This window comes from Paraburkholderia tropica, assembly GCF_914484835.1.
Taxonomy (GTDB): Bacteria; Pseudomonadota; Gammaproteobacteria; order Burkholderiales; family Burkholderiaceae; genus Paraburkholderia; species Paraburkholderia tropica_A.
Genome location: NZ_CAJZAR010000034.1, coordinates 1 through 46,624, shown reverse-complemented (window position 1 = coordinate 46,624; position 46,624 = coordinate 1). Strand labels below are relative to the sequence as shown.

General features: G+C 66.2%; 42 protein-coding genes. 27 read left to right on the top strand and 15 right to left on the bottom strand.

The genetic code is table 11. From position 1 onward, the window contains the following. The 7 genes from LDO54_RS07175 to LDO54_RS07145 all read left to right on the top strand — a co-directional run. Positions 1-342, top strand: a 342-nt coding sequence (locus LDO54_RS07175) for an urea transporter (RefSeq protein WP_224008597.1), incomplete at its 5' end; no start/stop codon positions are given. A gap of 21 nt (positions 343-363) precedes the next feature. Then, entirely contained in the window at positions 364-1,140 is a 777-nt protein-coding gene (locus tag LDO54_RS07170) for a class II aldolase/adducin family protein (protein ID WP_224008595.1), read from the top strand. 56 nt (positions 1,141-1,196) lie between these two features. Further along, complete coding sequence (locus LDO54_RS07165; protein ID WP_224008592.1) at positions 1,197-1,385, top strand: 4-oxalocrotonate tautomerase; 189 nt, start codon at positions 1,197-1,199, stop codon at positions 1,383-1,385. A gap of 303 nt (positions 1,386-1,688) precedes the next feature. Further along, positions 1,689-3,149 (top strand): cytochrome ubiquinol oxidase subunit I, encoded by a 1,461-nt coding sequence (locus tag LDO54_RS07160; protein WP_224008589.1) that lies wholly within the window; start codon positions 1,689-1,691, stop codon positions 3,147-3,149. A 56-nt stretch (positions 3,150-3,205) separates the two neighbouring features. Continuing rightward, positions 3,206-4,210 carry a cytochrome d ubiquinol oxidase subunit II gene (gene cydB / locus LDO54_RS07155; protein ID WP_224008586.1) on the top strand — a complete coding sequence of 335 codons (1,005 nt, stop codon included), beginning with the start codon at positions 3,206-3,208 and terminating at the stop codon, positions 4,208-4,210. Further along, entirely contained in the window at positions 4,185-4,364 is a 180-nt protein-coding gene (locus tag LDO54_RS07150; RefSeq protein WP_224008583.1) for a hypothetical protein, read from the top strand. The genes cydB and LDO54_RS07150 overlap by 26 nt, the downstream gene beginning before the upstream one ends. A gap of 69 nt (positions 4,365-4,433) precedes the next feature. Then, a complete protein-coding gene (locus LDO54_RS07145; protein WP_224008580.1) occupies positions 4,434-5,222 on the top strand; it encodes a hypothetical protein in 789 nt (262 codons plus the stop codon). A gap of 73 nt (positions 5,223-5,295) precedes the next feature. On the opposite strand, the gene LDO54_RS07140 is transcribed toward LDO54_RS07145, so the two are convergent. Then, positions 5,296-5,973, bottom strand: coding sequence for a methyltransferase family protein (locus tag LDO54_RS07140; RefSeq protein WP_224008609.1), 678 nt, complete (start codon positions 5,971-5,973; stop codon positions 5,296-5,298). 42 nt (positions 5,974-6,015) lie between these two features. After that, positions 6,016-6,873 (bottom strand): arylamine N-acetyltransferase family protein, encoded by an 858-nt coding sequence (locus tag LDO54_RS07135; RefSeq protein WP_224008577.1) that lies wholly within the window; start codon positions 6,871-6,873, stop codon positions 6,016-6,018. 361 nt (positions 6,874-7,234) lie between these two features. Here LDO54_RS07135 and LDO54_RS07130 point away from each other — a divergent pair, with 361 nt between their 5' ends. The 6 genes from LDO54_RS07130 to LDO54_RS07105 all read left to right on the top strand — a co-directional run bounded on the left by LDO54_RS07130 (position 7,235) and on the right by LDO54_RS07105 (position 15,190). After that, entirely contained in the window at positions 7,235-8,692 is a 1,458-nt protein-coding gene (locus LDO54_RS07130) for a carbohydrate porin (RefSeq protein ID WP_224008574.1), read from the top strand. A 100-nt stretch (positions 8,693-8,792) separates the two neighbouring features. Then, a complete protein-coding gene (locus LDO54_RS07125; RefSeq protein WP_405045106.1) occupies positions 8,793-9,962 on the top strand; it encodes a hypothetical protein in 1,170 nt (389 codons plus the stop codon). Positions 9,963-9,964: 2 nt separating this feature from the next. After that, positions 9,965-11,272 (top strand): iron uptake transporter deferrochelatase/peroxidase subunit, encoded by a 1,308-nt coding sequence (efeB, locus tag LDO54_RS07120; protein ID WP_224008571.1) that lies wholly within the window; start codon positions 9,965-9,967, stop codon positions 11,270-11,272. A gap of 107 nt (positions 11,273-11,379) precedes the next feature. After that, positions 11,380-12,399: an iron ABC transporter substrate-binding protein gene (locus LDO54_RS07115; RefSeq protein WP_415774548.1), complete on the top strand. Its 1,020-nt coding sequence runs from the start codon at positions 11,380-11,382 to the stop codon at positions 12,397-12,399. A gap of 53 nt (positions 12,400-12,452) precedes the next feature. Further along, complete coding sequence (locus LDO54_RS07110; protein WP_436975521.1) at positions 12,453-14,108, top strand: ABC transporter permease; 1,656 nt, start codon at positions 12,453-12,455, stop codon at positions 14,106-14,108. After that, the gene (locus LDO54_RS07105) at positions 14,105-15,190 is read left to right on the top strand and encodes an ABC transporter ATP-binding protein (RefSeq protein ID WP_224008566.1); all 1,086 of its coding nucleotides are present in this window, start codon (positions 14,105-14,107) and stop codon (positions 15,188-15,190) included. Before LDO54_RS07110 ends, LDO54_RS07105 begins: the two co-directional genes overlap by 4 nt. Here the strand turns inward: LDO54_RS07105 and LDO54_RS07100 are convergent. Then, on the bottom strand, positions 15,178-16,047 hold the full coding sequence (locus tag LDO54_RS07100; RefSeq protein ID WP_224008563.1) for a LysR family transcriptional regulator: 870 nt from the start codon (positions 16,045-16,047) through the stop codon (positions 15,178-15,180). The two genes, LDO54_RS07105 and LDO54_RS07100, sit on opposite strands and share 13 nt — an antisense overlap. Positions 16,048-16,162: 115 nt before the next feature. Between LDO54_RS07100 and LDO54_RS07095 the strand changes: the two genes are divergently transcribed. Further along, positions 16,163-17,107 carry a DMT family transporter gene (locus LDO54_RS07095; protein ID WP_224008560.1) on the top strand — a complete coding sequence of 315 codons (945 nt, stop codon included), beginning with the start codon at positions 16,163-16,165 and terminating at the stop codon, positions 17,105-17,107. 18 nt (positions 17,108-17,125) lie between these two features. Here LDO54_RS07095 and LDO54_RS07090 read toward each other — a convergent pair whose 3' ends face one another. Beyond that, positions 17,126-18,424 (bottom strand): MFS transporter, encoded by a 1,299-nt coding sequence (locus tag LDO54_RS07090; RefSeq protein ID WP_224008557.1) that lies wholly within the window; start codon positions 18,422-18,424, stop codon positions 17,126-17,128. Positions 18,425-18,626: 202 nt separating this feature from the next. On the opposite strand from LDO54_RS07090, the gene LDO54_RS07085 reads away from it, so the two are divergent. From LDO54_RS07085 to mdcH, 8 genes are read left to right on the top strand one after another with little or no spacing between them, the layout of a single operon-like run. Further along, complete coding sequence (locus LDO54_RS07085) at positions 18,627-19,439, top strand: GntR family transcriptional regulator (RefSeq protein ID WP_224008604.1); 813 nt, start codon at positions 18,627-18,629, stop codon at positions 19,437-19,439. Then, positions 19,423-21,105: a malonate decarboxylase subunit alpha gene (gene mdcA, locus LDO54_RS07080; protein WP_224008555.1), complete on the top strand. Its 1,683-nt coding sequence runs from the start codon at positions 19,423-19,425 to the stop codon at positions 21,103-21,105. Before LDO54_RS07085 ends, mdcA begins: the two co-directional genes overlap by 17 nt. A gap of 5 nt (positions 21,106-21,110) precedes the next feature. Then, positions 21,111-22,100, top strand: a complete 990-nt coding sequence (locus LDO54_RS07075) for a triphosphoribosyl-dephospho-CoA synthase (RefSeq protein ID WP_224008553.1) — start codon at positions 21,111-21,113, stop codon at positions 22,098-22,100. Next, on the top strand, positions 22,088-22,414 hold the full coding sequence (locus LDO54_RS07070; protein WP_224008550.1) for a malonate decarboxylase subunit delta: 327 nt from the start codon (positions 22,088-22,090) through the stop codon (positions 22,412-22,414). Before LDO54_RS07075 ends, LDO54_RS07070 begins: the two co-directional genes overlap by 13 nt. Positions 22,415-22,416: 2 nt before the next feature. Next, positions 22,417-23,292, top strand: a complete 876-nt coding sequence (locus LDO54_RS07065; protein ID WP_224008547.1) for a biotin-independent malonate decarboxylase subunit beta — start codon at positions 22,417-22,419, stop codon at positions 23,290-23,292. Then, positions 23,289-24,113: a biotin-independent malonate decarboxylase subunit gamma gene (gene mdcE / locus LDO54_RS07060; RefSeq protein ID WP_224008544.1), complete on the top strand. Its 825-nt coding sequence runs from the start codon at positions 23,289-23,291 to the stop codon at positions 24,111-24,113. Before LDO54_RS07065 ends, mdcE begins: the two co-directional genes overlap by 4 nt. Further along, complete coding sequence (locus LDO54_RS07055) at positions 24,113-24,805, top strand: malonate decarboxylase holo-ACP synthase (protein ID WP_224008541.1); 693 nt, start codon at positions 24,113-24,115, stop codon at positions 24,803-24,805. Before mdcE ends, LDO54_RS07055 begins: the two co-directional genes overlap by 1 nt. Next, the gene (gene mdcH / locus LDO54_RS07050) at positions 24,802-25,737 is read left to right on the top strand and encodes a malonate decarboxylase subunit epsilon (RefSeq protein ID WP_224008538.1); all 936 of its coding nucleotides are present in this window, start codon (positions 24,802-24,804) and stop codon (positions 25,735-25,737) included. The genes LDO54_RS07055 and mdcH overlap by 4 nt, the downstream gene beginning before the upstream one ends. Positions 25,738-25,878: 141 nt before the next feature. Here the strand turns inward: mdcH and LDO54_RS07045 are convergent, their stop codons facing one another. Next, positions 25,879-26,478 (bottom strand): alpha-ketoglutarate-dependent dioxygenase AlkB family protein, encoded by a 600-nt coding sequence (locus LDO54_RS07045; protein WP_224008602.1) that lies wholly within the window; start codon positions 26,476-26,478, stop codon positions 25,879-25,881. A gap of 107 nt (positions 26,479-26,585) precedes the next feature. Next, positions 26,586-26,909 carry a hypothetical protein gene (locus LDO54_RS07040; RefSeq protein ID WP_224008535.1) on the bottom strand — a complete coding sequence of 108 codons (324 nt, stop codon included), beginning with the start codon at positions 26,907-26,909 and terminating at the stop codon, positions 26,586-26,588. Between the two features lie 460 nt (positions 26,910-27,369). On the opposite strand from LDO54_RS07040, the gene LDO54_RS07035 reads away from it, so the two are divergent. Both LDO54_RS07035 and LDO54_RS07030 read left to right on the top strand, forming a co-directional pair. Then, entirely contained in the window at positions 27,370-28,533 is a 1,164-nt protein-coding gene (locus LDO54_RS07035) for a metallophosphoesterase (RefSeq protein ID WP_224008531.1), read from the top strand. A gap of 144 nt (positions 28,534-28,677) precedes the next feature. Beyond that, complete coding sequence (locus LDO54_RS07030) at positions 28,678-29,769, top strand: AI-2E family transporter (protein ID WP_224008600.1); 1,092 nt, start codon at positions 28,678-28,680, stop codon at positions 29,767-29,769. Between the two features lie 43 nt (positions 29,770-29,812). Here the strand turns inward: LDO54_RS07030 and LDO54_RS07025 are convergent, their stop codons facing one another. The 6 genes from LDO54_RS07025 to LDO54_RS07000 all read right to left on the bottom strand — a co-directional run bounded on the left by LDO54_RS07025 (position 29,813) and on the right by LDO54_RS07000 (position 39,373). Continuing rightward, on the bottom strand, positions 29,813-31,270 hold the full coding sequence (locus tag LDO54_RS07025) for a heavy metal sensor histidine kinase (RefSeq protein WP_224008528.1): 1,458 nt from the start codon (positions 31,268-31,270) through the stop codon (positions 29,813-29,815). Further along, positions 31,267-31,956: a heavy metal response regulator transcription factor gene (locus tag LDO54_RS07020; RefSeq protein WP_224008525.1), complete on the bottom strand. Its 690-nt coding sequence runs from the start codon at positions 31,954-31,956 to the stop codon at positions 31,267-31,269. Before LDO54_RS07020 ends, LDO54_RS07025 begins: the two co-directional genes overlap by 4 nt. A gap of 105 nt (positions 31,957-32,061) precedes the next feature. Further along, entirely contained in the window at positions 32,062-33,579 is a 1,518-nt protein-coding gene (locus tag LDO54_RS07015) for an efflux transporter outer membrane subunit (RefSeq protein WP_224008522.1), read from the bottom strand. Beyond that, the gene (locus tag LDO54_RS07010; RefSeq protein ID WP_224008520.1) at positions 33,576-34,856 is read right to left on the bottom strand and encodes an efflux RND transporter periplasmic adaptor subunit; all 1,281 of its coding nucleotides are present in this window, start codon (positions 34,854-34,856) and stop codon (positions 33,576-33,578) included. The genes LDO54_RS07015 and LDO54_RS07010 overlap by 4 nt, the downstream gene beginning before the upstream one ends. Positions 34,857-34,895: 39 nt before the next feature. Further along, positions 34,896-38,093, bottom strand: coding sequence for an efflux RND transporter permease subunit (locus LDO54_RS07005; protein WP_224008517.1), 3,198 nt, complete (start codon positions 38,091-38,093; stop codon positions 34,896-34,898). A 272-nt stretch (positions 38,094-38,365) separates the two neighbouring features. After that, positions 38,366-39,373, bottom strand: coding sequence for a LysR family transcriptional regulator (locus LDO54_RS07000; RefSeq protein ID WP_224008514.1), 1,008 nt, complete (start codon positions 39,371-39,373; stop codon positions 38,366-38,368). Positions 39,374-39,595: 222 nt separating this feature from the next. On the opposite strand from LDO54_RS07000, the gene LDO54_RS06995 reads away from it, so the two are divergent. Both LDO54_RS06995 and LDO54_RS06990 read left to right on the top strand, forming a co-directional pair. Continuing rightward, entirely contained in the window at positions 39,596-40,303 is a 708-nt protein-coding gene (locus LDO54_RS06995; RefSeq protein ID WP_224008511.1) for an MgtC/SapB family protein, read from the top strand. A 194-nt stretch (positions 40,304-40,497) separates the two neighbouring features. After that, a complete protein-coding gene (locus LDO54_RS06990; RefSeq protein ID WP_124261370.1) occupies positions 40,498-40,749 on the top strand; it encodes a GlsB/YeaQ/YmgE family stress response membrane protein in 252 nt (83 codons plus the stop codon). Positions 40,750-40,843: 94 nt separating this feature from the next. Here LDO54_RS06990 and LDO54_RS06985 read toward each other — a convergent pair whose 3' ends face one another. The 3 genes from LDO54_RS06985 to LDO54_RS06975 form a co-directional block, all read right to left on the bottom strand. Beyond that, on the bottom strand, positions 40,844-42,370 hold the full coding sequence (locus tag LDO54_RS06985; RefSeq protein ID WP_224008508.1) for an acetyl-CoA hydrolase/transferase family protein: 1,527 nt from the start codon (positions 42,368-42,370) through the stop codon (positions 40,844-40,846). Positions 42,371-42,554: 184 nt separating this feature from the next. Beyond that, on the bottom strand, positions 42,555-42,773 hold the full coding sequence (locus tag LDO54_RS06980; RefSeq protein ID WP_224008505.1) for a hypothetical protein: 219 nt from the start codon (positions 42,771-42,773) through the stop codon (positions 42,555-42,557). 241 nt (positions 42,774-43,014) lie between these two features. Continuing rightward, on the bottom strand, positions 43,015-45,240 hold the full coding sequence (locus tag LDO54_RS06975) for an FUSC family protein (RefSeq protein ID WP_224008502.1): 2,226 nt from the start codon (positions 45,238-45,240) through the stop codon (positions 43,015-43,017). 257 nt (positions 45,241-45,497) lie between these two features. On the opposite strand from LDO54_RS06975, the gene LDO54_RS06970 reads away from it, so the two are divergent. Continuing rightward, positions 45,498-46,499: a LysR family transcriptional regulator gene (locus tag LDO54_RS06970; protein WP_224008499.1), complete on the top strand. Its 1,002-nt coding sequence runs from the start codon at positions 45,498-45,500 to the stop codon at positions 46,497-46,499. Positions 46,500-46,624 lie beyond the last annotated feature (125 nt).

Sequence of the window (46,624 nt, the reverse complement as noted above, 5' to 3'; positions counted from 1 at the left end):
CTCGCGGGCATCGCGCTCTCGTCGCGGCGCGCGGCGGCGTACGCGCTCGGCGGCGCGGCGCTCGCGAGCGGCATCGAATGGCTCGCGGGCGTGCCGGGCGCGAGTTTCGACGCGGGCATGTGCGGCTTCAACGGCGCGCTCGCGGCGCTCGCCGCCTGCACGCTCGGCGCACGCGCCGCAATCTGTGCGACGATGCTTGCCGCGGCGCTGCATCTCGTCGCCGTGTGCCTGGGCCTGCCCGCTATGACCGCGCCGTTCGCGCTCGCGGGCTGGGCCGTGCATGGCGCGTGGCGAGTCTGCGGATTCACGCGCGCCGCATCCGCCTCGCACAACATTCGCTAATCGTTCGTCACAGGAAACGCCATGTCCTTCGCCCATCGCCCCACCGGCATTCGCGCCGACACCGCGCCGCCGTCCGATGCCGAACGCACGCTGCGCGTCGATCTCGCCGCCGCGTACCGCCTGATCGCGCTATACGGCTGGGACGATCTGATCTACACGCACGTCTCCGCCGCGATTCCCGACCAGCCCGGCCGCTTTCTGATCAACCCGTTCGGCCTCGCGTTCGACGAAGTGTGCGCATCGAATCTCGTGAAGATCGACACGGATGGCCACATCGTCGGCGACAGCGCGCATCGCGTGAACGCGACCGGCTTCGCGCTGCACGCCGCCGTGCATCTCGCGCGCCCGGACGCCGTCTGCGTGATGCATCTGCACAATACGGCGGGCATTGCGGTCTCACTGCAACGCGACGGTCTGCTGCCCGCTTCGCAGCACGCGCTGCGCTTTTACGAGCAGCTCGCGTGGCACGACTACGAAGGCCTCGCGTTCACGCCCGCCGAAGGCGCGCGCCTCACCGCGAATCTCGGCGCGAAGTTCGCGATGCTGCTGCGCAATCACGGCACGCTCACCACGGGCCGCACCGTCGCCGAAGCCTTCGTGCTGATGGCCACGCTGATCAAGGCCTGCGAAATTCAATTGCAGGCGCAGGCGGGCGGCGTGCCGCTCGTCGTGCCGCCGCCCGAAGTCTGCGCGCGCACCGCCCTGCAACTCGACGACGGCGGCGCGATCGAAGGCGAACTCGAATGGCCCGCGCTCTTGCGCAAGCTCGACCGCCTGGATGCTTCGTACCGCGAATGAATTTTCGCTCGACGCTCAACGACACCACAAAACCACACCCAACAAGGAGCCTCACCATGCCGACATTCCACATCGAAATGTTCGAAGGACGCAGCATCGAGCAGAAACGCGAATTCGCCGCCGCGCTGACCGAAACCACCTGCAAGGTGCTGGGCGTCGACGCCTCGTCCGTCGACATCATCTTTCAGGACGTGAAGCCCGAAAACTGGGCGACGGCGGGCAAACTCTGGAGCGATCCGCGCTGAACGCGCCGCGCACCTGGGCGAATTGACGCACAGCGCGCGACGCCACTTGAAGCCGATCCAAATTGACGCAAATTGACGCAGCGCACACGCCTTGCGTCATATCAAAGCGCAGCGAATCTCCTCGCTAAATTGATCCTTATCAACGCTTTAGCGCACCCTGTTTTCACTTGACGATTGACTGCTGCGACATGCTGGCGCATGTCGCAGCGCAGCACGACGCGCGGGCTTCCCCTACGCTTACGTCCATTCGCACGCGGCAACGCATGCGTCACGCAAGCAAATACAGCCACGCAAGGCACGCATATGCAATCGTCCATCCCCGCTCTATCCGCATTCGATCTCGCCCGGCTACAGTTCGCCTTCACCGTTTCATTCCACATCGTCTTTCCCGCGCTCTCCATCGGTCTCGCGAGCTTCATCGCGGTGCTCGAAGCGTGCTGGCTCAAGACGCGCAAACCGTTCTACAAAGACCTCTGCCTGTTCTGGTCGAAGATCTTTGCCGTGGCGTTCGGCATGGGCGTGGTCTCGGGCGTCGTGATGAGCTACGAGTTCGGCACCAACTGGGCCGGCTTCTCGTCGTTCGCCGGTCCCATCACCGGTCCGCTGCTCATGTACGAAGTCATGACGGCGTTCTTTCTCGAAGCCGGCTTCCTCGGCATCATGCTGTTCGGCTGGAACCGCGTGAGCGCGCGCGCCCACTTCGGCGCGACGCTGATGGTCGCCATCGGCACGCTCATTTCGACGTTCTGGATTCTCGCGTCGAATAGCTGGATGCAGACGCCGCAAGGCTTCAAGATCGTCGACGGCCACGTGGTGCCGACCGACTGGCTCAAGATCATCTTCAATCCGTCGTTCCCGTACCGGCTCGCGCACATGGCGATCGCCGCCTTCATCGTGGCCGCGCTGGTGGTGGCCGCGACGGGCGCGTGGCATCTGCTCAAGGGCCGCCGCGACCCCGCCGTGAAGAAGATGTTCTCGATGGCGCTCGGCCTGCTGCTCGTGCTCGCGCCGGTGCAGGCTTTCGTCGGCGACGCGCACGGTCTGAACACGCGCGAATATCAGCCCGCGAAGATCGCCGCGATCGAAGGTCTGTGGGACACCGAGCAAGGCGGCACCTCGCTCAACGTGTTCGGCATTCCCGACATGCAGGCGGAAACCACGCGCTACGCCGTGAAGATTCCGCACCTCGGCAGCCTGATCCTCACGCATAGCTGGGACGGCGAAATCAAGGGCCTCAAGTCGTTCCCGCCCGATCAGCGTCCGAACTCGACGCTCATCTTCTGGACCTTCCGCGTGATGGTTGGCTTAGGCATCCTGATGATCGTGCTGGCCGTTGCGGGCTGGTGGCTGCGCAAGCGCGGCACGCTGTACGAATCGCGCCTGTTCCAGCGTTTCGTGCTGGCGATGGGACCGACCGGTTTCATCACGCTGCTCGCGGGCTGGATCACGACCGAAGCGGGCCGCCAGCCGTGGGTCGTCTACGGCGTGATGCGCACCTCGCAGGCCGTGTCGCCGCTCACCGCGCAGCAAGTGGGCATTTCGCTGATGGCGTTCGTCGCCGTGTATTTCCTCGTGTTCGGCACGGGCATCTACTACCTGCTCAAGCTGATGCGCAAGGGTCCGGCGCTGCCCGGCTCGAATGACACGCACGACACGCACGACACACCGGTCCACGGTCACGCCGATGAAGCGCATCCCGCGCTCGCCGCGAACCAGACCGCGCGCCGCCCGATGTCCGCCGCCGATCAGCTGATCGACGCCTGATACCCGGCCGCACTTTCATCCGCATACGCAACGATACGCAACGAGGCAAGCCAAACATGGATGTCACCGTCATCTGGGCCGCGATCATCGCGCTCGGCCTTCTGCTCTACGTCGTGCTCGACGGCTTCGATCTGGGCATCGGCATCGTGTTTCCGTTCTTCCCCGACGAAGAGGAACGCGATCTCATGATGAACACCGTCGCGCCCGTCTGGGACGGCAACGAAACCTGGCTCGTGCTGGGCGGCGCGGGTCTGTTCGCCGTGTTCCCGATCGTCTATTCGACCGTGCTCTCGGCGCTCTATCTGCCGCTCGTCTTCATGCTCGCGTGCCTGATTTTCCGTGGCGTCTCGTTCGAGATCCGCGCCAAGGCGAACCGCACGAAGCATCTGTGGGATCTCGCCTTCATCGGCGGCTCGACGGGCGCGGCGTTCTTCCAGGGCATCGCGCTGGGCGCTTTCCTGCAAGGCATTCCGATGGCGAACGGCCAGTTCGCCGGCGACGCCTTCGGCTGGCTCACGCCGTTCACGCTGCTCTCGGGCTTCGGCCTCGTGGCGACGTACGCGCTGCTCGGCAGCTGCTGGCTCGTCGCCAAGACCGAGGGCGATCTGCAACGCCGCCTGCACAAGCTGGTCTGGCCGCTCACGGTGATGCTGCTCGCCTTCATCGCGCTCGTGAGCGCCTGGACGCCGATGCAGGACCCGACCATCGCCGACCGCTGGTTCCATTCGGGCCTGTTCTGGCGTCTCGCGCCGGTGCCGCTGCTGGTCGTGGCGTGCGCCGTGTGGATGCGCTGGGCCGTGCAGTCGCGCCATCACAAGACGCCGTTCGTCGCCGCGCTCGCGCTCGTGCTGCTCGGCTACGTGGGCCTGCTCGTGAGCCTGTGGCCGTATGCGATTCCGCAGCAGCTCACGCTCTGGCAAGCCGCCGCGCCGCGCGAAAGCCAGACCTTCACGCTGATCGGCGCATCGTTCATCCTGCCCATCATCCTCGCGTACACGGCGCTGGGTTACTGGGTCTTCCGAGGCAAGCTCCGCCATGGCGACACCCATCACTATCACTGAGAAAGCCCCTCAAAACGCCGCGCCGACCCGCGCGGGCAAGCTGCCCGGCTGGCTCTGGTTCGTGCTGCTCTGGTGCGGCGGCGTGGGCGCGGCGGTCTCGCTGGGCTTCGTGTTCAAGGTGTTCATGAACCTGACGCTATTCGCCGTGAAATAACGCGACGACCCGTGCCGCCCGGCGTCGCGTTAGACTGTAGGCCATCTGTCAACTCTTACGATAAGAACCATGCAACAGATGACCTTCATGGAATGCGTCAAATGCGCGTGGGCGAGCGCGCGCGAAGCCGTCACGCAGATGCCGGGGCTCGTGATCGGCACCTTCCTCATTTACGCCGCGCTCGGCTGGGTGGCGATGGCCGGCCGGCCCGTGCCGGGCGATGGCGACGATCCCTCGTCGGCGCTGATCCTCGCGGCCAATATCGCCACGATCCTCAACGCGCTCGTCTATCTCTGGTTCACGCTCAAGATCTACCGCTTCGTCCTGCTCGGCGAGCAGGCCTCGCCGGTCCTGCCCGGCGGCGCGATGCCGCTGGTGCGCCTGCTCGGCTTCGGGGTCGTGCTGGTGCTCGGCGGCGCGCTGACCATGGCGCTGTTCTGGCTCGTGCTGCGGCCGCATCACACGGGCGGCATCCTGTTTCTCTCGCTGGTGGTCGTCACGCTCTGGATGTGCGTGGCCGTGCGGCTGTGCCTGCTGTCGCCCGCGCTCGCGATGGGCGGGCGCTTCGCGTTCGGCGCGGCCTGGCGCGACAGTCGTGGACACTTCTGGAGCCTCGCCGGCGTGTCCTTCATGGCGGCGCTGCCGGTGCTCCTCTGCGGGCTCGTCGTGATGATCGGCCTTGTGTTCGCGGGCATCACGCCCGAGAGCGTGGAGACGCCCGCCGGACTCGCCGCGCTTGCGCTCGGCCAGAGCGCGGCGAATATCGCGTTCGTGCTGGTCACGACCACGGCGCTCGCGTGGCTGCATCGGCGTTATGCGAAGGAACTCGATCCGCAGCAGTCGCCGCGGAATTTCTGATTCGCCGCTTTGCATTCGCAGCGCCTGGATCGTGAAGCGCGCGCCGTCTTGCACGGCGCGCCTGCGATCCACTTCACCACACGCCGGGCACGAACCGGTACTTCACCCGCTCCAGATACGCGCGATAGCCGGGCAGTTCCTCGGCCAGCGTGCGCTCCTCGCGCACGGCGCGCCAGCCAATCGCCGCGACCATCGCCGGCACGCACGCCAGTCCCCACCACGAACCGAGCATGAGCGGCGTGCCCGCCAGCAGCAGGATCGCGAACGCGTACATAGGATGGCGCACATACGCATACGGCCCGCTGTCGCTCAGCACATGGCCGCGCTCGCGCTGGATCTTCACCACGGGCGCCGCGTAACGGTTCGCCGCGAACACGCCGCGCGTGGCGTAGAGATCGACGAAGATCGCCACCGCGCCGCACACGGCGAGCCAGAGTGGCACCTGCGACCAGCGATAACGCACGGCATCGAGGCCGATCAGGCACAGCCATGCGCACCAGCCCAGCGCGACCGACACCATGAACACGCGATCCCAGCGCTGCTGCCCGCGCTGCGCGAACGGCGCGAGCCGCTCGGCAAGCAGGCCGGGATCGGTGCGCGCGAGCCACAGGCCGATCCAGATACCGCACGCTGCCCATTCGAGCAACCAGAGCCACGCGGCGGGCCACGCGAGCGTGCCCGCCGAGACGAACAGCAACGCGCCCTGAAACACGAGCCAGATCAGCGTCTGCGTGACGAGTCGCGCGATCAGCGGCTTCATGATGCCCTCCTTGCGCCCTCGCCCTCGCAGGCGTCAGCGCTTTTCGCCTCGTCCCTGCACGCGCGCGAAACTCGCCTGCATGTCGAAGCCCGTCGTGTCGATGCCGAACTGCGTGGTCAGGCAATCGTCGAGTTCGCCCGCATTCGCGAGCGTGCGATGCGTCGCGTTGCCCGCGACGTCGCGTTCCGTGTAGCGGTCGTTGAAGAGAATCGCGCGGCGGCCGTCGCGCGCGATGCAGGCGATCAGGCAATCCGTGAAGAACGATTGCGGCGACGCCGACGTGTACCAGTTCGCGACTTCGTAATCGCACCATAGCGCAGGCGCGTCTTCGAATCGATAGACATCGCCCCACGCCTCGCCGTCGAAGTGTTCGAGCGTCCACTCGCGCGCGCCCGTCGCGTTCGTTTCATCCCTCGGCGTGAGACGCGCGGGTTCGAGCGGCGTGGCCTGTTCGCCGCGCTGCGCGAACGCGAGCGGCGCACTCAGCGACGCACCGCCGAAGCCCACATCGACGAGCCATGCCTCGCCTTCCGCCTGCACGCGCAGCAGCATGTGCGTGCGCGGCGTGGCCGCGTCCGACGGCTGACCGAACAGCACGCGCGCCGCCAGCGGTTCCACGTCGAAACCGAGTTGCATCAGCACGTGTGCGAACAGCGTGTTGTGCTCGAAGCAATAGCCGCCGCGCCGCGAGTCGACGAGCTTCGCGACGATGTCCGGCAGCGCGATCGACACGCCGCGCGCCGAGAACGGATTGAGGTTTTCGAAAGGAATCGCGCACGGATGCAGACGATGCAGCGTGCGCAGCACGTCGAGCGTCGCGGCGCGCGGTCCGTCGTAACCGATGCGGGCGAAATAGCGGTCGAGATCGAGCTTGAAATCCTGGTCGGACATGGAGACAACCTGAGTGAAAAGTGCGTATGAAAAGACGGCTGAAATGCGTGAGCGTCATGCGATCGACAGGCTTGGTCGACGTGTGTAGCCGACGCGTACGGCGTGATGATAAGCGACTTCTTTCGTCAGACAGAATGCTGTTTTTTAACCAATCTTAATCGCGTCAATACGCTTCGACAGCCATTCGTAAACCCCGCCCTTACATAGTGTAATTACGTTGAGAATCATTCTCATTTGTGTTGACCGTTATAGGGCCGCTGAGTACGATGGCGACGTCTCGGAGACAAGAATTAAGGCGCCCTATAGCGCATGCGCGACTCGATCCCTCGGCTAAGAAAGAATTAAATAAGTAAGGAATACGATGAATTTCAACCGGACAGACCGTTCGTTCGGACGGCGCTCGCCCGCCTTGCGCGGGCTCGCCCTGTGGGCGGCGTGCGCAGCCTTCGCGTGCGGCACGGCGCAGGCGCAGTCGAGCAGCCCCGACGCCCCCGAGGCCGACCTCGCGATCAAGGCGGAACCGTCCAACTTTTTCACGGGCATCTGGTCGCGCGAGAACCTGCTCGGCGACATGGGCGGGCTGCGTCCGTGGCTCGGCAAATACGGCGTCACGTTCGATCTGACCGAGACCAGCGAATATCTTGCGAACCTGCGCGGCGGCCTCAAACGCGGCGGCGCTTATGACGGCCTCACCACCGCCACGCTGCAACTCGATACGAGCAAGGCGCTCGGCATTCCGGGCGGTCTGTTCAATATCAGCGCGCTGCAGATTCACGGCACGAATCTGAGCGCGGATAATCTCGGCACGCTGAACACGGCGAGCGGGATCGAGGCGCAGGCGACCACGCGTCTGTGGGAGATGTGGTATCAGCAGTCCTTCCTCGACAAGAAGCTCGACGTCAAGGTCGGACAGCAAAGCATCGACCAGGAATTCATCACGAGCCAGTACGCGGCGCTGTTCGTCAACACGATGTTCGGCTGGCCCGCGCTGCCCTCGTACGACATGCCTTCGGGCGGCCCCGCGTATCCGCTCGCCGGTCTCGGCGTGCGCGTGCGCGGCCAGATCGCGCCGTCGCTCACGGGCTTGATCGGCGTATTCTCCGGCGATCCGCTCGGCAACGATCCGAACAATATCAGCGGCACGAACTTCAATCTGCACAACGGCACGCTCGTGATCGGCGAGTTGCAGTATGCGATCAATCAGCCTTCGGAAGGCGAGCTGGTCAGCGCCGATCACCAGGGACTCCCAGGCACTTACAAGATCGGCTTCTGGTACAACAGCAATTCGTTCGACGATCAGCATTACGACAACACCGGCCTCTCGCTCAACAATCCGGCGAGCACGGGCATTGCCGCGCAGCATCACGGCAACTACAGCATTTACGCCGTAGCCGACCAGATGGTGTGGCGTCCCGATCCCGACGAACCGCGCAGCATCGGCGTGTTCGCGCGCGTGATGGGCGCGCCGGGCGACCGCAATCCTGTCGATTTTTCGGCCAACGCGGGCATCGTGATGAAGGCGCCGTTCAAGGGCCGCGACAACGACAGCGTCGGTCTCGCCGTCACGTATATCAAGGTGAGCAACGCCCTGCACGATCTCGACATGGATTACCGCAACTTCAACACGGGACCGTACGGCGTGCGCACGCAGGAAACCACGCTCGAAGCGACCTATCAGTACGAGGTCACGCCGTGGTGGCAGATTCAGGCCGACGCGCAATACACCTTCAACGCCGGCGCGGGCCAGAACCCGAACGATCCGACCCAGCCGTTGCGCAACACCTTCGTGCTGGGCGTGCGCACCAACATCACGTTCTGATTCACCGCATCCGCACCATGTCCAACACCAAGTCCTCACGCTCCCACACACCGCGCCCACCCGCGCGTGCCCGTGCGCGCGCGAGGCACGGAGAAAAACAATGAATCACGCCACGCGCAAGCTTCTGCTGTGCTCGGCTCACGCCACTCGCGCGGCGCTCGCGCTCGCCGCCGCCGCACTGCTCGGCACCCCGTTCGCCGCGCATGCCGGCGAGCCCGGCATGCTGGAGATCGTCAAGCACCAGACCACGCTCATCAACACGGTGCCCGATAACGGCGACCAGAATCCGTACGCGCTCGTCATCGCGCCGGTGAGCGCGGGCGCCGTCAAGCAGGGCGACGTGCTGATCGACAACTTCAACAACGCCGCGAACATGCAGGGCACCGGTTCGACCATCGTCGACTATCACCCGGACACCAAGCAGATGACGCTGTTCGCCACCATTCCGCGCGACCTCAAGGAATGTCCGGGCGGCGTGGGCCTCTCGACCGCGATGACGATGCTGAAGTCGGGCTGGGTGATCGTCGGCAGCACGCCGAGCAACGACGGCACGACCAACACCAAGGGCGCGGGCTGCCTGATCGTGCTCGACAGCAACGGCAAGATCGCGAAAGCCATCAGCAGTCCGAACATCAACGACCCGTGGGGCAACATGGCCGTGATCGACAACGGCGATCACGCGACGCTGTTCGTGAGCAATGCGGGCTTCGGCGTGGGCGGCACGGAACTGGGCCCGGACGGCGAGCCGCCCGTGTTCAAGCAGGCCACCGTGCTGCGCATGGAACTCGACATCCCGAACGGTCAGGCGCCGACGGTCAAGAGCGAAACGGTGATCGCCAGCGGTTTCGGCGCGCGCGCCGACCGTGGCGTGTTCCTCGTCGGCCCGACCGGCCTCGCACTGTCCGCCGACAACAAGCTGCTCTATGTGTCCGACGCGATCGGCAACCGCATCAACGTGATCGAAGATCCGACCACGCGCGACACGAGCGCGGGCGTGGGCCGTCAACTGACTGCCGACGGCCTGCTGCATCGCCCGCTCGCGATGATCACCACGCCCCAGGGCCATCTGCTCGTGACCAACGCGCTCAACGGCCAGGTCGTCGAGATCGACCCGGTCGCGGCGAAGCAACTCTACGCACGCTGGATCGATACCGACAAGGCGCAGACGCCGCCCGGCAACGGCGACCTGTTCGGCATCGCGCTCACACCGGCGGGCGACGGCTTCTACTACGTCGAAGACGACGTGAACACGCTCGTACTGGCGAAATAATCATGGCCTCAGACGATAAACCGAACCCGCCGCCGCGTCCCGCGCGGCGCGGTTTTCTCAAGGCAGGCGGCGCGGCGCTGGCCGCTGGCGCGTCGCTCGGCGCGAGCGGTCTGACGCAGGCCGCCGAAGCGAAGCATCACGCGCCGATGGCCGCCGATCCGATGAACGCGGTCGAGCCGTTCTACGCGGCGCATCAGGGCGGCGTCGTCACGCCGCAGCAGGCGCATACGTATGTGGCCGCCTTCGATCTCACGACCGCCTCGCGCGACGACGTGATCGCGCTGCTGCGTCAGTGGACCGAGTCGGCCGCGCGCATGACGCAAGGCCAGGCCGCGGCCTCGCTCGACAACGGCAAGGACGATCAGCCCGCACCCGATTCCGGCGATGTGCTCGGTCTCGGCCCGGCCGGTCTCACGGTGACGTTCGGCTTCGGTCCCGGCCTCTTCATGTCCGAAGGCAAGGATCGTTACGGACTCGCGCATCTGCGCCCCGCCGCGCTCGTCGATCTGCCGCGTTTCAACGGCGATCAACTGGTGGCCGAAAAGACCGGCGGCGATCTCTACGTGCAGGCCTGCGCGAACGATGCGCAAGTGGCCTTCCACGCGGTGCGCCAGCTCGCGCGCCAGGGCTACGGCAAGCTGCACATGCGCTGGGGTCAGGCGGGCTTTCTCTCCGGCCCGCGCAATCAGACGCCGCGCAATCTGATGGGCTTCAAGGACGGCACGAACAATCCGCCGACCTCGGACCCGAAGGCGATGAACGAATTCGTCTGGGCCACGGCCGCCGACGCGCCGTGGATGCAGGGCGGCACCTATACGGTCGTGCGGCGCATCCGCATCACGATCGAGCACTGGGACCAGATGGAACTGGGCTTCCAGGAGCAGGTGTTCGGCCGTCACAAGTACAGCGGCGCGCCCATCGGCCAGACGAAGGAATTCGACGCGGTCGATCTCACCGCGAACGACAAGGACGGCAATCCGCTGATTCCCGAAAACTCGCACGTGCGGCTGTCGAATCGCGCGTCGAACAACGGCGCGCAGATCCTGCGCCGCTCGTACTCGTACAACGACGGCACGAACTTCTATATCGAGCGCTGGCCGCCGTGGCGTCAGGAAACCGAATATGACGCGGGCCTCATCTTTATCGCGCACCAGGCCGACCCGCGCACGGGCTTCATTCCGATCAACGAGAAGCTCGCGAAGTTCGACATGATGAACCAGTTCACCACGCACGTCGGCAGCGCCGTGTTCGCCTGTCCGCCGGGCGCGAAACCCGGCTCGTACATCGGCGCGCCGCTGTTCGAGGCGTAACGCAAGCCGGCGCGCGCATCTCTGGGCGCGCCGGACCGCAGCACCACGCGAAGCAACGCAGCACGACGGATTCATTCGACAACAAGCAACAACGACAGACGACCAACATGAAGACGACCTTTTTCGGTGCGCCGCTGCGCGCCGCCACCCTCGCACTCGCCGTTGCGGGGATGTTGCCGCTGGGCGCGCACGCCGCCTCGATCACGCTCTACAACGCGCAGCACGAGCAGGTCGTGAACCAGCTCGCGAAGGACTTCGAGCAGCAGACCGGCATCGACGTGAAGATCCGCAGCGGCGAAGGTCCGGCGCTGGCCGCGCAGCTCGTGGCCGAAGGCGAGAAGACGCCCGCCGACGTGTACTTCACCGAGAACTCGCCCGAGCTGATGCTGCTGGAAGAAAAAGGCCTGCTCGCGCCGGTCAAGCCTTCGACGCTCGCCGACGTGCCCGCGCACTACAACTCGCCCGCCGGGCAGTGGGTCGGCGTGACGGCGCGCGAAAACGTGCTGGTGTACAACACTGCGAAGCTGCAAGCCGCGCAACTGCCGCAATCGATCTTCGATCTCGCGAAGCCCGAGTGGAAGGGCAAGATCGGCATTGCACCGAGCGACGCCGATTTCCTGCCGCTCGTCGACGCCGTGCTCGCCGCCAAAGGCGAAGCGGCCACGCTCGACTGGCTCAAGGGCCTGAAAACCAACGCGCAGATTTTCGACGACGACGAAGGCGTGGTGGCGGCGGTCAACCGCGGCGGGGTCGCGACCGGCATCATCAACAACTACTACTGGGACCGTCTGCACGCTGAAATCGGCGACAAGAAAACGCGCAGCGCCGTCGCGCATTTCGCCGACGGCGATGTGGGCGCGCTCGTGAACGTCTCCGGCGCGGCCGCGATGAAGGCGGCCCATAACCCGGACGGCGCGCAGAAGTTTCTCGCCTACCTCGTGAGCGAGCGCGCGCAGAAGCTGATGGCGCAAGGCCACATCAGCTTCGAATATCCGCTGCGTCCCGGCGTGCAGGGCGATCCGATCAACAAGCCGTTCGATCAGCTGCATCCGCCCGCGCTGACGATCCAGCAACTCGGCGACGACAGCCAGGCAGGCCGTTTGCTGCGCCAGGCCGGCCTGCTGTAATTCTCAAGGATGGCTAAGCAATTGTGAGTGAAGCCGTTACCTCGGCGCACGCGATGCCGGATGCAGCCTATGCCGACGCCGATGCCGATGCCGATATCGATCGCGCCGGCATCGCGGCGCACGCCGTCACGCGCCGCCGTGCGCCGCGCGCGCTGTTTCTCGCCGCCGCGCTCGGGCCGCTGCTGGTCCTGCTGCCGCTCGCGCTGACGTTCTGGCGCGCGCTGTCGTTCGGGTTCGCCGATGCGGCGGACCTGATCTTCCGTCCGCTCGTCGGCGAACTGCTGATCAACACGCTCAGTATCACCGTGAGCGCGACGCTGGCGTCGGCCGTGCTCGGCACCGCTGTCGCGTGGTTCGTCGAGCGCACCGATCTGCCGGGGCGACGCGCATTCGCGCTCCTCGCCGCCGCGCCGCTCGCCATGCCCGCGTTCGTCACGAGCTATGCGTGGGTGTCGTTGAGCCTCGATTTGCAGGACTTTCTCGGCGCGTTCATCGTCATCACGACCGCGTATTTTCCGCTCGTCTATCTGCCGGTGGCCGCTGCCTTGCGCGGGCTCGATCCCGCGCTCGAAGAATGCGCACGCGCACTCGGCTGCAACCGCTGGGCGATTTTCGTGCGCGTGGTGCTGCCGCAATTGCGCCCTGCCCTGCTCGGTTCGATGCTGCTCGTCGCGCTGGGCGTGCTATCCGAATTCGGCGCGTTCACGCTGCTGCGCTTTCGCACCTTCACGACCGAGATCTATGCCGAATACCGCACGAGTTTCGACGGCGGCGGTGCGTCGCTGCTCGCTTGCGTGCTGATCCTGCTGTGTCTCGTCTGTCTCGTGTTCGAGTTTCGCGTGCGCGGACGCGCGCGTTACGAACGCGTCGATCGCGGCACGCGTCGCGCGGCCGCCCGTCTCGCGCTGGGCCGCTGGCGCTGGCCGGTTACGCTCGCGTTCGTCGCGCTCAACGTGGGCACGCTCGGCGTGCCGCTCGCGATGATCGGCTACTGGCTCACGCAACCGGGCGCCGCCGCGATCACGCCCGCCGACGTGTCGCCCGAACTGCTGTTCACCACCACGCTCGCTTCGCTGCGGCTCGGCCTGCTGGCCGCCGTGTTCACGACGCTGCTCGCGCTGCCGCTCGCGTATCTGCTCGCGCGTTATCCGGGCCGCGCGGCGACCTTTCTCGAACGCACCGCGTTCATCGCGCAAGGCGTGCCGGGGCTCGTCATCGCGCTCGCGATCGTGTCGCTCGCCGTGCGCGCGCTCGAACCGCTCTATCAGAGCACCACGCTGCTGATCGTCGTCTACGCGATCCTGTTCCTGCCGCTCGCGCTCGTGAGCGTGCGCGCGGCGCTGTTGCAGGCGCAGCAGCGTCTCGAAGAGACGGCGCGCGCGCTCGGCCTCGGCTGGTTCGCCACGCTGCGGCGCGTGGTGCTGCCGCTCGCGGGACCGGGGCTCGGCGCAGCGGCGTCGATGGTCTTCATCTCGGTCGTCACCGAACTGAACGCGACGCTGCTGCTCGCGCCCATCGGCACGCACACGCTCGCCACCCAGGTCTGGTCCGATACCTCGACGCTCGCGTTCGCCGCCGCCGCGCCCTATGCCGCGCTGCTCACGGCGCTCTCGCTCGCGGCCTCGGGCCTGCTGTTCGCGTTCGCTGGCAAATCGGCGCTCGCGGCGCAGGCTGGCTCGCCCTCTTCACCCGATTCCTCGCGCTCATGAGCACACTACGCATTGCCGGTGTTTCCAAGGCCTTCGACGGTCATCCCGTGCTGCACGACGTTCATCTCACGGTGAAGTCCGGCTCGCTGCTCGCGCTGCTCGGCCCCTCGGGCAGCGGCAAGACCACGCTGCTGCGCCTGCTATGCGGTTTCGAGCGCGCCGACGCGGGCAGCATCGAGATCGGCGGACGGCGTGTGGCGGACGATGCGCTGCATCTGCCCGCGGAGCAGCGCCAGATCGGTTACGTGCCGCAGGAAGGCGCGCTGTTTCCGCATCTCTCGGTGGCGGACAACATCGTGTTCGGCCTGCCGCGCGCGCAGCGGCGCACGCGGCATCGCGTGTCGGAACTGCTCGAACTAGTCGGTCTTCCGGAGTCCTGTGCAAATCGCGCGCCGCAGCAGCTATCGGGCGGACAGCAGCAGCGCGTGGCGCTGGCCCGCGCACTCGCGCCCGCGCCGGGTCTCGTGATGCTCGACGAACCGTTTTCGTCGCTCGATGCGGCGTTGCGCGTGGAAACCCGCGCCGCCGTGGCGCGCGCGCTCGCAGCCGCGGGCGCCACGGCCGTGCTGGTCACGCACGATCAGGCGGAAGCGCTCTCGCTCGGTCATGAAGTCGCCGTGCTGCTGCATGGCCGGGTCGTGCAAACGGCCGCACCGCAGACGCTGTACCGTCGGCCCGTGACGCGCGAGCTCGCGGCCTTCGTCGGCGAAGCGGTGTTGCTGCCGGGGCGGGTCAGCGCAGGATTCGCGCATTGCGCGCTCGGCGCGTTGCCGCTCGCGGACGGCACACAGGCCACACTCGGCAACGTCGATGGCAACGTCGATGGCGACGTCGACGTGATGCTGCGCCCCGAACAGATCGACGTCCTGCCGCACGATGCGATCCGCCCCGGCGCACTCGACGCGCGCGTGCGCGACGTCACGTTCCAGGGCCAGGATGCCGCGCTCACGCTGGAACTCCAGCTCGATCCGGCTCAAGCGTCCACGCCGATTCGCGCGCGCGTGCCGGGCTTTCGCACTCCGCAGCCCGGCGAACGCGTGCGCGTGGCGGTGGGCGGCGAAGTCAGCGTCTATCCGCGCTGACGACGCACCGAAAGATCCTGAACCATCTGTTCTACGAAGTAATCGCAGGTGGCCCGGTTCGACTTCACGCTGCGCGCGACCACGATATCGAGCGGCTCGATCGTCGGCAGGCCGTGCGCCTCGCCGAGCACCTCGAAACGCGCGGGCACGCTGCACCGCGTGAGCGCCACCACGGCGATGCCCGCCTCCACCGTCGCCATCAATCCCGTGAGACTCGCGCTCGTGAACGCCGCGCGATAGCGGATGCGCGCCGCGTCGAGCGCCGCCACCGTATGCGCGCGCGCCACGCTGCCGTGCTCGTAAAGCCCGACCGGTAGCGGCGTCATCGCGAGCGGCGCCGGATCGTCGGGCAAACCCACCCAGACCATATCTTCACTGCGCACGAATTCCCCGCGAATCTGCTTGTCGCGCGTGACGAAGGCGACGTCGATCTTGTTGTCCGCCAGCATCGGCCCGAGCGCCACGCTCTGTGCGCAGACGATCTCGATCTCCACATGCGGATAGAGCGTCGAAAAGCGCCGCAACACCGGCGAGAGCAGCGCCGCCATGTAGTCGTCGGGCGCGCCGAGCACCACGCGCCCCGTCACCTCGGGCCGCACCAGCGCCGACCACGCCTCCTCCTGCAAATCGAGCGCGCGCCGCGCATATTCGAGCAGCGTGCTGCCGGGCCGCGTGAGCGCGAGATTGCGCGTGTCGCGCGTAAACAGCGTGGTGCCGAGCATCTGTTCGAGCCGCTTGATCTGCATGCTCACGGCCGCCTGCGAGCGATGCACGGTCACGGCGGCCTTCGTGAAACTGCCCGCGTCCGCGACGGCCACGAAGCTGCGCAAGAGATCGAGATCGAACTCGGGATTCATGATTCATCAGCCAGATTGATGGAATTGTTCAATTTAATTCGTTTGCCGACACCCTGCAACTCACGAATACTGAAACGGTTTTCAACCTGCTTTCGCTTTTAAGCGTTTCCTGCCGATGTCGTCCACGCAATCCGATCTCCATAACGGCCGCCAGGGCGTCGCCATGCTCGCGGGCGGCGGCCTGCTGATGGGCACCATCGGCGTGTTCGTCGAAGAGGCGCATCTGGGCGCGCTCACGCTCGTGTTCTTCCGCTGCCTGTTCGGCATGCTCGCGCTCGCCGCGTATTGCGCGTGGAAAGGCTGGCTCACGCCGCGTCAGCTCGCGCGGCAATTCACGCGCCGCACGTTCGCGCTCGCCTTTATCTCGGGCGTGCTGATGGTCACGCAATGGGTGGGCTTTTTCGATTCGATCCATCGCACCAGCATCGCGGTCGCGACAGTCGTGTTCCATGTGCAGCCGTTCTGGGTCGTGCTGATCGGCGCGGCGATCTTTCACGAGCGCCTCGGCGCGGACCGGCTCGGCTGGATCGCGATTGCGTTCGTGGGCCTCGTGCTCGCCTCGGGCGTGCTCGCGGAAAGCCATGTGGCCGATCATCCGCGTTATCTGATTGGTCTCGCTGAAGCGCTCGGCGGATCGGTGCTGTATGCGAGCGTCACGCTGATCGCGAAGAGTCTGCGCGAGCTGCGCCCGCATCTGTTCACGCTGACGCAATGCGCGGTGGGCGCGCTGTGTCTGCCGCTGATTGCACCCTTCGTCGCGCCGCTCGAACTCACGCACATTTCGGCGACGCAATGGGGCTGGCTCGTGGGCATGGGCGTGCTGCACACGGGGCTCTCGTACGTGCTGATCTACGGCGCGCTGCCGAAGCTCACGACACCCGTGATCGCCGTGCTGCTGTTCGTGTATCCGCTCACCGCGATCGCCGTCGATGCGATCGTCTACGGCCGCGCGCTGAGCGTGCCGCAACTCGCGGGCATGGTGCTGATCGTGACGGCGAGCCTCGGCGTCAATCTGGGCTGGCGCATGTTTCCGCCGAGGCTCGCGTTCAAGCGGCGTTGATCGATACCTGATGGGCCGTCAGCCCGGCAACACTTCGCCCTTCGTTTCCGGCGCGAACGGAATGATCAGCAGCCCGACCACGAACGCGATGGCCGTGAGCGCAACCGGCACGCCCAGCGTGTGCATGCGCAGCACCGCCGCGCCGAGCATGAAGTTCACGCCCGCGCCCACGAAGCGTCCGAACGAGGTGCAGAACGCGAACGCCGTGGCGCGCACGCGGGTGCCGAACTGCTCGGGCAGCCACAGGCTGAACAGCGCGAAATTGCCGCCGAAAAAGCCCAGCACGAACAGAATGGCGATGAACGGCACGAGCCCGTTTTCGAGGTAATACGCCCAGCCGAAGCTCGCCGCAATCGTCACCGCCATGCCGCCGAAATAAATCGCCAGCGTCCATTTTCGGCCGATGCGTTCGGCCATCGGCGGCAGCGCGAGACAGCCCAGAATCGTGCCGATCGAGAGAATGCCCGTGGCGATCGACGCCGTGCGGATTGCCTCGGCCTTGCTCGCGCCCGCCCTGGTGGCAAGCTGGATCACCGCCGACGGCTCATACACCGCGCCCGCCCACAAGCCGATGATCGCAATCGTCAGCAACGCGCACGCGACCACGGTACGTCGGCGATAACCGGCGCTGAAAATCTCGCGCAGCGGATGGCCGTGATGCACGTGGCTCGCCTCCGACTTCTGCCACTTGTCCGGCTCCTGCACGCGCGTGAGCACGAGAATGGCGACCACCACCGGAACCGCGCCCATCAGGAACATTGCGCGCCAGCCGTAGTGCACGCCGACCGTGTAGTTCAGCGCGGCCGCGATGAAGAAGCCCGCGTAATAGCCCGTCTGCAGATAGCCCGCGCCCATCTTGCGCCGATCCTCGGGCCACGATTCGGCCACGTAGGTGCCCGCGAGCGCCCATTCGCCGCCGATGCCCACGCCCGCGAGAAAGCGGTAGATGCCGAGCGCCCACACGCTTTGCGCGGTGGCCGACAAGCCCGTGAAGATCGCAAACATGAAGATGGTGCCGGCGAGCACGCGCGTGCGGCCGAAGCGGTCCGCCATCGGCCCCCAGATGAACGACAGCCCCCAGCCGACCAGAAACAGCGCGAACAGGATCGAGCCAGCGAGACCGATATTCGGCGCGGTCGCGGCATAGCCCGAGCGCGGCAGCAGTTCGGTGAGCGCGGGCGTGAGCACGAGCGCGTAGATGAACGAGTCCATGCCGTCGAGCGTCCAACCGGCCCAGGCGCCCCAGAAACCGGCGATCTGCGAGCGGTTCAGCGGCGTCTTGTGAGCACGCCGGGCGGGCTCGGTAATCGAATTCATGATGCTCCTCTCTCCTGTGATGCCGCGCGCCCTGAATGCGGATTGAAAGCGCGGCGCGGAACGCGAACCGGACTGTTGCCGGCTACCTTCAAGAACTCCCTGTAAGCCCCCGATTCCTGCTTTCCCCGTCTATGCTGTATTGCTCGTTTTGCGGGTTTGCGAGGCTTTCGCCCTTGTCGTTTTATATATAATATTTGATCTCATGAGCGACGCAACGAATGGTTTTCCCCTGGAAGGCAGCGCGACGGAGGTGTCGGCAAGCGGATTGCCGACGCTCGCGGCGCCGCGCACCAGCACTTCGCGCATGATCGCGGACGCCCTGCGCACCGCCATCGTCGAAGGCACGCTCGCGCCCGACGCGCCGCTGCGCCAGGACGCGATCGCGCGGCATTTTTCGGTCAGTGCAATTCCCGTACGCGAGGCGCTGCGCCAGCTCGCGAGCGAAGGCTGGGCGCGCATCGAAGTGAACAAGGGCGCGAGCGTCGCGTCCCTGTCGCGCGACGAGGCCCGCGAGATCTACGAGATCCGCTCGGCGCTCGAAAGCCTCGCGCTCGGTCTCGCCATTCCCAATCACACGGCCGCCTCGCTGCGCGAAGTGAGCGCGCTGGCCGCCGCCGCGAAGCGCGAGCGCGATCCGTCGCTGTATGTGGCGCGCAACGAGGACTTCCATATGAGCCTCTACGCGCCCGCTGGCCGCCCGCAACTGATGGACATGCTCATCACGCTGCATCGGCGTGGCGAGCGTTATCTGCGGCTCAAATTCGGCTTTCCCGCCTACAAGGGCGAGTCCGACGCCGAACACGCCGAAATCCTCGCCGCCGTGAAGCGCCGCGACGTGAGCGCCGCGCAGGCGCTCGTGGCCGCGCATTTGCTCGGCACCGGCGAATTGATCTACCGATTTTTGACCGATCGCGCCGCGGCGCAGCCAGCCGCGAAGAAAACGCGCGCCGCGTCGGCCGCCTCTCCCGCATCCTCCCGTTCACGGAGCCGAACTCCCGATGAAGCCTCAAGCTGAAACCTCCGCCTCGTCCGCTCACGCCAGCCAGGCGCCGCGCTCGTGGACCACGCGCCGCGACGAGAAAGCGCGCCGCCTCGCCGCCGTTTCGGGCTGGCTCGAAGACGGCGTGCTGCCCGCCTCGCGCATGACCGACGCGCTCGAACTGCTGATCCGTCCCGGCGACCGCGTCGCGCTCGAAGGCGACAACCAGAAGCAGGCCGACTTTCTCTCGCGCTCGCTCGCGAAGGCCGATCCCGCGAAGCTCAACAACATTCATCTGCTGATTTCGAGCATCAGCCGCCCCGATCATCTCGCGCTGTTCGAGCGCGGCATCGCGCATCGCGTGGATTTCGCGTTCGCGGGACCGCAGAGCCTGCGCGTGGCGCAATTGCTCGAAGACGGCCAGCTCGAAGTGGGCGCGATCCACACCTATGTGGAGCTGTACGCGCGCATGTTCGTCGATCTGATTCCGCAGGTCGCGCTGCTCTGCGCGGAAAAGGCCGACCGTCACGGCAATCTCTACACCGGCCCGAACACCGAAGACACGCCCACGATTGCCGAAGCCGCCGCGTTCAGCCAGGGCATCGTGATCGTTCAGGTCAACGAAATTGTCGATGAACTGCCGCGCGTCGATATTCCCGGCTCGTGGGTGGACGTGGTCGTGCAAGCCGACCGGCCCTTCGCGGTCGAGCCGCTGTTTACGCGCGACCCGCGCCATATCGGCGACCTGCAGGTGCTCACGGCGATGATGGTCATCAAGGGCATCTACGCGCCCTATGGCATCACCGCGCTCAATCACGGCATCGGTTTCGACACGGCCGCCATCGAACTGCTGCTGCCCACGTATGGCGAACAGCTCGGCCTCAAGGGCAAGATCTGCCGCAACTGGACGCTCAATCCGCATCCCACGCTGATCCCCGCGATCGAATCGGGCTGGGTGGACAGCGTGCATTGCTTCGGCAGCGAAGTGGGCATGGAGGCGTATATCGCCGCGCGCCCCGACGTGTTCTTCACCGGCAGCGACGGCAGCCTGCGCTCGAACCGCGTGCTGTGCCAGCTCGCGGGGCAATACGCGGTCGATCTCTTCATCGGCTCCACGCTGCAGATCGACGCCGATGCGAATTCGTCGACGGTCACGCGCGGACGTCTCGCCGGTTTCGGCGGCGCGCCGAACATGGGCCACGATCCGCGCGGCCGGCGTCATGCGAGCGAAGCGTGGCTCAAGCTGCTCAAGGACACGGGCCCGGTTTCGCGCGGCCACAAACTCGTGGTGCAGCTCGCGGAAACGTGGAAGAAAGGCGGCGAGCCGACCTTCGTCGACGAACTCGATGCCATCGCCGTGGGCGAAAAGAGCGGCATGCCGGTCGCGCCCGTGATGATCTACGGCGACGACGTCAGCCACGTGGTCACCGAGGAAGGCATCGCGCATCTGCATCGCGCGGAAGGTATCGAGGAGCGGCGCGCGTCGCTCGCGGCCGTCGCGGGCGTGACGCCGATCGGCCTGCGCGCGAAGCCGGAAAAAACCGAGGAATTGCGCCGCCGCGGCATCGTGCAGTTCCCCGAGGATCTCGGCATCCGTCGCGGCGACGCCAAGCGCTCGCTGCTCGCCGCGCGCAGCATCGACGATCTGGTGACGTGGTCGGGCGGTCTCTACACGCCGCCCGCGCGCTTCCGCAGCTGGTGAGCGCGATGCGCACGCTATCGAATTTGTCACCGGCGTTTCATGCGCCGCTCGCTGAAGGCGCGCCCTATTCGACCTCCGACGCGACCTCCGACGCGGCCTCCGACGCGGCACACGAAGCCGCGCTGCGTCCCGACGCGCAACTCGCCCGCTTCGCGCGCGACGCGCTGATCGAAGAAGCGCGGCTCACGCCGAAGCCCGCGCTCGTCGACGCGCGCGGCAGCGGCGCGCACGTCGATCTCGATCTCGCGACCATGCTGCGGTCCGCGCATGCGCTCGAACCGACTTTCGCCGCGCTCGCGCGCGCCTCGTACGGCGCACGGCCCGGCACGGCGCTACGCACGGACCTCGCGCGCATCGGTCGCGCAGGCGAAGCCGCGATGATGCGCGCGACCGCCGGCAGCAACGCGCATCGCGGCGCGATCTGGATCGTGGGCCTGCTGGTCGCGGGCGCGGCCATCGTGCACACGCCCGGCGCCGACGACAGTGCGTATGCACACGCGACACGCATCGGCGAAACGGCGGCGCACATCGCGCGCTTCGACGATCTGCTCGCGCAGCCCGCACGCAGCAACGGCGAACGCGTGCGCGAGCGCTACAACGTGGGCGGCGCGCGCAGCGAAGCGCAAAACGGCTTCCCGCACGTGCTACGCGTGGGCCTGCCCGCGCTGCACGACGCCCGCGCGCGCGGCGACGACGAAGCCGCCGCGCGCGTCGACGCCCTGCTCGCTATCATGGCCTCGCTCGACGACACCTGCGTGCTCCATCGTGCAGGCCTCGCCGGACGCGAAGCCGCACAAGCGGGCGCGCAGCGCGTGCGCGACGCGGGCGGCATCGCCACACGCGCGGGCCGCCAGGCGTTCGACGCGCTCGAACGCGCGCTGCTCGCACTCAACGCATCGCCAGGCGGCGCGGCCGATCTGCTCGCCGCGACGATCTTTATCGACAGACTGGTTCAGCACCGCATCGGCGGGAGGACGGTTTCATGGAACAACTGACATTCGACTATCCGGCGCAGCGCGCCGTGACCACGCGCGCGCATGTGGGCGTGGTGGGCTCGGGCGATCTCGAAGTGCTGCTGCAGCCCGCCGCTGAGATGCAGGCGCGCGTGGTCGTGCACACGAGCGTGGATGGCTATAGCCATATCTGGAAAAGCGTGCTCGACCGCTTTTTCACGCGCTACGACGGCGCGGCGCTCATCGAGATCAACGACTTCGGCGCGACGCCCGGCGTCGTGGCGCTGCGGCTCGCGGAAGCCGTCGAGGCCGCACAGGACGATGCACCGAACGGCGCGCAAGGAGAAAACTCGTGAGCATGGCTAATCAATCCGCGCTGCTGCGCGACAGCTTCATCGAGCTGAGCGCGCGCGAACGCGCTGCCGCCGTGCTCGACCCCGGCACGTTCCGCGAGCTGCTCGGACCGTTCGACCGCATCGAATCGCCGTGGCTGCCGCTGCAAGGCATCGTCTGCCAAGCCGACGACGGCGCGGTGATCGCGCGCGGCACCATCGACGGCCAGCCCGCCGTGGTGGCCGCGATCGAATCGGCGTTCCAGGGCGGCAGCATCGGCGAAGTCTCGGGCAGCAAGATCGCGGCGGCGCTCGAACTCGCGCTCGCCGACTGCGAGCGCGGCAAGATCGTGCGCCCCGTCGTGCTGTTCGAAACCGGCGGCGTGCGCCTCCAGGAAGCGAACCTCGGCCTCGCCGTGATCGCCGAGATCCAGTCGGCCATCGTCGCGCTGCGGCGTCACGTGCCGGTCGTCGGCGTGATCGCGGGCATGGTGGGCTGCTTCGGCGGCATGTCGCTCGCGGCGGGCCTGTGCTCGTATCTCGTGATGACGAAGCAAGGCCGCCTCGGCATGAACGGCCCCGAAGTGATCGAGCAGGAAGCGGGCATCGACGAACTCGACGCGAGCGATCGCCGCCGCGTGTGGCAACTGATCGGCGGCGAACAGCGCGCGCGGACCGGCTTTGCGGACGCGCTCGTGGAAGATGCCGTCGACGATGTACGCGACGCCGTGCGGGCCGCATTCGTCCAGGGCGTGCCGGCCGCGCATCGCACCGAGCAGGTCGAAGCGACGCTCGCGAAGCTCGCGCAGATAGATCCCGCCAGCGTGGAGCCCGAGACGATGCGCGCCACGTTCGGCCTCTCGCCCTTCAACGCCACGCGCACGCACGGAGAAACCGCATGAGCGAATCGACCTTGAATCGTGGCGCGCGCTGGCTGCGCGCACTTGCAGGCCAGCAGGCGGACCATTCGAACGGCGCGTGTGTGCAGTATGCCGACGCGCCGCTCGGCGGCGAGACCGCGCGCTTCATCACCGTCGCGCCCGATGCCGACAACCGCTTTCCGCGCGCGCGCGACAACGTGGTCGGCCTCGAACAAGGCTGGCGTCTCGCGCAAGCGGTGCGTGAAGCCATCGACGCGGACAAGGCGAACGGCACGCGCCGCCCGATCGTCGCCATTGTCGACGTGAAAAGCCAGGCTTATGGTTATCGCGAGGAAATGCTCGGCATTCATCTCGCCTGCGCGGCCGCCGTCGATGCCTATGCGAGCGCGCGGCAAGCCGGTCATCCCGTGGTCGCGCTGATCGTCGGCCCGGCGATGTCGGGCGCGTTCCTCGCGCACGGCTATCAGGCCAACCGCATCGTCGCGCTCGACGCGCCCGGCACGATGGTCCACGCGATGGGCAAGGAAGCGGCGGCGCGCGTCACGCGGCGCAGCGTCGAAGACCTCGACGCGCTCGGCGAAAAGATCGTGCCGATGTCGTATTCGATGACCTCGTTCGCGAAGCTCGGCCTGCTCGACGAACTGATTCACGACGTCGATGCCGACGCGCCCAGCGACACGCAGATTGCGCGCGTGCGCGACGTGCTCGCGCAAAAGGTCAAGGAAGCGCGCGGCGACACGAGCGGTCTCGCGCATCGTCTGCAAGGCGAGGCGGCGCAGCGCACGCGCGCGGCGTCGATCGAAGTGCGCAAGCGGCTTGCGCAACAGTGGGACGCGAACTGATGCGCGTCTGCGCCGCGCCGCCGTTCGCCGCCAGCGCGCCACGCGTGGGCGACGCGCGTTGGCGCGCGCATGATCTGCTGAAGCTCAAGCAGCTTCCCGAAGCCGACGACGAACCGGCGTGGGTGCGCGCGGCATTCGCGCGCGCGCCGTTCGCGGTCGTGCGGCGCGCCGAGGCGGCGGCGGGCTTTGTCGCGGCGGGCATGCGCGGCACGGCGCGCGCCGAGCGCTACGGCACATGGATCAATACTCAGGATATCGAACTATCGATTTCGCCCGAGGTCTTGCTCGACCGCGCGCCGTCGCCAGAGCGCGCCGCCCTGCCCGCGTTCGTCGCGCTCGCCGCATTGCGTGCGCATGAAGCGCTGAACGGCTATGTATGGGGACCGGCGGGCAGCGTCGGCTTCGAACTCGCCGCGCAGGTGCCGACGATCACCGCGTCGAGCGATCTCGATGTGCTGATTCGCGTGCCGCAACGCTGCGATTCCGCCAGCCTGCACGCGCTCGCGGATGCGCTCGCCACGGCGGCGCGTCTTGCCAGCACGCGTGTCGATGCGCAACTGGAAACGCCCGCGGGCGGCGTCGCGCTCGCCGAACTCATGATGGGCAAGGCCCGCGTGCTCGTGCGGGCAAGTGATGGCGCGCGGCTCGTTGCCGATCCGTGGCAAGCGCGATCATCGGAACCCTCGTCATGACGCTCGCCTGCCTGTTTCCCGGCCAGGGCGCGCAAAGCCCCGGCTTTCTGCATCGGCTGCCCGAACACGAGGTCGTGCGCGCAACGCTCGACGAAGCTTCGTCGGTGCTCGGCAGCGACGTGCTCGCGCTCGACAGCGCCGAGGCGCTGCAATCGACAGTCGCCGTGCAGATCGGGCTCACGGTTGCGGGCGTCGCGCAGGCGCGCGCGCTCGCTCAAGCGGGGCTGACGCCGCAATTCAGCGCGGGCCTGTCTGTGGGCGCCTATCCGGCCGCCGTGTGTTGCGGCGCGCTCGCGTTCGGCGACGCGCTGCGCATGGTGCGCAAGCGCGCCGAACTCATGGAAGCGGCCTGGCCTTCGGGCTATGGCCTTAGCGCGGTGTCCGGTCTGACCGAAACGCAAACCGAGCAACTCGCGCGCGCACTTGCCGAGGAAAGCGGCGAACGTGTCTACGTGGCGAACGTGAATGCGCCGCGCCAGATCGTCGTCGCGGGCGCGGACGCGGCGCTCGAAGCGTTCGCGGCCCGCGCGCTCGCGGCGGGCGCGCGCAAGGCGCAACGACTCGCGGTTTCCGTTCCTTCGCATTGCGAACTATTGAACGACGCGGCAGAAGCCCTCGTGGCGTGGTCGCGCGAGATTCCGTTCCGCACGCCCGAAGGCGTCTATATCGACAATCGCGGCGGCCGTCCGCTTTATAGCGGCGAAGCGATCCGCGCGGACCTCGCCACCAATATGCGCCACACGGTGCGCTGGTTCGATGCGCTCACGGTCATGATCGAGTCGGGCGCGACGGTGCTGGTCGAAGCGCCGCCCGGCCAGGTCCTCACCGATATCGCGCGCGAGCACTATCCCGACGTGGCTGCGCTCAGCGCCGCGAGCTTGCCGCTGGATCGGCTCGTCGCGACGGTGAAGCGTCGTCTGGGCGACGAATAGCGCTCCGCCGTCGACGCGCAATCACGCGTATAAAAATTTTATGCGCATAAAGTCGTATTCGATTTTTAGCGCCACAACGCACGGCGAGGCGGCGAATCGATGAAACTTCTTCGATTTCACTGCGATTTCCCGCGTATCACCCTACTTCTTGCGCAATTCCGGCATCACAACCCGAAACGTGAGATTCACGCGCTCGCCGCTCACGGACAGCTCTTTCGGCACGCGATGACGCCATTGCGCCTGCGTCTGGCCGCGCATCACGAGCAGGCTGCCGCTCGACAGGGGAAACGAGCGCGTCACGCCGCTCGCCGTGTGCCGCAGATCGAAGCGCCGCGTGGCGCCGAAGCTCAGCGAGGCGATCACCGGTTCGGGACCGAGTTCGGGTTCGTGGTCGGCGTGCCAGCCCATGCTGTCGCTGCCGCCGCGATAACGGTTGAGCAGCACGCTGTTGAATCGCACGCCGCATTGCGCGGTCACGGCGTCGCGCAGTTCGGCGACGGCCGCCGTCCACGGCTGCGGGACGTTGCGAATGCCCGAGTAGATGTAGACCGCGCCCGGATCGCCTTGCCAGGCGGTCAGGCGCGGCTGGTCGACCCAGCCGCCCGGCGTGCGGATGCGCTCCTGACGCCAGTCCGTTTCGGCGACGATGCGCGCGAGGTAATCGGCCGCCGCCGCGGGCGCGAGCCAGGCGGGATGCCAGTCGACATCGGGTTGGGGCGTATCGTCGAACAAGTCGAACAAGTCGAACATCGGATCGGAAACCGGCAGCGCGGGAAACGGAAGCAGGACGCGCAGTGTCGCATGACGCGGCGCGCCACGTCACACGACATCGGCCGGCTTGCCAGGCCTCAGACGAACAGCGCGAGATAAAACACCGCCGCGCCGATCAGCGCCCCGATGAAGCAAAAGCCCTCGGCCGGTTCCTCGGTCGTTCGCGAACGCAGCCACGCGCCCGCCACGCCGAAAAAGCCCGCGATGCCGAGCGCCACGAACACCATCACGACGTCGAATAGCGCGCTGCGCCCGATCTCGAGCATGTCGATATGCTTGAGCGCGAAATATAGCGCCACCGCCATGATCGAGAGGACGACGAGCGGCAGCATCACATGACTGCCCTCGCGCCCCACGTGGCGACCATGAAGCCCTTGCACGACTGGCCTGGTAATTTTCATGACCCGTCTCCCCCAGAGTGCCCGGAAAACGCGTGGGCCTCGATTCGAGCATAGTTCATCGACCGGTGCGATTCAATGAACGTTTAATAGCGCTGTGCAGCATGTGCGCCCCGCATGAAAATCTTGCGACTGCGCCGCGCGCCTGACAATCCAGGGTTATGCCGCACTGCGCAAGCGCCGCGGCGCTGCCGTTTACCACGCCCTTTTGAGCGCGCGGCACGATCCGTGCTGCGCCGGTAGAATGCATCGCAGCGCGCCCTGCACCACGGCGCGCAGGCGGATGCCGGGCGATTCGGTGGCTCGCCCTTGCGCCGATTCCTGCATCGCGGATTCGCGCGCCGATACGCCCGCGCTTCGATCTCGGTTTCGCCGTCCGCCTTGAACCTCGACGTTCGCATCACCGCTGATACGCGCCCGCCGCTCCCGACACCGTTTCAACTCCGTACCGACCGCGCCCGCCATGCCTCGACTCTCGTTCCTGGTCCGCTTCATCGCCATCGGCATTCTGCTGCACGCCTATGTCGGCTTTCGCCTGATTCCCGATCTGCCCATTCCCGCCGCCGTCAAATGGCTCGCGGTGCTGTGGCTCGTGCTCTCGGTGCTCGTGATTCCGCCCGGCATGCTCGCGCGTCGCTTCAAACGCCAGCCGCTCGGTGACCGGCTCGCGTGGATCGGCATGCTGTTCATGGGCTTTTTCTCGTCGCTGCTGATGCTGACGATCCTGCGCGATCTCGTGCTCGCCTCGCTGATGACCGTCGCCGCGATCTGGCCGGGCGCCGCCGATCTCGCGCACTGGCGCACAGGCAGCGCGGCAGCAGTCGTCGTGCTCGCGTTCGCCTCGACGGCCTTCGGCTTCTTCAACGCGCGGCGCCGCGCGCGCATCCGCAACGTCGAAGTGCCGATCCGCAATCTGCCCGCCGAACTCGACGGCTTCACGATCGTGCAGCTGAGCGACATCCACGTAGGGCCGACGATCAAGCACGGCTACGTCGAGCGCATCGTGCGCGCCGTGAACCAGCTCGAAGCCGATGTGGTGGCGATCACCGGCGACGTGGTCGACGGCAGCGTGCAGCATCTCGCCGATCACACCGCGCCGCTCGGACGGCTCGCCGCGCAGCACGGCGTCTATCTGGTGACCGGCAATCACGAGTACTACTCGGGCGCCGATGCGTGGGTGGCCGAGTTCCGCCGCATCGGCCTCACGGTGCTGATGAACCAGCACGTGGTGATCGAGCACGGCGGCGCGCGGCTCGTGCTCGCAGGCGTGACCGATTACACGGGCGGCCATTTCGATCCCGCGCACCGCAGCGATCCGCAAGGCGCACTGCGCGGCGCGCCCGACGACGTGAACACGCGCGTGCTGCTCGCGCATCAGCCGCGCAGCGCACACGCGGCCGCCGATGCGGGCTACACACTGCAACTGTCCGGCCATACGCACGGCGGGCAGATCTTTCCGTGGAATTTCCTCGTGCGGCTGCAACAGCCGTTCACGGCGGGGCTGGAAAAGCTCGGCAGCCTGTGGGTCTACACGAGCCGCGGCACCGGCTACTGGGGGCCGCCCAAGCGGCTCGGCGCGCCGTCGGAGATCACGCGCGTGCGGCTCGTGGGCGCGCGTTCGGCCTGAACATGGCCTTGCCTCCTGGCCTGACCCTGCGCTGAAACCGCCGCGCCGTGAACACACCGCACGGCGCGCGCGGGACAAGCCGGTATCATGAGCGGCAAAGCTGACCGGCTGGCCTTGGGCCGCCCCAACTGGAATCTCTCGCTCATGGACGGCAACAAGCACCTCCACCAGACCGCCTTCTACCTGCTGCTGTTCGCCGTTTCCATCGCGCTGTGCTTCGTGCTCGCGCCGTTCTTCAGCACCGTGCTGTGGGGCGCCATTCTCGCGCTGATCTTCCAGCCCGTGCAGCGCCGTCTGGTCGCGCGCCTCGGCCGCCGGCGCAATCTCGCCGCGCTCATCACGCTGCTGTTCTGTCTCGTGATCGTGATCTTCCCGCTCACGCTGGTCGCGGGCACGCTGATCCAGCAAGTCGGCGCCGCTTATGCGCAGGTGCGCGCGGGCAGTCTCGACTTCGGCGCGTTCTTCAGCCAGATCGTGCATGCGCTGCCGCAATCCATCCAGAACGTGCTCGCGCGCTACGACCTCATGGATCTGCCCGGCTTGCAGCAGCGGCTCTCGGCGGGCGCGGCGCAGATCAGCCAGTTCGTCGCCACGCGCGCGCTGAGCCTCGGACAGAACACGCTGCAATTCGTCGTGAGCTTCTGCGTGATGCTCTATCTGTTCTTCTTCCTCGTGCGCGACGGCCGCGAAATCTCGCGCCTCGTGCGCGACGCCATTCCGCTCGACGAGCAGCACAAGCTGCATCTGATCCGCAAATTCACGACGGTGATCCGCGCGACGGTCAAGGGCAACGTGGTGGTCGCCGTCGTGCAGGGCACGCTCGGCGGCATCGCGCTGTGGGTCTGCGGCATTCAGGCGCCGCTGCTGTGGGGCTTCGTGATGCTGCTGCTCTCACTGCTGCCCGCCGTCGGCGCGGCGCTCGTGTGGGGGCCGATCGCCATCTATTTCATTTCGACGGGCGACCTCGTGAGGGGCGTCGGGCTCATGCTGTTCGGCGCGCTCATCATCGGCACCGTCGATAACGTGCTGCGCCCGGTGCTGGTCGGCAAGGACACGCGCCTGCCCGACTGGGTCGTGCTGATCTCGACGCTCGGCGGCATCTCGCTTATCGGCATCAACGGCTTCGTGATCGGGCCGCTGATCGCCGCGCTGTTCATCAGCTGCTGGGACCTGCTGCGCCGCGACCAGCACGAACACGGCGCGACGGCCGCCGCCGAAGACGACGAACTGGTCTAACGCGGCCCGGCCTAACTCGACTCGGTCTAGCGCGGCCCGCCGTTCACGATGAAACGTGCAGCGGCAAGCCCGCGCGTCCCTGACGCGGCGCGTTCGACTCGACCGACCCCGTCGCCAGATTCGGATACGCCGCCGCGCCGCCCTGCGCGGCCACCGAAAAGCCGAACGTATTGATGCCGTTGGCGCTGCGCACGAACACCGTGCCGCCATGCATCTCCGCGACGGCCTTCACGATCGACAAGCCGAGGCCGTGATTCTCGTGGCTGTTCGAGCGCGCTTCCTGAATGCGATAGAAGCGGTCGAAAATATGCTCGCGCACGTCGGGATCGAGCGGCTCGCCCGGATTCGACACCGCGATCTCCACATGCCCGTCCTGCGGCGCGATGGTCGCCTGCAACACGGTGCCGGGCGGCGAATGCTGAATCGCGTTGACGAACAGATTGCTCACCGCGCGCCCGATCAGCGACGTGTTGACCCACGCGCGCGCATCGCCCTGCACCTGCACGCTCAGTTGCGCTTCTTCGAGCGGCATATCGAGGAATTCGAGCATGCGCTCGACCTCGCAGCGCAGCGAGACTTCGGTGAGTTCGGTCGCGCGTTCGCCGCGGTCGCTGCGCGAGAGGAACAGCATGTCGTTGACGATCACGCGCAGTCGTTCGAATTCCTCAAGATTCGATTGCATGGTCTGCTGCAACTGCTCGACCGAGCGATCGCGCGTGAGCGCCACCTGGGTCTGCCCGATGAGGATGCTCACCGGCGTGCGCAGTTCGTGCGCCACATCGGCATTGAACGATTCGAGGCGCTCGTAGGCTTTGTCGAGACGTTCGAGCGCGCCGTTGAACGAGGTCGCCAGTTCGTGCAATTCCTCGGGCAGCTCGCCCGAATGCAAACGCTGACGCCGGTTCGACGGGCTCAGTTGCGCGGCCTCGCGCGAGAGCCGCGTGAGCGGCGCGAGACCGAAGCGCGTGACCGCGCGGCTGAGCAGCGCAACCGCGATAGTGGAGAGCGCGATCAGCACGCCCAGCGCGATGCCGAACCGCCGCAACATGCTCTCGGTGCGCACGCAATCGCTGCCCACCACGAGCTTCACTTCGGGACGGTCGCCACTCGCGGGCACCGTCATGCTGGTCACGATGATGTCGTAATTGCAGCCCGGCGGCCGCACGAGCTGATGATTGTTGCCCGCGTCGCCCGTAACCGTGCCGACGATCGGCGTGCCGAAGCGAAAGCGCGGATCGGGGCCTTCGACGTAGTAATGCATGCGGCTGTCGGTGGGCGAGAGATCGCGCAGCTTCTCCTGCACCGAGGCCCATTTCTTTTCGTCGGGCGCGTGCGAGACGATCAGGCTCGCGATGCGCGCGCGCGTGTCGAGCGTCTCGCGCAACTCGTTGATCAACTGGCGCTGCATCAGCAGAAAGAGGCCCGTGCCGGTGAGCGTGAAGACGATCAGCGACACCGCTGCGAACATCGCCGACAACCGCAGCGAGATCGAGCGCTTCATGACAGCTGGCCTCCGTCCTCGCGCACTTCGAGCACGTAGCCCATGCCGCGAATGGTGTGCAGCAGCTTCGCCGCGTGCGGTCCGTCGAGCTTCGCGCGCAGCCGCTTGATGGCCGTTTCGACGACGTTCGCGTTGCTTTCGAAGTTCACGTCCCAGACGAGTTCGGTGATGAGCGTCTTCGAGAGAATTTCGCCGCGCCGCCGCGCGAGCACCGAGAGCAACTGGAACTCCTTCGCCGTGAGATCGAGACGCACGCCGTCGCGCGTCGCGCGTCGGCTGATCAGATCCACCTGCAGATCGCCCACGGAAATGAGCGTGGATTCCTGCGCGCGGGCGCGCCGCGTGAGCGCGCGCAGCCGCTCGACCAGTTCGAGAAACGAGAACGGCTTGGTGAGGTAGTCGTCGGCGCCGTCGCGCAGACCGTGCACGCGATCGTCCACGCGATCGCGCGCGGTCAGCATGATGACCGGCGTGTCCTTCTTCGCGCGCACCGCGCGCAGCACGCCGAAGCCGTCGAGCTTCGGCAGCATCACATCGAGCACGATCACGTCGAAGTCGTACTCGGTCGCCATCCACGCGCCCTCTTCGCCGTCCATCGCCACGTCGACGATCCAGCCTTGCTCGCTCAACCCGCTGCGCAAATAGTCGACGACCTTGCGCTCGTCTTCGATCACCAGAACTTTCATGCTTGCCCTCCGCTTCGTGCGCGGCCTCCTGGGCCGCGTCGAATCATCTTGTGTTACCGCTTGCGTTTCATTGCGCTTACACGCTTAAAAGCTCGCGCATTTAGCCTAACCCTTGCTGGCCGCCGCGCCCGGTGCGGGCGTCTCGCGGCAGGTGCCCATGCTGCAGGCCAGCGCGCGGTCGTCCGCGCTCCAGCCGCCGCCCAGCGCCTTCGCCAGATATACCACCGTGGCGGCCTGTTGTCCGTGAATCTGCACTTCCTGGCGCTCGCTGGCAAGCAGTTGCTGCTCGGCGTTGAGCACGTCGATGAACGCGACGAGCCCGCCCTGATAGCGGTCGTTGGCGAGTTCGAACGATTGGCGCGCGTCGTCGACGGCGGACTGGCCGTCGGTCGACGCGCGTTCGAGCACGGACAGCCCCGTTACCGCATTTTGCACCTCCTGGAACGCCGTGAGCACGGTCTGACGATACGAGGCCTGCGCCGACTCGTAGCCCGCCTGCGCGTAATCCACGCCCGCCGAACGCTTGCCGCCGTCAAACAGCACCTCGCCCGCGCTCGCGCCGAGCGACCACATCAGGCTCGGCACCGAAAAGAGGTTGCTGAAGCGCGTCGATTCCCAGCCCAGCGTCGGCGAGAGCGTGACGTCCGGGAAGTACGCCGAACGCGCCACGCCGATCTGCGCGTTGGCCGCCGCCATCGCGCGCTCGGCGGACGCCACGTCGGGCCGACGCTGCAACAGCTCGCTCGGCAGGCCCGTGGGCAGCGCGGGCGTGGGCAGCGGCGTGACCTTCGGCGCGAGCGCGAACTCGGGCGCGGGCTTGCCGATGAGCACGGCAATCGCATTCTGATCCTGCTGGCGCTGATTTTCGAGCAGATGCACCTGCGTTTTGGTGGCGTCGAGTTGCGCCTTCTGCTGCAACAGATCGAGGCCCGAGACCGCGCCCAGATCGTGCTGCGCATTCACGAAGTCGAGCGCCTTTTGTTGCAACGCGATCGAGCGATTCACGACGTCGATTTCATCGTCGAGTTCGCGCAGCGCGAAATAATCGGTCGCGAGTTCGGCGGTGAGCACGAGGCGCGCGTTCGCGAGATCGTCGCCGGCCTCTTGCGCCGATGCCTGCGCCGACTCCACCATGCGCCGGATGCGCCCGAACAGGTCCAGCTCGTAACTGATGGTCGGGCCGACCTTGATGTCGTTCTGCACAGTCGACATGTTCGGCGTCGCGTAAGTCGTCTGCGGCCGGTTCGCGGAGATGCGCTCGCGCGCGAGGCTCGCGTCGAGCGACACTTGCGGCGCCTGTTGCGACGACACCGAACCGAGCGTCGCGCGCGCCTGCGCGTAGTGCGCGACGGCCACGCGCAGCGTCTGGTTTTCGGCGAGCGCGGCGTCTTCGAGACCGTCGAGTTCCGGGTTGCCGAACGCCGCCCACCAGCGCGGATCGAGCGGCGCGTGCGAAGGCTGCGCGGCGTGCCAGTAGGCGTCGGCGGGATCGACGCGCCACGCGGCCGGACTCGCCGTCTGCGGCTTCTGATAGTCGGGGCCGACCGTGCAGGCCGCCAGCCCCGCCACGCCGACCAGCGTCAGCAGCGCGCGCGCCTTCGAAGGGAAACTCGCCGTGCTCACGTCGTGCTCCGCTTCGCGGCGTCGTTCGCGCCATTAGCGTTATTCGCACCGTTGGCATTGTTCGCACCGCCAGCACGCGGCGCGACCACCACGACGCTGTCACCATCGGCGATCGAATCGCTCGGATTGAGCACGACGCGATCGCTCGCCTCGATGCCGCGCCCGATTTCGAGCGTCTGGCCGAGATCCTGCGCGATCTCCACGGGCTTCAAACGAATCTTGCCGTCCGCATCGACGACCGCGAGGCGCGGTCCTTCCGAGCGGAACAGCAGCGCGTTGCCCGGAACCGTCAGGAGTCCGTGTGAATCGGTTTGCAGCGCGGCCTGCACATACGCGCCCGGCAGCAGCTTGCCGTCGTGATTCGGCAGCGTGATTTCCACCTGCAGCGTGCGCGTCGCCACGTCGATGGCCTGCGACGTATGCGTGACCGTGCCGTCAAAGGTCACACCGGGCATTTCCTGTTGGGTCACGCTCACATGCTGGCCGAGCGCGACATGCGGCGCATCGCTTTGCGGCACATCGAGATAGAGCCGCAGCGGATCGGACTGCGCGATCGCGAACAGCGCATGCCCCGCGCCGCCGTTGCCCGAATTCACGAGATCGCCGATATCGACGTTGCGCTGCGTAATCACGCCCGTGATCGGCGCGACGATGCGCTGGAACGATTTGGTCTGTTGCAGGCGGCGCACGTTGGCGTCGGCGGCGGCGAGATTGGCGACGTCCTGGTTGTACGCGCCCTGGCGGTCGTCGAGTTCCTGTTGCGAGACCGCATCGCGCTGACGCAACTGCTGCGCGCGCGCGAACGAGGTCTTCGCGAGCGAAAGCGTCGACGCCGACTGATCGCGTTGCGCCTGCGCCTGTGCGAGTTCCTGATCGATCTCGGGCGTGTCGATCTCCGCGAGTAGCTGGCCCTGCTGCACGTGCGCGCCGATATCGGCGTACCACTTGAGCACGTAGCCGCTCGCGCGCGAATAGATCGGCGCTTCCACATAGCCGCGCAGCGTGCCCGGCAGCACGATGCGTCCGTCCGCGCCCGCCGCCTTCGGCAGCACGACGCTCACGTACTGCTGCGCGTTCTGCTTCGTCACGTCGGCGAGATGATGCGCGTTCATCACATTGGAAACGATGGTGCGCGCGGCGCCCGCCGCGAGCAGCACGCCGACCACGATCACCGCGAGACGCGCGCGCTTGCCGGCCTGGCCGCGCGCGGGCAGGTCCATGCCCTGCTCGCCGCCCACGGTGATATCGAGGGAAGAATGGTGGTGAGGTTCGTTCATGTCATCGGCCAGAGTATGCGGTTGTCGAGCGTCCTTGCATCATGTGCGGCGGCGTTGCGCCTCGCGTTCGCGCCGGGCTTCGGCGCGATGCGCGAGTCGCGAATGCACCGTCGCGAACATGAGCGGAACGAAGAGGAGCGTCGAAACGGTGGCGAACAGCAGCCCGCCGATCACGGCGCGGCCGAGCGGCGCGTTCTGCTCCGCGCCTTCGCCGAGACCGAGCGCCATCGGCACCATGCCGATCATCATCGCGAACGCGGTCATCAGCACGGGGCGGATGCGCGTGGCGCCCGCTTCGAGCGCGGCGGCTAGCGGCGTTGCGCCAGCCGCGAGTCGCTGGCGCGCGAACGCCACCACCAGAATGCTGTTCGCGGTCGCCACGCCCACGGTCATGATCGCGCCCGTCAACGCGGGCACGCTCAGATGCGTGCCGGTGATGAACAGCATCCACGCGATGCCCGCGAGCGCGGCGGGCAAGGCGCTGATGATGATGAGCGGGTCGGCCCACGACTGAAAGTTCACGACGATCAGCAGATAGACGAGCACCACGGCCATCGCAATCCCCACGCCCAATCCGATGAACGACGAGCGCATCGTGCCGATCTGCCCGCGCATCGTGAGCGTGGTGCCGCGCGGCGCGTGCGCCTGCACGTTGCGGATCAGGTCGTCGATCCGCGAACCGACCGAGCCGAGATCGCTGCCTTCCACGCTCACGAGCACGTCGATCACCGGACGGATGTTGTAGTGCGTGACGAGCGCCGGGCCGTCGTGCGGCTTGAGCTGCACGAGATTGCTCACGAGTTGCAGCGGCGCGTTCGCCGTGCTCGCGTGCGCGGAGACCGGCGTGTTCATCACTTCGTTCACCGACGCTTCGCGATATTGCGGCGTCTGCACCGCGAGCGGATATTCGACGCCGTTCTGCGGACTGACCCAGAATGCGGGCGAGGTCTGCGAACTGCCCGAGAGCGCGATCAGCACATCCTGGGCCACGATTTGCGGGCTCAAATTCAATTGCTGCATGCGCGAGCGATCCATCGCGAGCCTCAGCGCGGGCTCGTCGTTACGCTGCTGGATATGCGCATCGACCGCGCCCGGCAACTGGCGCACCTGCTTGAGCAGCGTGCTCGCGATCGCCATGTCCTTGTTCAGATCCGAGCCCACGACCTGCACGTCGATGGCGGCGGGCTGCCCGAAATTGAGAATCTGCGTGATGATGTCGGCGGGCTGGAAGAAGAATTCGATGCCCGGAAAACGCTGCGGCAACAGCGTGCGCAATTTGTCGATGTAAATGCGCGAAGGATCGTGATCGGGTTTCAGCGCAATCTGGATTTCGCCGTCGAGCGTGCCCATCGTGCCCGAATTGCTGTACGAAAGATTGATACCGCTATACGGCAAACCGAGGTTATCGACGATGGTCGCGAGTTGATCGGGCGGCACGACGGTGCGTATCGTTTTCTCGACTTCATCCGCGAGACGCGCGGTTTCCTCGATGCGGAAACCCGTCGGCGCACGCATGTGCAGGCGAATATTGCCCGCATCGACGGACGGAAAAAAATCGCGGCCGAGGAAGAACACGAGCGCGAGCGACAGCACGCAGAACGCAAGAAACGCGCTGCCGAACAGGCGTCGGCGTGCGAGCAGCAAACTGAGCAGCGCGATGTAATTCGCGCGCACGCGTTCGAAGTAATGATTGAAGCGCAGATGCACGCGCGCGAAAGCCGACACGCGCGCGCCGGGCTGCGCATGCGCGGCCGGATCGTGGCCCGCGAACAGCAGCATCGCGAGCGTCGGCACCAACGTGCGCGAGAGAATATACGACGCGATCATCGCGAACACCACGGCTTCCGCGAGCGGCACGAACAGGAAGCGCGCCACGCCCGTGAGAAAGAACATCGGCACGAACACGATACAGATGCACAGCGTGGACACCAGCGCGGGCACCGCGATTTCGCCCGCGCCTTCGAGAATGCCCGTGTGCAGATCGCTGCCTAAATGCAGGTGCCGTTCGATGTTTTCGATCGTCACCGTGGCGTCGTCGACGAGTATGCCCACCGCGAGCGCGAGGCCGCCGAGCGTCATGATGTTGATGGTTTCGCCGAGCGCGTAGAGCGCGATGATCGAGGCGAGAATCGACAGCGGAATCGACACGGCGATGATCAGCGTGCTGCGCCAGTTGCCGAGAAACAGCAGGATCATCGCGGCCGTGAGCACGGCGGCAATCAACGCTTCGCGCACCACGCCCTGCACCGCCGCCGAAACGAAAATCGACTGGTCGAACAGCGGCTGGATCACGAGATCGGCGGGCAGCGTGTCGCGCACTTTCGGCAGCAGATCCTTGAGCGCGCCCACCACTTGCAGCGTCGAGGCGTCGCCGCTCTTGAGGATCGACATCAGCACGCCGCGCTGGCCGTCCTGGCGCACGATGTTGGTCTGCGGCGTGAAGCCGTCACGCACGTGCGCGACATCGCCGAGATAGGTGGTCGCGCCGTTCACGGTCTGCACGGGAATGCGGTTCAGGCCCGCGATCGTGTCCGGCGACGCGTTGGTATCGACGCGGAATTCCGTCTGGCCGAGCTTCGCGGTGCCGGTCGGCAGAATCAGGTTCTGCGTGTTCACGGCATTGACGATGTCGGCGGGCGTGAGGCCTTTGGCGATCAGCGCGCGCGTGTCGATATCCACCGAAATCACGCGCGTCTTGCCGCCATACGGATAGGGCACCTGCGCGCCCGGAATCGTGATGAGCTGCGGGCGCAGGAAGTTCATCGCGATGTCGGCGAGCGCCTGCTCGCTCATCGACTTGCTCGATAGACCCAGTTGGATCACCGGAATGCTCGACGCCGAATAGCTGATCACGAGCGGCGCCGTCGCGCCCGGCGGCATCTGCTTGAGCTGCGCCTGCTCCGAGGCCACGGCCTGCGCGATGGCGGTTTGCAAACTCGCGCCCGGTTGCAGAAACAGCTTGATGATGGCGATGCCGGGCAGCGATTGCGACTCGATGTGCTCGATGTTGCTGACCGTGGTCGTGAGGCTGCGCTCGTTGACCGAGGTGATGCGCTGCGCCATGTCCTGCGCGGAAAAACCCGTGTACGACCAGATGATGCTGATGACGGGGATGTTGATGTTCGGCAGCACGTCGGTGGCCATCGACATGAGCACGAACGGCGTGGCCAGCACGATCAGGATGGCCATCACGATAAACGTGTAGGGCCGCTTCAGCGCGAGATTGACGATCCACATGGGGCAGGTTGTGCGAGCGGTGGTGACGGCACGGACCAGGAGAACGACGCTGCGGGCGCCGGTCGGCCGGGCTTCATATCGGGTTCAGATCGAGTTCACATCGATCCCAAGCGGGTCCGCATCATAGGCAATCGCGGTGGCGCATGCGTGGCGCGAAGATGGCGCGTTTGACAGCCGTCGCGGACAGGCGCACGCCATGCCGCGCCCGCGCTTCTCGCGCAGCGTCTTCGAGCCAACCCCGCGACGCGCCTCGCCCCTGCGAGGCGCGGACTTCAATTCACGAGGCGCAAACGATCGGGCTCGCGCACCTTGCGCGCGTGCGCCGCCGCGCGGCGGCCCGCAGCAGGCGTGTCACACACCGCGAGCGCCGCTTCCTGCTCGGCGAGCACGAGCGGCACCTTCTCGCGCAGAAACTCCACGAAAGTACGGATCTTTGCGTCGAGATAACGGCGCGAAGCGTAGAGCGCGAAGATGTTCAGCTTTTGCAGGCGATGCGAAGGCAGCACGCGCACGAGCGAGCCGTCGGCGAGTCCGGGCAGCGCCACCGGCACCGGCAGCGGCCCGATGCCCATACCCTCGCGAATGGCGAGCGCGAGCGCCTCGGGATTGTTCACCTGAAACGGCGTGACGCCGGTATGGCGGAAGGTCTCGCCTTGCGGCCCTTCGGACACCCACTGGCCGGCGGTCAGGCTCGCATCGGTGAGATGCAGGCAGGTGTGCGCTTCGAGATCGTCGAACGCGAGCGGCACGCCGCGCGCGCGCAGATAGTCGGGCGACGCGCACAGAATGGCGGCGGTGCTGCCCAGATGCTGGGAGATCAGTGCGGAATCCTCAAGCTCGGCGGCCACCACCACGGCCACGTCGAAGCCTTCCTCGATGATGTCGGGCATCTGCTGCGCGATCGTCAAGTCGACCGAAACATCAGGCAAATGCTGTTGATAGCGCGCGATCAGCGGCATCACATAGTGCTGGCCGAAACTCGTGCCGCCGTAGACGCGCAGCTTGCCGGCCGGATTCGCGTGCGCAGCGGCGGCCTCGGCTTCGGCCTGATCGATATCCGCGAGAATGCGCTTGCAGCTTTGCAGATAGCGCTCGCCCGCTTCGGTCAGCGACATGCGCCGCGTCGTGCGGTTGAGCAGCCGCGTGCGCAGACGCGACTCCAGGTCGGTGACGGCGCGCGAGACTTGCGCCGTCGTCATCGTTTCGTTCGAGGCGGCGCGCGTGAAGCTGCCCGACTCCACCACCCTCACGAAAATCCGCATGTTGCGCAGCGTGTCCATCAGCGACTCCTCTCCATCGTCTTGCTCTGTCTGGCTTGATTCATTGTGAATCGCCAGTCTCGCCTGGCAGCCGTGGCTGGACGCTGACCTGTAAATGACAGCCGCGCCAGCTTGGCTTGCCGTGCGCTCCCGCGTATGATCCACGGCGCCACCGCACGGCGGATCGCATGGCGCTCACGCGCCCGACGATGCATCCCGCGTGCCGTTTTTGATGACAGAACGATGAATTACGAATTCGCCTTGCGCCTTCTCGCGGCGTTCGCCTGCGGCGTCGCCATCGGACTGGAACGCCAGATGCGCCAGCGCACGGCGGGCCTGCGAACCATCACGCTCGTCGCCAGCGGCGCGTGTCTGTTCGTCACGCTCGGCGTGCTCACGGGCAACGGATCGAGCGGCGTCACGCAGATCGCGGCCTACGTGGTCTCCGGTGTCGGCTTTCTCGGCGGCGGCGTGATCATGCGCGACAAGGGCTCGATTCAGGGCATCAACACCGCCGCCACGCTCTGGTGCTCGGCGGCCGTGGGCGTACTGTGCGGCGCGGGCCATTACGTCCCGGCCATCGCGGGCACGGCGGTCGTGCTGCTCACGAACACAGTGCTGCGCGAGGTGAGCCGCATCATCAATCAATCACCGGTGTCGAACGCCGATCTCGTGAGCGTCTACGTGCTGACCGTGGTGTGCCGCGAGGACGACGAGATTCACATTCGCACGGTGCTTTCGAATTCGATGTACTCGACGCCGCTCGCGTTCCAGAGCCTCACGAGCGAAGACGTGGACGGTCATCCGCAGCGCCTGCGCGTGACGGCGACGCTGCGCCTGCATCCAAAATACCAGCCCAAGCTCGAACAGATGGCGAGCCGTTTGAGCATGGAAAAAGGCGTCTCCAGCGTGAGCTGGACCGCGGCGGAAACCGAAGCCGCGCCGGAGTAAATTCCGGCTCGCGACGCCTACGAATTCCCCACGCAATCCTTACTATCGCATTTCCGTTTTGTTGCACTTTCTGAAACGGGCCGCGGCAGATTTCAAGAACTGTCAATTCTGGCCCGCTTTCGTGGACGCGAAAACGCCCCTGGGCTAAGCTCGATACACCGTGACTCGTTCACGCCAACAAGGGGGAATCCAACATGCAACACGGCATCATTGGCTGGCTCATCATCGGCGCAATCGCGGGTTGGCTCGCCGGTCTGCTCGTCAAGGGCGGCGGCTTCGGATTGATCGTCGACATCATCGTCGGCATCGTGGGTGCGTTCATCGGCGGCTGGCTCGCGGGCGTTCTGCACATCAACATCGGCGGCGGCATGATCAGCTCGATCATCACGGCCATCGTCGGCGCGGTCATTCTGCTGTTCGTGATCCGGCTGTTCCGGCGAGCGTAGCGTCGCGCGGCATTGCCCAAAAGAAAACGGGAGCACCTTCGCAGGTGCTCCCGTTTTTTGTGCGCGTTGTCTAAACGTGCTTACTTAGCGATGCTTACGCATTTGCAACGAGACCCTCGCCCGCTTCCGGCAGCATCGAGCCCGTTTCGTTGTAGCGCAGATGCATCTCGTACGCCTTCGCGAGATTGTGCGGCGTCTGGCCGCCGATCTTCAGCGCGTCGCGATAGTAGTCGCGCAGCAGGTCGCGATAGAGCGGATGCACGCAGCGGTCGATGATCAGCGCGGCACGTTCGCGCGGCGCGAGGCCACGCAGGTCGGCGAGACCTTGCTCGGTCACGATGACATCGACGTCATGCTCGTTGTGATCGACGTGCGGCACCATCGGCACGATGCTCGAAATCTTGCCGTCCTTGGCGATGGCCTTGGTCGCGAAGATCGCGCACGACGCGTTGCGCGCGAAGTCGCCCGAGCCGCCGATGCCGTTCATCATGTGCGTGCCGCCCACGTGCGTCGAATTCACGTTGCCGTAGATGTCGCATTCGAGCGCGGTGTTCAGCGCGATGAGACCCAGACGACGGATCACTTCGGGATGGTTGCTGACCTCTTGCGGACGCAGCACGAGCTTGTCGCGATAGCGGTCGAGTTCGGCGAGCACCTGCGCCTGGCGCGGCGCGGAGAGCGTCATGGAAGCGCCCGACGCGAACACCATCTTGCCCGCGTCGATCAGGTCGAAGGTCGAATCCTGCAGCACTTCCGAGTACATCGTGAGCGCTTCGAACGGCGAGTTCACGAAGCCCGACAGCACCGCGTTCGCGATCGTGCCGATGCCCGCTTGCAGCGGCGGCAGTTGCGCGCTCATGCGGCCGTGCTTCACTTCATGTTGCAGGAAGTCGATCAGATGGCCCGCGATGCGCGCGGTTTCCTCGTCGGCGGGCAGCACGGTCGAGGGGCTGTCCGGCTCGTTCGTGATGACGATGGCCGCGATCTTCTCGGGCGGAATCTCGATGGCCTGCGTACCCACGCGATCGTTCACGCGCACGATGGGCAGCGGATCGCGATGCGGGCGGCGGCCCGGAATCCAGACGTCGTGCAGGCCTTCGAGACCGAGCGGCTGCGCGAGATTGATTTCGACGATCACCTTCTCCGCGAGAATCGCGAAGCTCGCCGAATTGCCGACCGAAGTCGTGGGGACGATGGCGCCGGTCTCGGTGATGGCCGCGGCCTCGATGATCGCGAGATCGAGCTTGCCGAGCAGATTCGCGCGCAGCATCTCGACGGTCTCCGAGAGATGCTGGTCGACGAACATCACTTCGCCGCGATTGATGGCCTTGCGCAGCGTGGTGTCCACCTGGAACGGCAGACGGCGTTCGAGCACGCCCGCTTCGGTCAGCATGCGGTCCACGTCGTGGCCGAGCGAGGCGCCGGTCATGAGCGTGATGCGCAGCGGCTCTTTCTCTTCTCGCGCGCGGCGCGCCAGTTCGATCGGCACGGCCTTCGTGTCGCCGGCGCGGGTAAAGCCGCTGGCGCCCACGCGCATGCCATTGCGCACGAGTTGAGCCGCTTCAGCGGCCGAGGTGATCTTCCCGCGCAGGGCGGCACAACGGATACGGTCTTCGTACATCAAAGTCTCCACAAACTCTCTGATCGCCAAGTGCCCTTTTCAGGTCTCGCTTCGGCGGTTTGCATTTACGGAAATTGCAAAACAGTTTTGCAGCCGAAATGCGCAAAGCCGCGGGACCCGATTCGCAGGCGCCGCGGCAAGAATTTCAAGCGTGCGCCAGCGCATAGCGGGCGGTTACTCGATTTCAGCTACCAAAATAAATGTTGCAGAAGCTGACCGGTCCGACGCATTCGTCTTTGACGGCCGACTTCGCGACTTCGCGCGCGGGCGCTTGCGCAGTCGATTGAACCGCGCCTTGTGCGACCTGCTGAGGGACGCTCGCTGCCGGTGCGTCGCTCTGCGCATAAGCAGCGGCGGCGGCAAACAGCGAACAGGCAACAACAGCGATCTTCAGGGACTTCATTTTACTCTCCAGTGCTAACGGGTACTGCCGAAGCAGTGATGTGACTATATGACTCACGCCTGGAATGATTAAGAAGCCCGGATGGAAGGCATTCTTCCACGCCGCGCCAGGATCGCGCGCGCGGCCATGGCTAAATCCGGTTTCCGTTTGAAATCAACCCGAAATAAAACTGAAAAGAATGTGAACCGGATGCGAAATTAATTCGAATTCAGTGCGAATTCAATGCGAGATCAATGCGAGATCAATGCGAATTCGAATGCGATTTCGGCCAGAACGGCCGGCCCCGCACGGCGCGGCGCGCGAGGGCGCCGAGCGGCGCGTCGCGGTCGATCAGCGCGCTGCGGATGAAGTGCAGATGGCTGAGGATGCGCTGCACGTCGTGGCGGCGCTCGCGGTCGTGGTGGACGGCCGGCAGCGCCTCCTGGGCGATCCACGTGGCCCCGCGCAGGGCGGTCAGCGTGCGGTCGAGCTGCGCCGCGTCGGGGTGCTCGAACAGACGCGAGATATCGTCGAGCAGATGCCCGAAGCTCACGCGCCAACGCGGATTGACCAGATCGAGCCAGGCTGCGTGCTCCACCTCGTTGCGCAGATCGATCACTGCGTGGCCCACTTCGAGCGTCACGAGCATCCAGCGCAGCGCGCGCCGGTGCGCCTGCTTGCGGCCGTTGAGCAGCAGCCGCAACTGGTGCATAAGGTCGTGCGCGCCGGACTGGAACTGCTGGTTCAGCCCCGGCAAATCGCCCCGGCACGCGAGCACGACCTGGCCGCGCAGCGCCACGCACATGCGCGCCACGAGCCAGTTCATATGCGGCGGGAACACCACGGCGAACGCGAGCGCGGCCACCACCATCGCCGCCACGACCGCGAGGCCGTTGTTGATCAGCAGATCGGGCGTGTACGAGATGACGTTATCCGGCCCCGCGAGCAGACACAGAAACACCGAAAAGCCGACGCCGAAGCCCGCGATGCGCGGCCGCGTCGCGAGAAAGGCACCGAGCGCGAGCACAGGCGCGAGCGCCGCGCACAGCAGCGGAAAGCCATCGACATTCGGATAGACGTAGCACATCAGCAGATAGCCGACGACCGCGGCGCAGCCCGCACCGGCCGCCATCTGGAACGCCATACGTGTAGCGCGCGGCGCCGACGACGTGAGCGCGCAGGTGAGCGCACCCGCGATCATCGCGAGGCCGCCGCTCGGCCAGTCGGTTTCCACCCAGAACCAGCCCAGCGCCGCAACCACCACGGCCGTGCGCATGAACGTGAAGGCGACCACGTACCAGCTCGTGCGCGGCACATAGCGCGTGACGCGCGGCTCGGGCGGCAGTCCCGCCTGCGTGAGCGACGCCCACGTGCGGCTATAGCGGGCGATCTCGGCCGTGAAGCGGTAGATCAGTTCCGCCGAGGTATCGAAATCCTGCAACACATCGGGCGCATTCGTTTCGAGCGGACGGCGCGTTTCGCGCACATGACGCGGCAGCGTGCGCTGGAATGCTTCGAGCGTTTCCGCGAGACGTAGCGCATACGTTCGATCGGTTTCGCCCTGACGCGGACGCTGCGCGAGCGCCGCCGCAAGCTCGTTGAAGTACGGCGCGAGCGGCGCAATTGCCTCGTCGCTCCAGCGCAGCCGCTTCTTCAACTGGCGCAGCGCGTGCAGGCGTGCGCAGACATCCATGAACTCGCCGTTGAGCCGCGCGAGCAACTGGCTGCGCGCGCGCATCGTCGGGTCTTCGAAAAATGAGAAAGCACGCGTGGCTTCGAAGCCGACGATCTCGTCGACGAGACGCGCGAATCGTCCTTCGAATGCGCCCCTTTCAAGACCGCCCGCCAACACGCCCGCGGCGAACTGAGTAAAATCGAGATACCGTGTGCGCAAGGTGCGTTCGAGCACCGAGCCCGATTGCCGGGGCACGATGACGGCGCTGACCACCCCGGAACACAGAATCCCCACGGCCACTTCCGCCCCGCGTCCGAGCGCGGCGAGAAAGAGGCCATTGGGCTGCATCACGAGCGGGATGCCGATCAGCGCCGCGGTATAGCCGGCCAGCACGAACGCGTACCAACGAAAATGCCGATTCCGCATGGCGGCCGCCGTACAGGTGGCGACCCACACCGTCATTCCCGCGACGTAGAGTTCGGGCTGCTGGATGAACACGGCCCCGAGCACCACCGCCGCCACCATCCCGACCGCCGTGCCGACGATGCGGTACACGCTCTTGGCGAACACCATGCCGGAGAGCGGCTGCATCAGCACGAACACCGTCGTCATCGCGATGCGCGGCTGCGGGAGATCGAGCAGCATCGCAATGCCCATCGCGAGCAAACCCGCCGTGACCGTTTTCAGCAGGTGCAGCCAGATCGCGCCATGACCGGCTCGCCATTCGCGCAGGCCGCGCCGCGCCGCGCGCCAAAGAATTTCGGTGCGCCGACGCGAGTCGATCGCGCGATGTATCGCTGGCTGGCGGTTCATGGACGGCGGACTACGCTCGGAATGTTACGAAGAATGCCGCTGCTGATGCAGGGCAGAACAACGCGGTTGCACGGGGCCGGAGCGCTCGCTAAAAACGAACCGAATCTGGCCGACAGGCGCCGATTGTAGGAGCCTCGCTGGAGCGAATTAACGGGAGGGATGGGGAACGTCCGTTCCAGATCGCTCAACAATGTGAGGGCCCGCGAGGCGGACAATATCGTTTTCGTACCGAACAAGAACGTTCAGAAGAAGGTCTGATGGATACGCTACAAAATATGCGGGTGTTTGTCCGCGTCGTCGAAGCCGGCAGTTTCACTGCCGCGGCTCAATCGCTCGATTCGACGACGGGCGCGATGTCTCGCGCGGTCTCGGAACTCGAGGCGCATTTGCGCACGCGTCTGCTCAATCGCTCGACGCGACGGCTCGCGCTGACGCCCGCGGGCGAACGCTATCTCAAGCGCTGCAAGCAAATTCTCTCCGACGTCGACAGCGCCGAAGAAGAAGCGAGCTGCGCACACGAACGCCCAGCCGGTGCGTTGCGCATGCACAGCTTCGCGAGTATTGGTCAGCAGTACGTGCTGCCCGCGATCTCACGGTATCGCGCGATGCATCCCGAAGTGACGGTCGAACTCACGCTCTCGCAGCGCTTGCCCGATCTGTTCGAAGGCAGCAGCGACGTCTCGGTGATCACGGCGGCTTCGTTGCCGAATTCGGATCTGGTCTCGCACCAGTTGGGATCGACGTGCAGTATCTTGTGCGCGTCGCCCGGCTATGTGCATATGCACGGCGCGCCGCGCTCGCCCGCCGATCTGGCGCATCACGACTGTCTGATTCTGAAGACGCCGACTTCGCCCGCGCATGAGTGGACGCTCGAAGGTCCCGAAGGCGGCGTGGAGATGCACGTCGATGGGCCGGTGCAGGTGAATATCGCGGAATCGCTTGCGGTGGCGATTCGCGAAGGCATGGGTATCGGCATGCTGCCGGTTTATGCGGCTATCGAAGGGCTGCGCAACGGCACGCTCGTGCGTGTGTTGCCGCAACACATTCTGCAGAAAGTGAACGTGTACGCGCTGTATCCGTCGCGTAAGTTCGTCGATGCGAAAACGAAGACGTGGGTGGAATTCTTGCGCGCGCATCTCCCGCAGGTGATTGCTCGCGATATGGCGCTGCTCGAGGAGCTCACTCAGGAACAGCTCGTCGATGCCGCCGCGATCACGACGCCCGATGTGCTGGTCGCTACGCAGAAGGCAGCAGATTAAGGCGTATGAGTTGCTTCAGATGTCGAATGTAAAACGGCCGTCCTTTGGGACGGCCGTTTTCTTTTGTGCTTTCTGTATTCACGCGTTCTTTGAGGCGCGCTTTATACACACGCCCAAACGCCAGA

Excerpts from the sequence above, each read along its gene's own strand:
- LDO54_RS07170 (WP_224008595.1), top strand. The coding sequence starts at position 364 with ATGTCCTTCGCCCATCGCCCCACCGGCATTCGCGCCGACACCGCGCCG.
- LDO54_RS07165 (WP_224008592.1), top strand. The coding sequence starts at position 1,197 with ATGCCGACATTCCACATCGAAATGTTCGAAGGACGCAGCATCGAGCAG.
- LDO54_RS07160 (WP_224008589.1), top strand. The coding sequence starts at position 1,689 with ATGCAATCGTCCATCCCCGCTCTATCCGCATTCGATCTCGCCCGGCTA.
- cydB (WP_224008586.1), top strand. The coding sequence starts at position 3,206 with ATGGATGTCACCGTCATCTGGGCCGCGATCATCGCGCTCGGCCTTCTG.
- LDO54_RS07150 (WP_224008583.1), top strand. The coding sequence starts at position 4,185 with ATGGCGACACCCATCACTATCACTGAGAAAGCCCCTCAAAACGCCGCG.
- LDO54_RS07145 (WP_224008580.1), top strand. The coding sequence starts at position 4,434 with ATGCAACAGATGACCTTCATGGAATGCGTCAAATGCGCGTGGGCGAGC.
- LDO54_RS07135 (WP_224008577.1), bottom strand. The coding sequence starts at position 6,873 with ATGTCCGACCAGGATTTCAAGCTCGATCTCGACCGCTATTTCGCCCGC.
- LDO54_RS07130 (WP_224008574.1), top strand. The coding sequence starts at position 7,235 with ATGAATTTCAACCGGACAGACCGTTCGTTCGGACGGCGCTCGCCCGCC.
- LDO54_RS07125 (WP_405045106.1), top strand. The coding sequence starts at position 8,793 with ATGAATCACGCCACGCGCAAGCTTCTGCTGTGCTCGGCTCACGCCACT.
- efeB (WP_224008571.1), top strand. The coding sequence starts at position 9,965 with ATGGCCTCAGACGATAAACCGAACCCGCCGCCGCGTCCCGCGCGGCGC.
- LDO54_RS07115 (WP_415774548.1), top strand. The coding sequence starts at position 11,380 with ATGAAGACGACCTTTTTCGGTGCGCCGCTGCGCGCCGCCACCCTCGCA.
- LDO54_RS07110 (WP_436975521.1), top strand. The coding sequence starts at position 12,453 with ATGCCGGATGCAGCCTATGCCGACGCCGATGCCGATGCCGATATCGAT.
- LDO54_RS07105 (WP_224008566.1), top strand. The coding sequence starts at position 14,105 with ATGAGCACACTACGCATTGCCGGTGTTTCCAAGGCCTTCGACGGTCAT.
- LDO54_RS07100 (WP_224008563.1), bottom strand. The coding sequence starts at position 16,047 with ATGAATCCCGAGTTCGATCTCGATCTCTTGCGCAGCTTCGTGGCCGTC.
- LDO54_RS07095 (WP_224008560.1), top strand. The coding sequence starts at position 16,163 with ATGTCGTCCACGCAATCCGATCTCCATAACGGCCGCCAGGGCGTCGCC.
- LDO54_RS07090 (WP_224008557.1), bottom strand. The coding sequence starts at position 18,424 with ATGAATTCGATTACCGAGCCCGCCCGGCGTGCTCACAAGACGCCGCTG.
- LDO54_RS07085 (WP_224008604.1), top strand. The coding sequence starts at position 18,627 with ATGAGCGACGCAACGAATGGTTTTCCCCTGGAAGGCAGCGCGACGGAG.
- mdcA (WP_224008555.1), top strand. The coding sequence starts at position 19,423 with ATGAAGCCTCAAGCTGAAACCTCCGCCTCGTCCGCTCACGCCAGCCAG.
- LDO54_RS07075 (WP_224008553.1), top strand. The coding sequence starts at position 21,111 with ATGCGCACGCTATCGAATTTGTCACCGGCGTTTCATGCGCCGCTCGCT.
- LDO54_RS07070 (WP_224008550.1), top strand. The coding sequence starts at position 22,088 with ATGGAACAACTGACATTCGACTATCCGGCGCAGCGCGCCGTGACCACG.
- LDO54_RS07065 (WP_224008547.1), top strand. The coding sequence starts at position 22,417 with ATGGCTAATCAATCCGCGCTGCTGCGCGACAGCTTCATCGAGCTGAGC.
- mdcE (WP_224008544.1), top strand. The coding sequence starts at position 23,289 with ATGAGCGAATCGACCTTGAATCGTGGCGCGCGCTGGCTGCGCGCACTT.
- LDO54_RS07055 (WP_224008541.1), top strand. The coding sequence starts at position 24,113 with ATGCGCGTCTGCGCCGCGCCGCCGTTCGCCGCCAGCGCGCCACGCGTG.
- mdcH (WP_224008538.1), top strand. The coding sequence starts at position 24,802 with ATGACGCTCGCCTGCCTGTTTCCCGGCCAGGGCGCGCAAAGCCCCGGC.
- LDO54_RS07040 (WP_224008535.1), bottom strand. The coding sequence starts at position 26,909 with ATGAAAATTACCAGGCCAGTCGTGCAAGGGCTTCATGGTCGCCACGTG.
- LDO54_RS07035 (WP_224008531.1), top strand. The coding sequence starts at position 27,370 with ATGCCTCGACTCTCGTTCCTGGTCCGCTTCATCGCCATCGGCATTCTG.
- LDO54_RS07030 (WP_224008600.1), top strand. The coding sequence starts at position 28,678 with ATGGACGGCAACAAGCACCTCCACCAGACCGCCTTCTACCTGCTGCTG.
- LDO54_RS07025 (WP_224008528.1), bottom strand. The coding sequence starts at position 31,270 with ATGAAGCGCTCGATCTCGCTGCGGTTGTCGGCGATGTTCGCAGCGGTG.
- LDO54_RS07020 (WP_224008525.1), bottom strand. The coding sequence starts at position 31,956 with ATGAAAGTTCTGGTGATCGAAGACGAGCGCAAGGTCGTCGACTATTTG.
- LDO54_RS07010 (WP_224008520.1), bottom strand. The coding sequence starts at position 34,856 with ATGAACGAACCTCACCACCATTCTTCCCTCGATATCACCGTGGGCGGC.
- LDO54_RS07005 (WP_224008517.1), bottom strand. The coding sequence starts at position 38,093 with ATGTGGATCGTCAATCTCGCGCTGAAGCGGCCCTACACGTTTATCGTG.
- LDO54_RS07000 (WP_224008514.1), bottom strand. The coding sequence starts at position 39,373 with ATGGACACGCTGCGCAACATGCGGATTTTCGTGAGGGTGGTGGAGTCG.
- LDO54_RS06995 (WP_224008511.1), top strand. The coding sequence starts at position 39,596 with ATGAATTACGAATTCGCCTTGCGCCTTCTCGCGGCGTTCGCCTGCGGC.
- LDO54_RS06990 (WP_124261370.1), top strand. The coding sequence starts at position 40,498 with ATGCAACACGGCATCATTGGCTGGCTCATCATCGGCGCAATCGCGGGT.
- LDO54_RS06985 (WP_224008508.1), bottom strand. The coding sequence starts at position 42,370 with ATGTACGAAGACCGTATCCGTTGTGCCGCCCTGCGCGGGAAGATCACC.
- LDO54_RS06980 (WP_224008505.1), bottom strand. The coding sequence starts at position 42,773 with ATGAAGTCCCTGAAGATCGCTGTTGTTGCCTGTTCGCTGTTTGCCGCC.
- LDO54_RS06975 (WP_224008502.1), bottom strand. The coding sequence starts at position 45,240 with ATGAACCGCCAGCCAGCGATACATCGCGCGATCGACTCGCGTCGGCGC.
- LDO54_RS06970 (WP_224008499.1), top strand. The coding sequence starts at position 45,498 with ATGGATACGCTACAAAATATGCGGGTGTTTGTCCGCGTCGTCGAAGCC.